At 65.3% G+C, this 45,984-nt stretch carries 50 protein-coding genes and 1 pseudogene (1 of these 51 only partly in view); 21 read left to right on the top strand and 30 right to left on the bottom strand.

All coding sequences use genetic code 11. The features are described 5' to 3' along the window. Nucleotides 1-68: 68 nt before the first annotated feature. The 3 genes from AC1Q5P_RS07365 to AC1Q5P_RS07355 all read right to left on the bottom strand — a co-directional run bounded on the left by AC1Q5P_RS07365 (nucleotide 69) and on the right by AC1Q5P_RS07355 (nucleotide 1,042). Entirely contained in the window at nucleotides 69-200 is a 132-nt protein-coding gene (locus tag AC1Q5P_RS07365; protein WP_492518591.1) for a twin-arginine translocation signal domain-containing protein, read from the bottom strand. 186 nt (nucleotides 201-386) lie between these two features. Then, nucleotides 387-734, bottom strand: a complete 348-nt coding sequence (locus AC1Q5P_RS07360; protein WP_492518587.1) for an arsenate reductase — start codon at nucleotides 732-734, stop codon at nucleotides 387-389. Then, the gene (locus tag AC1Q5P_RS07355; protein ID WP_492518586.1) at nucleotides 731-1,042 is read right to left on the bottom strand and encodes an antibiotic biosynthesis monooxygenase family protein; all 312 of its coding nucleotides are present in this window, start codon (nucleotides 1,040-1,042) and stop codon (nucleotides 731-733) included. The genes AC1Q5P_RS07360 and AC1Q5P_RS07355 overlap by 4 nt, the downstream gene beginning before the upstream one ends. Nucleotides 1,043-1,117: 75 nt before the next feature. On the opposite strand from AC1Q5P_RS07355, the gene aroC reads away from it, so the two are divergent. Together aroC and AC1Q5P_RS07345 are read left to right on the top strand one after the other, a co-directional pair. Beyond that, nucleotides 1,118-2,200 (top strand): chorismate synthase, encoded by a 1,083-nt coding sequence (gene aroC / locus AC1Q5P_RS07350; protein WP_492518585.1) that lies wholly within the window; start codon nucleotides 1,118-1,120, stop codon nucleotides 2,198-2,200. A gap of 90 nt (nucleotides 2,201-2,290) precedes the next feature. Beyond that, nucleotides 2,291-3,610, top strand: coding sequence for a dicarboxylate/amino acid:cation symporter (locus AC1Q5P_RS07345; protein ID WP_492518584.1), 1,320 nt, complete (start codon nucleotides 2,291-2,293; stop codon nucleotides 3,608-3,610). Nucleotides 3,611-3,613: 3 nt separating this feature from the next. Here the strand turns inward: AC1Q5P_RS07345 and AC1Q5P_RS07340 are convergent, their stop codons facing one another. From AC1Q5P_RS07340 to dapB, 3 genes are read right to left on the bottom strand one after another with little or no spacing between them, the layout of a single operon-like run. After that, nucleotides 3,614-4,018 carry a hypothetical protein gene (locus AC1Q5P_RS07340; protein WP_062346710.1) on the bottom strand — a complete coding sequence of 135 codons (405 nt, stop codon included), beginning with the start codon at nucleotides 4,016-4,018 and terminating at the stop codon, nucleotides 3,614-3,616. After that, nucleotides 4,015-4,725, bottom strand: coding sequence for an endonuclease III (nth, locus tag AC1Q5P_RS07335; protein WP_492518583.1), 711 nt, complete (start codon nucleotides 4,723-4,725; stop codon nucleotides 4,015-4,017). Before nth ends, AC1Q5P_RS07340 begins: the two co-directional genes overlap by 4 nt. A gap of 1 nt (nucleotide 4,726) precedes the next feature. After that, a complete protein-coding gene (dapB, locus tag AC1Q5P_RS07330; protein WP_039333406.1) occupies nucleotides 4,727-5,455 on the bottom strand; it encodes a 4-hydroxy-tetrahydrodipicolinate reductase in 729 nt (242 codons plus the stop codon). Between the two features lie 35 nt (nucleotides 5,456-5,490). Between dapB and AC1Q5P_RS07325 the strand changes: the two genes are divergently transcribed. Next, complete coding sequence (locus AC1Q5P_RS07325; protein ID WP_492518582.1) at nucleotides 5,491-6,204, top strand: NAD-dependent deacylase; 714 nt, start codon at nucleotides 5,491-5,493, stop codon at nucleotides 6,202-6,204. Nucleotides 6,205-6,274: 70 nt separating this feature from the next. Next, a complete protein-coding gene (locus AC1Q5P_RS07320; protein WP_492518581.1) occupies nucleotides 6,275-6,682 on the top strand; it encodes an acyl-CoA thioesterase in 408 nt (135 codons plus the stop codon). A 161-nt stretch (nucleotides 6,683-6,843) separates the two neighbouring features. On the opposite strand, the gene AC1Q5P_RS07315 is transcribed toward AC1Q5P_RS07320, so the two are convergent. Further along, on the bottom strand, nucleotides 6,844-7,023 hold the full coding sequence (locus AC1Q5P_RS07315; protein ID WP_039333409.1) for a hypothetical protein: 180 nt from the start codon (nucleotides 7,021-7,023) through the stop codon (nucleotides 6,844-6,846). A gap of 3 nt (nucleotides 7,024-7,026) precedes the next feature. Then, complete coding sequence (ubiG, locus tag AC1Q5P_RS07310; protein WP_062346718.1) at nucleotides 7,027-7,779, bottom strand: bifunctional 2-polyprenyl-6-hydroxyphenol methylase/3-demethylubiquinol 3-O-methyltransferase UbiG; 753 nt, start codon at nucleotides 7,777-7,779, stop codon at nucleotides 7,027-7,029. An 84-nt stretch (nucleotides 7,780-7,863) separates the two neighbouring features. On the opposite strand from ubiG, the gene AC1Q5P_RS07305 reads away from it, so the two are divergent. After that, nucleotides 7,864-9,120: an aspartate kinase gene (locus AC1Q5P_RS07305; protein WP_039333413.1), complete on the top strand. Its 1,257-nt coding sequence runs from the start codon at nucleotides 7,864-7,866 to the stop codon at nucleotides 9,118-9,120. A 12-nt stretch (nucleotides 9,121-9,132) separates the two neighbouring features. Here AC1Q5P_RS07305 and AC1Q5P_RS07300 read toward each other — a convergent pair whose 3' ends face one another. Both AC1Q5P_RS07300 and AC1Q5P_RS07295 read right to left on the bottom strand, forming a co-directional pair. Beyond that, nucleotides 9,133-10,725, bottom strand: coding sequence for a hypothetical protein (locus tag AC1Q5P_RS07300; protein ID WP_492518580.1), 1,593 nt, complete (start codon nucleotides 10,723-10,725; stop codon nucleotides 9,133-9,135). Nucleotides 10,726-10,801: 76 nt separating this feature from the next. Beyond that, nucleotides 10,802-11,476 carry a pentapeptide repeat-containing protein gene (locus AC1Q5P_RS07295; RefSeq protein ID WP_492518579.1) on the bottom strand — a complete coding sequence of 225 codons (675 nt, stop codon included), beginning with the start codon at nucleotides 11,474-11,476 and terminating at the stop codon, nucleotides 10,802-10,804. A gap of 305 nt (nucleotides 11,477-11,781) precedes the next feature. Here AC1Q5P_RS07295 and AC1Q5P_RS07290 point away from each other — a divergent pair, with 305 nt between their 5' ends. Next, nucleotides 11,782-12,792 carry an NAD(P)H-dependent flavin oxidoreductase gene (locus AC1Q5P_RS07290; RefSeq protein WP_492518578.1) on the top strand — a complete coding sequence of 337 codons (1,011 nt, stop codon included), beginning with the start codon at nucleotides 11,782-11,784 and terminating at the stop codon, nucleotides 12,790-12,792. 4 nt (nucleotides 12,793-12,796) lie between these two features. Continuing rightward, nucleotides 12,797-14,032, top strand: a complete 1,236-nt coding sequence (locus tag AC1Q5P_RS07285) for an MFS transporter (RefSeq protein ID WP_492518577.1) — start codon at nucleotides 12,797-12,799, stop codon at nucleotides 14,030-14,032. Between the two features lie 97 nt (nucleotides 14,033-14,129). On the opposite strand, the gene AC1Q5P_RS07280 is transcribed toward AC1Q5P_RS07285, so the two are convergent. Then, entirely contained in the window at nucleotides 14,130-14,765 is a 636-nt protein-coding gene (locus tag AC1Q5P_RS07280; RefSeq protein WP_039333422.1) for an HNH endonuclease, read from the bottom strand. A gap of 240 nt (nucleotides 14,766-15,005) precedes the next feature. On the opposite strand from AC1Q5P_RS07280, the gene gyrB reads away from it, so the two are divergent. Next, complete coding sequence (gyrB, locus tag AC1Q5P_RS07275) at nucleotides 15,006-17,510, top strand: DNA topoisomerase (ATP-hydrolyzing) subunit B (RefSeq protein WP_039333424.1); 2,505 nt, start codon at nucleotides 15,006-15,008, stop codon at nucleotides 17,508-17,510. A 44-nt stretch (nucleotides 17,511-17,554) separates the two neighbouring features. Next, nucleotides 17,555-17,764, top strand: a complete 210-nt coding sequence (locus AC1Q5P_RS07270; protein WP_052242259.1) for a hypothetical protein — start codon at nucleotides 17,555-17,557, stop codon at nucleotides 17,762-17,764. 102 nt (nucleotides 17,765-17,866) lie between these two features. On the opposite strand, the gene AC1Q5P_RS07265 is transcribed toward AC1Q5P_RS07270, so the two are convergent. From AC1Q5P_RS07265 to AC1Q5P_RS07255, 3 genes are read right to left on the bottom strand one after another with little or no spacing between them, the layout of a single operon-like run. Continuing rightward, nucleotides 17,867-20,281: a ligase-associated DNA damage response DEXH box helicase gene (locus AC1Q5P_RS07265; RefSeq protein WP_492518576.1), complete on the bottom strand. Its 2,415-nt coding sequence runs from the start codon at nucleotides 20,279-20,281 to the stop codon at nucleotides 17,867-17,869. A 22-nt stretch (nucleotides 20,282-20,303) separates the two neighbouring features. Beyond that, nucleotides 20,304-22,076: a hypothetical protein gene (locus tag AC1Q5P_RS07260; protein ID WP_492518575.1), complete on the bottom strand. Its 1,773-nt coding sequence runs from the start codon at nucleotides 22,074-22,076 to the stop codon at nucleotides 20,304-20,306. Nucleotides 22,077-22,086: 10 nt separating this feature from the next. Beyond that, the gene (locus AC1Q5P_RS07255) at nucleotides 22,087-23,805 is read right to left on the bottom strand and encodes an Hsp70 family protein (protein WP_062347031.1); all 1,719 of its coding nucleotides are present in this window, start codon (nucleotides 23,803-23,805) and stop codon (nucleotides 22,087-22,089) included. Nucleotides 23,806-23,982: 177 nt separating this feature from the next. Between AC1Q5P_RS07255 and AC1Q5P_RS07250 the strand changes: the two genes are divergently transcribed. Beyond that, complete coding sequence (locus tag AC1Q5P_RS07250) at nucleotides 23,983-24,876, top strand: BON domain-containing protein (protein ID WP_492518574.1); 894 nt, start codon at nucleotides 23,983-23,985, stop codon at nucleotides 24,874-24,876. Here the strand turns inward: AC1Q5P_RS07250 and pgmG are convergent. Genes pgmG through AC1Q5P_RS07235 form a run of 3 tightly spaced genes read right to left on the bottom strand, consistent with a single transcriptional unit; the run spans nucleotide 24,860 to nucleotide 27,414 of the window. Beyond that, nucleotides 24,860-26,269, bottom strand: coding sequence for a phosphoglucomutase/phosphomannomutase PgmG (pgmG, locus tag AC1Q5P_RS07245; protein WP_492518573.1), 1,410 nt, complete (start codon nucleotides 26,267-26,269; stop codon nucleotides 24,860-24,862). The two genes, AC1Q5P_RS07250 and pgmG, sit on opposite strands and share 17 nt — an antisense overlap. 24 nt (nucleotides 26,270-26,293) lie before the next feature. Continuing rightward, nucleotides 26,294-26,584 carry a J domain-containing protein gene (locus AC1Q5P_RS07240; RefSeq protein ID WP_082013323.1) on the bottom strand — a complete coding sequence of 97 codons (291 nt, stop codon included), beginning with the start codon at nucleotides 26,582-26,584 and terminating at the stop codon, nucleotides 26,294-26,296. Then, on the bottom strand, nucleotides 26,584-27,414 hold the full coding sequence (locus AC1Q5P_RS07235; RefSeq protein ID WP_039333436.1) for a division plane positioning ATPase MipZ: 831 nt from the start codon (nucleotides 27,412-27,414) through the stop codon (nucleotides 26,584-26,586). The genes AC1Q5P_RS07240 and AC1Q5P_RS07235 overlap by 1 nt, the downstream gene beginning before the upstream one ends. Before the next feature lie 99 nt (nucleotides 27,415-27,513). Here AC1Q5P_RS07235 and panC point away from each other — a divergent pair, with 99 nt between their 5' ends. Together panC and AC1Q5P_RS07225 are read left to right on the top strand one after the other, a co-directional pair. Continuing rightward, a complete protein-coding gene (panC, locus tag AC1Q5P_RS07230; protein ID WP_427463532.1) occupies nucleotides 27,514-28,374 on the top strand; it encodes a pantoate--beta-alanine ligase in 861 nt (286 codons plus the stop codon). 8 nt (nucleotides 28,375-28,382) lie between these two features. Then, the gene (locus tag AC1Q5P_RS07225) at nucleotides 28,383-28,724 is read left to right on the top strand and encodes a DUF2322 family protein (RefSeq protein ID WP_492518572.1); all 342 of its coding nucleotides are present in this window, start codon (nucleotides 28,383-28,385) and stop codon (nucleotides 28,722-28,724) included. 6 nt (nucleotides 28,725-28,730) lie between these two features. Here AC1Q5P_RS07225 and AC1Q5P_RS07220 read toward each other — a convergent pair whose 3' ends face one another. From AC1Q5P_RS07220 to AC1Q5P_RS07205, 4 genes and pseudogenes are all read right to left on the bottom strand, one after another. Beyond that, nucleotides 28,731-29,288 carry a methyl-accepting chemotaxis protein gene (locus AC1Q5P_RS07220; RefSeq protein ID WP_492518590.1) on the bottom strand — a complete coding sequence of 186 codons (558 nt, stop codon included), beginning with the start codon at nucleotides 29,286-29,288 and terminating at the stop codon, nucleotides 28,731-28,733. Between the two features lie 231 nt (nucleotides 29,289-29,519). Then, nucleotides 29,520-30,379, bottom strand: a pseudogene (locus AC1Q5P_RS07215) (metallophosphoesterase family protein). Between the two features lie 34 nt (nucleotides 30,380-30,413). Beyond that, nucleotides 30,414-31,286: a diacylglycerol kinase family protein gene (locus AC1Q5P_RS07210; RefSeq protein ID WP_492518571.1), complete on the bottom strand. Its 873-nt coding sequence runs from the start codon at nucleotides 31,284-31,286 to the stop codon at nucleotides 30,414-30,416. 25 nt (nucleotides 31,287-31,311) lie between these two features. Continuing rightward, a complete protein-coding gene (locus tag AC1Q5P_RS07205) occupies nucleotides 31,312-31,578 on the bottom strand; it encodes a hypothetical protein (protein WP_492518570.1) in 267 nt (88 codons plus the stop codon). Nucleotides 31,579-31,828: 250 nt separating this feature from the next. Between AC1Q5P_RS07205 and AC1Q5P_RS07200 the strand changes: the two genes are divergently transcribed. Next, a complete protein-coding gene (locus AC1Q5P_RS07200) occupies nucleotides 31,829-32,155 on the top strand; it encodes a UrcA family protein (protein ID WP_052242216.1) in 327 nt (108 codons plus the stop codon). Between the two features lie 128 nt (nucleotides 32,156-32,283). Here the strand turns inward: AC1Q5P_RS07200 and AC1Q5P_RS07195 are convergent, their stop codons facing one another. After that, a complete protein-coding gene (locus tag AC1Q5P_RS07195; protein ID WP_197423797.1) occupies nucleotides 32,284-32,778 on the bottom strand; it encodes a winged helix-turn-helix transcriptional regulator in 495 nt (164 codons plus the stop codon). A gap of 153 nt (nucleotides 32,779-32,931) precedes the next feature. On the opposite strand from AC1Q5P_RS07195, the gene AC1Q5P_RS07190 reads away from it, so the two are divergent. The 5 genes from AC1Q5P_RS07190 (at nucleotide 32,932) to AC1Q5P_RS07170 (ending at nucleotide 37,216) form a co-directional block, all read left to right on the top strand. Continuing rightward, on the top strand, nucleotides 32,932-33,291 hold the full coding sequence (locus AC1Q5P_RS07190; protein WP_492518569.1) for a CC_3452 family protein: 360 nt from the start codon (nucleotides 32,932-32,934) through the stop codon (nucleotides 33,289-33,291). A gap of 205 nt (nucleotides 33,292-33,496) precedes the next feature. Beyond that, the gene (locus tag AC1Q5P_RS07185; protein ID WP_492518568.1) at nucleotides 33,497-34,135 is read left to right on the top strand and encodes a hypothetical protein; all 639 of its coding nucleotides are present in this window, start codon (nucleotides 33,497-33,499) and stop codon (nucleotides 34,133-34,135) included. 47 nt (nucleotides 34,136-34,182) lie between these two features. Continuing rightward, the gene (gene msrB, locus AC1Q5P_RS07180; RefSeq protein ID WP_039333442.1) at nucleotides 34,183-34,581 is read left to right on the top strand and encodes a peptide-methionine (R)-S-oxide reductase MsrB; all 399 of its coding nucleotides are present in this window, start codon (nucleotides 34,183-34,185) and stop codon (nucleotides 34,579-34,581) included. Between the two features lie 156 nt (nucleotides 34,582-34,737). Continuing rightward, nucleotides 34,738-36,870 (top strand): transglycosylase domain-containing protein, encoded by a 2,133-nt coding sequence (locus AC1Q5P_RS07175; protein ID WP_492518567.1) that lies wholly within the window; start codon nucleotides 34,738-34,740, stop codon nucleotides 36,868-36,870. Nucleotides 36,871-36,973: 103 nt separating this feature from the next. Beyond that, nucleotides 36,974-37,216, top strand: coding sequence for a hypothetical protein (locus tag AC1Q5P_RS07170; protein WP_039333446.1), 243 nt, complete (start codon nucleotides 36,974-36,976; stop codon nucleotides 37,214-37,216). 65 nt (nucleotides 37,217-37,281) lie between these two features. Here AC1Q5P_RS07170 and AC1Q5P_RS07165 read toward each other — a convergent pair whose 3' ends face one another. The 5 genes from AC1Q5P_RS07165 to AC1Q5P_RS07145 are packed head-to-tail and all read right to left on the bottom strand — an operon-like array spanning nucleotide 37,282 to nucleotide 40,362. Beyond that, nucleotides 37,282-37,482, bottom strand: coding sequence for a DUF1737 domain-containing protein (locus tag AC1Q5P_RS07165; protein WP_039333448.1), 201 nt, complete (start codon nucleotides 37,480-37,482; stop codon nucleotides 37,282-37,284). Next, nucleotides 37,482-37,967, bottom strand: a complete 486-nt coding sequence (locus tag AC1Q5P_RS07160) for a GNAT family N-acetyltransferase (RefSeq protein WP_492518566.1) — start codon at nucleotides 37,965-37,967, stop codon at nucleotides 37,482-37,484. The genes AC1Q5P_RS07165 and AC1Q5P_RS07160 overlap by 1 nt, the downstream gene beginning before the upstream one ends. Further along, nucleotides 37,964-39,265 carry an ATP-dependent protease ATPase subunit HslU gene (gene hslU, locus AC1Q5P_RS07155; RefSeq protein ID WP_039333451.1) on the bottom strand — a complete coding sequence of 434 codons (1,302 nt, stop codon included), beginning with the start codon at nucleotides 39,263-39,265 and terminating at the stop codon, nucleotides 37,964-37,966. Before hslU ends, AC1Q5P_RS07160 begins: the two co-directional genes overlap by 4 nt. Next, entirely contained in the window at nucleotides 39,265-39,822 is a 558-nt protein-coding gene (gene hslV, locus AC1Q5P_RS07150; RefSeq protein ID WP_039333452.1) for an ATP-dependent protease subunit HslV, read from the bottom strand. The genes hslU and hslV overlap by 1 nt, the downstream gene beginning before the upstream one ends. A 45-nt stretch (nucleotides 39,823-39,867) precedes the next feature. Next, the gene (locus AC1Q5P_RS07145; RefSeq protein ID WP_193827316.1) at nucleotides 39,868-40,362 is read right to left on the bottom strand and encodes an outer membrane protein assembly factor BamE; all 495 of its coding nucleotides are present in this window, start codon (nucleotides 40,360-40,362) and stop codon (nucleotides 39,868-39,870) included. A 190-nt stretch (nucleotides 40,363-40,552) separates the two neighbouring features. Here AC1Q5P_RS07145 and AC1Q5P_RS07140 point away from each other — a divergent pair, with 190 nt between their 5' ends. Genes AC1Q5P_RS07140 through AC1Q5P_RS07130 form a run of 3 tightly spaced genes read left to right on the top strand, consistent with a single transcriptional unit; the run spans nucleotide 40,553 to nucleotide 43,033 of the window. Beyond that, complete coding sequence (locus tag AC1Q5P_RS07140) at nucleotides 40,553-41,071, top strand: ubiquinol-cytochrome C chaperone family protein (protein WP_039333455.1); 519 nt, start codon at nucleotides 40,553-40,555, stop codon at nucleotides 41,069-41,071. Continuing rightward, a complete protein-coding gene (locus AC1Q5P_RS07135; protein WP_369821046.1) occupies nucleotides 41,068-41,583 on the top strand; it encodes a YceD family protein in 516 nt (171 codons plus the stop codon). The genes AC1Q5P_RS07140 and AC1Q5P_RS07135 overlap by 4 nt, the downstream gene beginning before the upstream one ends. A 4-nt stretch (nucleotides 41,584-41,587) precedes the next feature. Continuing rightward, entirely contained in the window at nucleotides 41,588-43,033 is a 1,446-nt protein-coding gene (locus AC1Q5P_RS07130; RefSeq protein WP_492518565.1) for an MATE family efflux transporter, read from the top strand. A gap of 21 nt (nucleotides 43,034-43,054) precedes the next feature. On the opposite strand, the gene AC1Q5P_RS07125 is transcribed toward AC1Q5P_RS07130, so the two are convergent. The 3 genes from AC1Q5P_RS07125 to AC1Q5P_RS07115 form a co-directional block, all read right to left on the bottom strand. Continuing rightward, nucleotides 43,055-44,737 (bottom strand): ATP-binding protein, encoded by a 1,683-nt coding sequence (locus AC1Q5P_RS07125; RefSeq protein WP_492518564.1) that lies wholly within the window; start codon nucleotides 44,735-44,737, stop codon nucleotides 43,055-43,057. 133 nt (nucleotides 44,738-44,870) lie between these two features. Next, a complete protein-coding gene (locus tag AC1Q5P_RS07120) occupies nucleotides 44,871-45,620 on the bottom strand; it encodes a TIGR02186 family protein (protein WP_193828467.1) in 750 nt (249 codons plus the stop codon). A gap of 14 nt (nucleotides 45,621-45,634) precedes the next feature. Next, on the bottom strand, nucleotides 45,635-45,984 hold the 3' end of the coding sequence (locus AC1Q5P_RS07115) for a sulfite exporter TauE/SafE family protein (RefSeq protein WP_039333460.1). Its footprint extends 565 nt past the window's final position; the window shows 350 of its 915 coding nt (coding positions 566-915); its start codon lies off the right edge, out of view; it ends in the stop codon at nucleotides 45,635-45,637.

The raw sequence follows: 45,984 nt of genomic DNA, 5'->3' as shown, positions 1-45,984 counted from the left end.
GCTATCAGCCCTGGGTTGTCCTGTCTGTCCTTGGATAACGGCAGGGATTGCCCGGTGGGTCTTGGGCTTTACGCCCCTCGTTGAACCCGCAGCGCACCTGCCGCACCGATCGCGCCGGATGCCTTCAGGATGTGTCGGCGTCCGAAGGGAGAGGAGCGGGTTGGCCTTGTGCCCTCTCCTGACCTGTGGGCGGGGCATATAACCTATATGGTTCGTTTTGTCAAGTTATCTTTGCACCACCCTCAGTCGTCATCCCGGGCTTGACCCGGGATCCCGCTCCCTTGCTCCGCGGGCGCGCAGAAGAAAAGCGGGGCCCCGGGTCAAGCCCGGGGCGACGGTTGCGACTGGAAACTGCCGGGTGGACTGGCGCGATCAGGGACACGAAATCAGGCCAGGGCGTTCGCCCACTCCGCCTCCTTGAAACCGACCAGCAAGCCGCCTGGATGCTCGACGATTGGGCGCTTGATGACCGAGGTGTTTTCGGCGAGCACGGCGGGGGCGTCGTCTCCGGCAAGGGTGGCTTTCTGGGCGTCGTCGAGCTTGCGGAATGTCGTGCCGGCCTTGTTCACCACCTTGTCGAGTCCGGCGGCGGAGATCCATTGGGCGATCCGGGCGGGGTCGGCACCCTGCTTCTTGTAGTCATAGAAGGTGTAGGCGATGCCCTGCTTGTCGAGCCAGACCCGCGCCTTCTTGACCGTGTCGCAGTTGGGGATGCCGTAGACGGTGATGCTCATGAGTCCTGCCTGTTGAAGCGGTGCACGCGCGTTGGCGTGCCCGCGAAAAGGGTATAGCTCTCGTAGTATTCGGTGCGGCCCCTTGCCTGCATTTCGGCGTGATGGGCAACGCGGCGCCATGCCAGTGCCGATGCCTCATCCTCCCATTCAGACAGGGCAATGACCTCGCCGTCGTCGGCAGTATAGCTCTTGAAGGCGAGGTAACCGGGTTGCTGCACGGCGAGCTCTTCCATCGCCTGGGCATCGGCAGAGTAGGCGGCGGCATCGATATCGGCGCGCTTGCGGTTGCGGAAGACGACGAGGAACATGGGGCAAGCGATAGCGCGATGGCCCGCGCGCCGAAAGGTGGACTTTTCCGCGCATCTGCGACAAAGCGCCATCCCATGAGCCTGAACAGCTTCGGTCACCTCTTCCGTTTCACCACCTGGGGCGAAAGCCACGGGCCCGCGATTGGCGCGGTGGTCGACGGCTGCCCTCCCGGCCTTGCCATCAGCGAGGCGCAGATCCAGCCGTTCCTCGACGCGCGCCGCCCCGGCCAGTCGCGCTTTACCACGCAGCGGCAGGAGCCGGACCAGGTGCGCATCCTCTCGGGCGTGTTCGAGGGCCCAGATGGTGTCAGACGCACGACGGGAACGCCGATCAGCCTGATGATCGAGAACGTGGACCAGCGTTCGAAGGACTATGGCGACGTGGCCAAGGCCTATCGCCCCGGTCATGCCGACTATGCCTATGATGCCAAGTACGGTTTCCGCGACTATCGCGGCGGCGGGCGCTCGTCGGCGCGCGAGACGGCTTCGCGCGTGGCCGCTGGCGCCGTGGCGCGTCTGGTCATCCCCGAAGTCCAGATCCTTGCCTGGGTGAGCGAAATCGGTGGCGACCGCATCGACATGGATCACTTCGATGCCGACGAGATCGGCCGCAACCCTTTCTTCTGCCCGGATTCGTGGGCGGCGGCGCGCTGGGAAAAGCTGGTCGACGAGGCGCGCAAATCGGGCTCGTCGCTGGGTGCGGTGGTGGAATGCGTGGCGACGGGGGTTCCGGCCGGCTGGGGCGCACCGCTCTATGCCAAGCTCGATGCCGAACTCGCCCACGCGATGATGGGCATCAATGCGGTCAAGGGCGTGGAGATCGGCGACGGCTTCGCGGCGGCGCGCAATACCGGCGAAGGCAACGCCGATCCGATGCGGCCGGGTTCCGGGGCGCCTGAATTCCTGGCGAACCACGCGGGCGGCATTGCCGGCGGCATTTCGACCGGGCAGCCGGTGACGGTGCGCGTGGCGTTCAAGCCGACGTCCTCAATCCTCACGCCGATGCCGACGATCACGCGAGAGGGTGAGGCGACCGAGCTGTTCACCAAGGGCCGCCATGACCCATGCGTGGGCATTCGCGGGGTTCCGGTGGTAGAGGCGATGATGGCGCTGGTGCTGGCGGACCAGAAGCTGCTGCACCGGGGGCAAGTCGGCTAAAAGCGGCTGCTGTTAAAAGATCGGCGGCGGTTGAGCCGCTGGTGAAAGGTCGTTAGTCTCCTCTGCAACAAAATTGCGGGAGCACGTTTCTTGGCCAAGCGCCTTACCCTCTACATCGTGATCGGCATGGTGCTCGGCATCCTCGTCGGTTACGTGCTCAACATCAGCTATCCCAAGGGCGACGAAACGCTGGCGCAGATCGCCGATACACTGAAGCTGCTGCCTGACATCTTCCTGCACCTGATCAAGATGATCATCGCGCCCCTGATTCTGGCGACGCTGGTGACGGGCATCGCCGGGATGGGCGACAGCGCGGCGCTGGGCCGGATCGGCGGGCGGGCGCTGGCATGGTTCATCACCGCCAGCCTGATCTCGATCGGTCTCGGCCTCTTGCTGGTGAACCTTTTCAAGCCAGGGGTGGGGCTGGAATTCACGGCCGCCGGGCCAGTGGGCGATCTGGCGACGGCGGACTTCACCTTGCGCCACTTCGTGCTCGAGATTTTCCCGACCAGTGCCCTCGACGCGATGGCCAAGAACAACGTGCTGCAGATCCTCGTGTTCTCGCTGTTCGCGGGCGTGGCGCTGTCGGCCATCGGCGAGACCGGGGCGCCGATCGTGCGCGGCTGCGAGGCGCTGGCGCATCTCATGCTGCAGATCACCGACTATGTCATGCGCATGGCGCCGCTTGCCGTGTTCGGGGCGCTGGCTTCGGTGATCGCGACCAAGGGGCTCGGCATCGTCGTGACCTATGGCGTGTTCGTCTCGGAGTTCTACTTCGGGCTGCTGCTGCTGTGGATCATCCTGCTGACGCTGGGCGGGATCTTCCTCAAGGGCCGCATCTTCCTTCTGGCGCGTTACATTCGAGAGCCGCTGCTGCTGGCGTTTTCGACCGCGAGTTCCGAATCCGCGCTGCCCAAGCTGTTCGAACAACTCGACCGCTTCGGCGTGCCGCGCCGCATTTCAGGGTTCGTGCTGCCGCTGGGCTACAGCTTCAACCTCGACGGTTCGATGATGTACACCAGCTTTGCGACGATGTTCATCGCGCAGGCCTATGGCATCGAGCTTTCCATCGGGCAGCAGATCGCCATGCTGCTGACGCTGATGGTGACCTCGAAGGGCATTGCCGGGGTGCCGCGCGCAAGCCTCGTGGTGATTGCCGCCACGCTGACGCAATTCGGGCTGCCGCTCGAGGGCATCGCCCTGCTGCTCGGCGTCGATACCTTCCTGGACATGGGGCGCACCGCCACCAACGTCGTCGGCAATGCAGTGGCGACCTCGGTCATCACCAAGTGGGAAGGCATGTTGCAGCCCCCGCTGGACCCCGATGCCGAGCCACCGCACGCACCTGCCCATACCGTGGCCGATGGTCGGGCAGGGCTTAACCTCGACCCGGTCAACTACGAGAAGTAGGCCCTATTTCTCCAGTTCGACCGGAGTGAATTCGCCCAGGCCGCAGGCGCCCCGGTTGATCGGGCCGGGGCCGCCGTTGTTCACCAGCACCGTGATGATGTCGACATTGCAGAGCTGGGTGAGCGAGGTCGAGTACGAGAAAGCGCGCTCGAACCCGAGGCTGAAGCAGCGGTTGGGCAGGGTGTTGCGATACCACTGGCCGCCGCTGGTGCGGAAGTCGATGGTCCAGTCATCGCGGACCTGGCTTTCGCGGATGGTCTGGAGAGGCAGGCAATTGACCGGCTTGCCGACGACCTTTGCCTTGGGAATGTCGCTACGGTGGCCGTCATTGCCCTGTTTTGCATCGGCAGTGCAGCCGGCCACGGCCAGTGCCACCCCTGCGATCAGAAATGGAGTCACGCGCTTCATGCCTTGCTCTCCTTCCTTGCCTTCTGGCCTGCGGGAGCCTTTGCCTTCCTGGCCTGGGCGGGCTTGGCTCCTTTCTCCAGAACCTTGCCCTTGAAGCTGCAAAGATCAACCAGCCCGCAGTGCCAGCATTCGGGCGTCCGCGCCTTGCACACATAGCGTCCGTGCAGGATCAGCCAGTGGTGCGCGCCGACGCGAAACGGCTGGGGAACCTTCTTCTCCAGCCCCTTCTCAACGGCGAGTGGCGTCTTTCCCTTCGCAAAGCCGGTGCGATTGCCGACACGGAAGATATGCGTATCGACCGCAAAGGTTTCCGCACCGAACGCGCAGTTCATCACGACGTTGGCGGTCTTGCGGCCAACGCCGGGGAGCAGCGTGAGGAGATCGCGGTCTGCCGGAACCTCGCCGCCGTGTTCGCGCACAAGGATTTCGGCCATGGCCATGACGTTCTTCGCCTTGGAATTGAACAGGCCGATGGTCTTGATGTGCTGCTTCAGGCCCTCCTCGCCAAGGTCGAGCATGTCCTGCGGCGTCTTGACGATGGCGAACAGCTTGCGCGTCGCCTTGTTCACGCCGACGTCGGTCGCCTGTGCCGAGAGCGTGACGGCCACCAGCAACTGGTAGACGTTGCCGTATTCCAGCTCTGTCTCGGGCGAGGGGTTGGCCTCGGCGAGGCGGCGGAAAAATTCGAAGATGTCCGCCGACTTCATTTTAGAGCCCGAGCACTTCCGGCATGGTGTAGCGGCCCGGTGCCTTGCCGATGATCCACTCCGCCGCGCGGATCGCGCCCTTGGCGAAGATGCCGCGATTCTCGGCAAGGTGGGAGAAGGTCAGGCGTTCGTTATCGGCAAGGAAGTGGACCGAGTGGTCGCCTGCGACAGAGCCGCCGCGCAAGGCGGCAAAGCCGATCGTGCCGGCCTTGCGCGCGCCGGTGATGCCATCGCGGCCACGCACGGCTTCATCGGCCAGATGCACGCCGCGCCCCTTGGCTGCCGCTTCGCCGAGCAGCAGCGCGGTGCCCGAGGGCGCGTCGACCTTCATGCGGTGGTGGGTCTCGACGATCTCGATGTCCCAGTCCTCGCCGAGGCGGGAGGCAGCTTCGCGCACCAGGTGGCTGAGCAAGGTCACGCCCAGCGAGGTGTTCCCGGTCTGCAGCACGGGGATGCTTACCGCTGCCGAATCGATCAGCCAGTGGTGGCGCTCCTCGAGCCCGGTGGTGCCGATGACGATGGGCACGCCGGTGTGGATCGCGGCATCGAGATTGAATTCCAATGCGCCCGGTGCGGAGAAATCGACCAGCACGTCACTGGACTGGGCGAGGGCGAGCGGGTCGCCGCCCTTGTCTATCCCGCCGGCAAATTCGTGCCCGGCTGCTGCAACTGCTGCCTGCAGCGCATTGCCCATTCGTCCAGCGCTGCCGATGATTCCGATTCTGGTCATTGCCTATCCTTCACGTCGCGTGCTTCATGGTCGTGATGAGCACCCCACGCAATATCGTCATTCTTACCGGAGCCGGAATTTCTGCAGAGTCCGGTATCGATACCTTTCGCGGAGGCGGGGGGTTATGGGAGCAGCACCGGGTCGAGGACGTGGCGACGCCCGAGGCCTTCGCGCGTAACCCGAACCTGGTGCTGCGGTTCTATGACATGCGGCGCGAGGCGATCCAGACCAAGGAGCCCAACGCCGCCCATTACGCGCTGGCCCGGCTCGACCGGGAATGGGCGAAGCGGGCGGGTGGCGAAGTGCTGATCGTCACGCAGAACGTCGACGATCTGCACGAGCGGGGCGGTGCGCTGAACGTGCTGCACATGCATGGCGAGCACCTCAAGGCGTGGTGCACCTCTTGCGACCGGCGGCACCGCTGGACCGGGCCGCTGCTCCATCGGCCAGAGTGCCCGACTTGCGGCATGCAGGCGCTGCGTCCGGACGTGGTGTGGTTCGGGGAAGTGCCTTACCGGATGGACGAGATCTATCGGGCGGTTTCGGAAGCGGATCTGTTCGTATCGATCGGCACGTCTGGTGCAGTCTATCCGGCGGCGGGGCTGGTCCGCACCGCGCGGGACCTTGGCGTGCAGACGCTGGAGCTCAATCTCGAGCGTAGTCAGGGGTCGGCGTGGTTCCACGAAACCCGTCTTGGCGCCGCTACGGAGATCGTCCCGGCATGGGTTGAGGAACTTCTCTCAAGTTAAAGTGTTGCTGCAGCGAAAAGGGTGATCTCGCGCCTGTCAAAGTGCCGCGAATCATGTTACCTACATCAGTGTGAGCAACGTGATCCCCCATCTCGTCCCAATCGCCGTAAAGCCCGATGACATCGACTTCATGGGCCACGTCAACAACGCCTCATACCTCACGTGGGTGCAGGATGCGGTGATCGACCACTGGCATGCGCTGGCCCCGGCCGAGGCGGTCGCCGCGCACCTGTGGGTCGCGCTGAAGCACGAGATCACCTACCGCCGCCCGACCTTCCTCAATGACCCCGTGATTGCCCACGTGATCCTCGAGAAAGTGCAGGGTGCACGCGCGTTCTACGAAACGATCATCAAGCGCGGCGAGGAAGTGCTGGCCGAAGTGAAATCAAGCTGGTGCTGCCTCGATGCCGAGACGCTCCGCCCGGCCCGGCTGGCGCGCGAACTGGTCGAGAAGTTCCTGCCTTCTGCGGCGGAGTGAACCTCGTAGCGCCTTCGTGCCAAGCCAGTGTCCTTCGACAAGCTCAGGACGAGCGGATTTTTTAGCAAATTCATCACCGCCGCTCATGCTGAGCCTGTCGAAGCATCGTGCGCCAGGCAGCCTTCGACAAGCTCCGGATGAGCGGGGGCAGGGCAGAGGCCTCAGCGCAGCTTGGCGATGGAAAGGCCGTCGTTCTTGGCCCGCTGCTTGACCGATTCCTCGCTGCGGGTGAGGGCCTTGGCGATGGCCTTGAGGGCCATGCCTTTCTTGGCGAGCGTGTGCAGCTTGCTGATTTCGTCGGCGGTCCAGGCCTGCTTGTGGCGTTCGAAGCGTTCGGCCATGGCTCAATCCTTCCGGGTCACGGTGGCGATGTAGTTGAGCGCGAGGTCGTCGGACAGGTGCAGGCCCTTCGACACGCTCCATGCGATGCCCATGGGATTGCCCATCTTGAGGCCCGCGTCCTCGAGCAGGTCGTGCAGTTCGACCGGCGTGATGAAATCGTCCCAGTGGTGCGTGCCCCGGGGCACCATGCCGATGGCCTCTGCGCCTTCGACCAGCAGCAGGCGCGAGCGCGTGGTGCGGTTGGGGGTGGAGAGGATCATCAGCCCGCCGGGGGCGAGCGCAGCCTCCAGTGCAGCAATGAAGGCGGCCTTGTCGGCCACGTGTTCGATCACTTCCATCGAGGTGACGAGGTCGTAGCCTGCAAGGCCGAGCTGGCCGACATCGCCGCAGCGGTAGTCGATGCCGAGCCCTGAACCTTCGGCATGGAGCCGGGCGGCGGCGATGTTCTCTTCGGCTGCGTCCACCCCGGTCACTTCCGCGCCGAGCCGGGCCAGCGGTTCGCACAGCAGGCCGGCGCCGCAACCGACGTCGAGCGCCCTTTTGGCAGCCAGTGGCCTTGCTACGCGCGAATCGTTGCCGAAATGCGCGTCGATGGCGTCGCGAATGAAGGAGAGGCGCACCGGGTTGAGCTTATGCAGCATGGCCGAGGAGCCCTTGGGGTTCCACCAGTCCGCCGCCAGCTTGCCGAAGTGGGCGGCTTCAGATTCTCTGATGGTCGCTGGGCGAATGGTATTCGCAGAGGTTGCATTGCTCATAAGCCGTCCCTAAAGCGCCCGCGCTGCAAGGTCCACCGACCTTGCGGGCAAGATTCTTACGCGCAAGACTTCAGGAGCAAGCCCTTGGCCCGCATCGTGATGAAATTCGGCGGCACGTCGATGGCCGGAACCGAGCGCATCCGCCGCGTGGCGCGCATCGTGCAGCGCCAGCAGGCCGCGGGGCACGAGGTTGCGGTGGTCGTCTCGGCCATGGCGGGAGAAACCGACCGCCTCGTCAACTTCTGCCGCGAGGCAAACCCGCTTTACGATCCGGCCGAATACGACGTGGTCGTGGCCAGCGGCGAGCAGGTGACGTCTGGCCTTCTGGCGATGCACCTGCAGGCGCTGGGCTGCAAGGCGCGTTCATGGCTCGGCTGGCAGTTGCCGATCCATACCGACGATGCCCATTCCAAGGCGCGCATCGAAGGCATCGATTCGGAAGCGGTGCTGGCCTCGATGGCCTCGGGCGAGATTGCCGTGATCCCCGGCTTCCAGGGCGTGTCTGACAAGGGCCGCGTGACCACGCTGGGCCGTGGCGGTTCGGATACTTCTGCGGTGGCCGTGGCGGCGGCGGTCAAGGCCGATCGCTGCGACATCTACACCGACGTCGACGGGGTCTATACCACCGACCCGCGCATCGTCGCCAAGGCGCGCAAGCTGAAGAACGTCACTTACGAGGAAATGCTCGAACTGGCCTCGGTCGGCTCGAAGGTGCTGCAGACCCGTTCGGTCAGCCTTGCCATGAAGGAAGGCGTGCGCGTGCAGGTGCTGTCCTCGTTCATCGATGACGATGCGCCCGCTGCCGATACGATTCCGGGAACGATGATTGTCTCTGACGAAGAGCTTGAAGGATTGGATATGGAACGCCAGCTGATCACCGGCATCGCTGCCGACAAGAACGAAGCCAAGATCACCCTGACGCGCATTTCCGACCGTCCGGGCGCGGTTGCCGCGATCTTCGGCCCGCTGGCCGCCGCCAACATCAACGTCGACATGATCATCCAGAACATCGCCAAGGACAAGGGCGAGACCGACGTGACCTTCACGGTCCCGCTGGCTGACCTCGCCCGTGCCCAGGCGCTGCTGGAAGAGCGCAAGGACACGATCGGCTATTACCGCATGCTGGCCAATAGCAAGGTCGCCAAGATCAGCGTCGTCGGTGTCGGCATGCGCAGCCACGCAGGCGTTGCCGCAACGATGTTCCGCGCGCTGGCCGATCGTGGCATCAACATCCAGGCGATCACCACCAGCGAGATCAAGGTCTCGGTGCTGATCGACGAGGACGAGACCGAACTCGCCGTGCGCGTGCTGCACACCGCCTACGAGATGGACGGCGAATAATCCTTCTGCCCCTTAGGGGGACGACAGCGAGAAGACCGCGAGCTGGCGCACGATCCGGCCCGGTCTTCCTCCGCCATGGTGGGGAAACCAGCGCACTGTCAGGCGGCTGGGGTCGCCCCCGTTCGCGCTGATTGCCACGCGCATGGTCTTTTCGATGGCCTCGGGCCGGTAGCTGCGGATATCGGCGACCACGGCAAGGACGGGGCAAGGATCGGTCCCGGCGATCCGGGCAGCGAGCAGATCACGCGGCGCCCATGCGTGCACGTAGGCTCCGTGCATGATGACGAAGGGGCGGTAATCGTGCCAGGTTGCGCGCTCATAGTAGCCGAACCGGTCCTGCATATGCTGGCGCAGGCCGATTTCCTTGGCAGGCGAGAAGTCCGGGACTTCCTCGACGTTGCGCAAGACGGGCACGACTGCGTTCCTGCAGGCAGAAAAGCTGGCGAGATGGCGGGCGAGGGACCGGAAATCCTGCTTTGACGGCAAGGGTGTGGGGCGTTGCCAGGTTGCCAGCTCGAGCGCGGTGACAAGGAGCGCGGCGAGGCCGGCGATCGTTGTCAGCGTTGGCCATCTGCGCAAAAGGCAGTCCAGCAGGCCGATCAGCCCGCACCAGCCGAGAACCAGCCCCACCTGAGGACCGCGATAATTCATGCTGGGCACCACGAGAGTGACAATCAGCCCGGCCAGCGTAACGATGACCGGGCCGCAGAGCAGGGCGAGGTCGTGCAGCAGCGGCGCCTTTTCCTGGCGCGGCGTCTTGCGCTTGCCGATCAGGACAATCGCGCCGCCAAGCAGGCACGCCGCGGCCAGAGCAAGCATGGCCGGGGTTCCGCCCGTGCGTAGGCCGTTTTGCACGCTGGCGGCCAGGAACCTCACGCTCGGCGCGAAGATCTTGGCCGAGACGCCGAAGTCGTGGAATAGGAGGATCTGGGCGGCATAGGCCATCCCCGCCAGCGCCGTCCCGGCCAGGCCGGCGAGCGCGAGCCGCCACGCCTCCGGACGCGCCAGCACCAGCGCCACGCACATCCAGCACGATGCGTAGAGCGCGAAGAGGTGGGTCGCGCTGGCAAGCGTTGCCGCAGCGACGAACATGCCACCCCAGACACTTGCCGGACCTGCAGCCGAAGTTGCCGCAGCCACGCGCGACGATGCCAGCGCAGCAACGGCGAGCACGAAGCTTACCATCGCATAGGATCGGACCTCCGCGGCGTGTTCACCCCAGAAGGGCGAAGATGCCACCAGGGCGGCAACCAACAGGCGAGGGAGCAGCCTTGTGCCGGGCCGGGGCAAGACCAGCACGGCGGCGATCAAGCCGAGCGAGAATGCCACCGACAGGAGCCGCGCAGACGGCTCGTCAAAGCCCGCCATGCGGACCCACCCCCACAGCAGGGAGTAGAAGGTCGGCGGGTGCGTGTCCTGCACCGCGCGCGCGAGCATGGCCGTAAACGTCGGCTGCTCTGCCAGACGCATCGAGAAGATTTCGTCCTGCCAGAAGCTGCTGACGGAAAGGCCCGCGAAAAGGCGCCAGATTGCCCACAGGACAAGGCCGCCTGCCATGACGGCAGCGATCCTGCCCGCTGCAAACCTTCCGAAAGCCTGACGCATTTCCCGTTTCCCCACTCGGCCCGGAGACGCTGTCGCCTGGCTCTCGACTGGCAGCCAGGCGCCCGGCAGGCAACAGTTACCTGATCAGCAGGCCCCAGCCTGACAGCAGTTGTTCGGCCTGCTCGCGCGAAATCACGGCACCACGGAAGACCCGGGCGTCTTCGAGTTGCAGCCCGCCGAGGTCCGCGCCGCGAAGGTCTGCGCCGGCAAACTGCGCGCCATCGAGATTGGCTTCGCGCAAGCTGCACCCTTCAAGCACGGCGCCGCGGAAGTCGCACTTGGCAAGGTCCGCCTGCGCCATGTCGAGCCGCACCAGCTTCTCCTTGCGGAACGAGAGGCCGGGCAGGCGCGCGCCAACCAGCAGCACTTCCTCGAAGGTGAAGCCCATGCCCTTGGCCATGTGCAGGTCCGCGCCGGTCATGCGCGTGGAGACGACCTTGGCCGAGCCGATGTTGGCGCGGCGCAGCGATGCGTTGTTGAGATCGCAGCCTCGGATCTGCGCTTCTTCAAGATACGCGCCGGTCAGGTTGGCAAACGGTGCCTTGGTCGACCGCCAGACCGTGCGGGCGAGCCTTGCGCCGGAAAGATCGGCGTGGCGCATCGAGCAGCGTTCGAACGTCCAGCCCGAGAGGTCGAGCTTGGAAAGGTCCGCCTCGTCGAGGTCGCAGGATTCGAGGTGTTGCGGGGCCTTGCCGGCAAGCGCAGCGATGTCGGCACGAACAAGCGTCTGGCCCGAGAGGATTTCCGTCATGCCTCGCGCTTAGGCGAAATCTGCGGCCAGGCAAAATGAAACCCCGCCCTCCGGCCCGATCCGGAGCCAAAGGGCGGGGTGCGACCCGGGCCAGTCTAGGAGATTGAGACGACCGGCTCTCGGGGCTCGGTGGGTGAGGGGGAACCCACTTGATGCAAGCCTTCTACCGGACATGGCATGATCGGTAAAACAGGTTAACTTGCGCAGAGTTATCGCTTCTGGCGATGATGCGGCCAAGTCCGGCCTTGTTGCCGCCCCAAACCCGCCCTAAAGCGCGCCGGACTTTCGGACGGGATTCTCGAAGCATGCCTGCAACACCCAAGACATCAGCCCTCATGCGCCGCGGCGCCGAGTTCCTCGGCACGGAGCACGCCATCCTGTGCGGGGCGATGAGCTGGGTGTCGGAGCGCAACCTTGTTTCGGCAATCAGCAACGCCGGGGGCTTCGGCGTGATTGCCTGCGGGGCGATGACGCCCGAACTCCTCGATACCGAAATTGCCGCAACCAGGGCGCTGACGGACAAGCCCTTCGGCGTGAACCTGATCACGATGCACCCGGCGCTGTTCGACCTGATCGCGGTCTGTGCGAAGCACAAGGTCGGCCATGTCGTGCTGGCAGGCGGCATTCCGCCCAAGGGCAGCGTCGAGGCGATCAAGGCCTTTGGCGCCAAGGTCATCGTCTTTGCGCCGACGCTGGCGCTGGCGAAGAAGCTGCTGCGTTCCGGTGCGGACGCGCTGGTGATCGAAGGTTCGGAAGCGGGCGGCCATATCGGGCCGGTCTCGACCTCGGTGCTTGCGCAGGAATTCCTGCCCGCATTGGCTGAAGACCACGTGGTGTTCGTGGCAGGGGGCATCGGGCGGGGGGAGATGATCGCCAGCTATCTCGAGATGGGTGCTGCGGGCGTGCAGCTTGGCACCCGCTTTGCCTGCGCCACGGAATCGATTGCGCATCCGGCGTTCAAGGCGGCGTTCTTCCGCGGCAATGCCCGCGATGCGGTGGCTTCGGTGCAGGTCGATCCGCGCCTGCCGGTGATTCCGGTCCGTGCGCTCAAGAACAAGGGCACCGAGGAGTTCACCGCAAAGCAGGTGGAAGTGGCCAAGCTGCTCGACGAGGGCAAGCTCGACATGGCCGCCGCCCAGCTCGAGATCGAGCACTTCTGGGCAGGCGCGTTGCGCCGTGCGGTGATCGACGGCGATGTCGAGCGCGGCTCGGTCATGGCTGGCCAGTCGGTCGGCATGGTGACGAAGGAAGAGCCGGTGGCCGAGATCATCGCCCAGCTCATGGCCGAAAGCGAGGAAGCGCTCTCGCGGCGCTGATCGCATGGCGGCTGGGGCAGCATCAGGGCATCGCGCCTCTTTCGGCGTCGTCTTTGCGATTGTCCTGATCGACATGCTCGGCTTTGGCGTGGTGACGCCGGTGCTGCCGGGCCTGATCATGGACCTGACGCATGTCGATATCGGCACGGCGGCAGGTTACGCCGGCTGGCTGGGGGCGGGCTATGCGGCGATGCAGTTCGTGTTCGCGCCGGTGCTGGGCAATCTCTCCGACCGCTATGGCCGCCGCCCGATCCTGCTCGCGGCGGTGCTCATGCTCGGGCTGGATTACCTGCTGCAGGCGATGGCGCCCAATTTCGGGTGGCTGATTGCCGGGCGGCTGATTGCGGGCGTCACGGGCGCCAGTTTCTCCCCGGCCTATGCCTATATTGCCGACGTTACCCCACCCGAAAAGCGCGCGGCGAACTTCGGGCTGATGGGGCTCGCGTTCGGCATCGGCTTCGTCGTCGGCCCGGCGATGGGCGGGTTGCTCGGGTCGATCGACCCGCGCCTGCCGTTCTACACCGCCGCCGGGCTGGCGCTGGCCAATGCCGTGTTCGGGTTCTTCTTCCTCAAGGAATCGCTGGCCCCTGAAAACCGCCGCCCGTTCGACTGGCGGCAGGCAAACGCCATGGCCTCGCTGAGCGCGCTGAAGGGGCAGAGCCCGACAGTGCTGTGGTTCGTGGCGGCGCTCGGCATGTGGCAACTGGCGCATATCGTCTACCCGGCGGCGTGGTCCTACTTCGCGATTGCCGCCTATGGCTTCAGCGTGGGCCAGGTCGGCGTGGCGCTGGCGCTGGTGGGGTTCAGCAGCGCGCTGGTGCAGGGGGTGGGCCTGCGCCTGTTCCTGCCGGTGCTGGGTGAGAAACGCGCGGTTGTGCTTGGTGTGGCAGGCCTGTGCGTTTCGGCGGTGCTTTACACTTTGGCGCAGGAGCCTTGGCAGGTCTACGTGGCGATTGGAGTGGGCGCCTTGCAGGGCTTCGTGCAGTCACCGATCTCGGCGTTCAACAGCCGCGCGGTCGATGCGCGCAGCCAGGGCGAGTTGCAGGGCGCGGTGCAGTCGATCGGATCGATCGCAGCGATCATCGGACCGCCGATGTACACGCAGACGCTGGAGAAGTTCAGCGGCCCCGATGCGATCTACCACTTGCCCGGCATGCCGATCCTGCTGGCGGCGGCGATCTCTCTGATCACGCTGGCGCTGTTCCTGAAGGGGGCCGCCCTGCTGGAGCGGCGGGCTTAGTTCCAGCGTCCTTCGGCAGGCTCAGGACGAGCGGGGATCTCCATAAAACCCGCTCATGCTGAGCTTGTCGAAGCATCTGCGCGCATCGGCTACCGCCTCAGCTTTCCAGTTCGACGTCCCAGTAGAGCCAGTCGCGCCAGGTTTCGTGCAGGTAATTGGGCGGGAAGGCGCGGCCGCGCTCCTGCAGTTGCCACGTCGTCGGCCGGATCGCGCGGTTCATAAGCCGCATGTGCGCCTGTTCTGGGGTGCGTCCGCCCTTCCTAAGATTGCAGGGTGAGCAGGCGGCTGCCACGTTCTCCCACGAGGTGCGCCCGCCGAGGCGACGCGGCACGATATGGTCGAAGGTCAGCAGGTCGGGGCTGCCGCAATACTGGCACTGGAAGCGGTCGCGCAGGAACAGGTTGAAGCGGGTGAAGGCGGGATACTCGCTCGGCCGCACGTATTGCCGCAGCGCGATGACCGAGGGCAGCCTCATGCCGAAGCTGGCGCTGTGGACCTCGCGGTCGTACGTCTCGATAATGTCGACGCGTTCGAGGAACACCGCCTTGATCGCGGTCTGCCACGGCCACAGGCTCAAGGGGTAATAGCTCAGCGGGGTGTAATCGGCATTGAGGACCAGCGCGGGGCAGTTCGCCAGATGCCGGTCATTGTGCAGAACATCGTTGAAGGCGGTGCTGTCACCGCTGTTGGGCCTGGCCGAAGCCGCCCGATCGATCAGCGCCTTATGGAGCACGTCCCGACTTCTTCCCTGCACACAGAGGCGGGAGCGCCTCCGCAGGGGCAGTCATGGCTTTGCCTGGTGACCGCAGTGTTACACATGCGCTCATGGAACACGCCTGCGAGTCTGGCGTCAAGGGGCTGATTGGGTGCATTTCCACAGCCTGCCTTCGCCGCGCGCCGATCGGGGCTTTCCCTTGTGTAAAACAGGCCGGATTCGCTTGGGTTTTTGCCCTTTCGTGCCTATGTGCAGACTATGTCGAGCACCAACGAAAACACACCCAACACCAACGCCTATGGCGCCGATTCCATCAAGGTCCTGAAAGGCCTCGATGCGGTGCGCAAACGCCCCGGCATGTACATCGGCGATACCGACGATGGTTCGGGCCTGCACCACATGGTTTTCGAGGTTTCCGACAACGCGATCGACGAGGCTTTGGCCGGTCACTGCGATCTGGTGCTGATCGAATTGAACCCCGATGGCTCGGTCTCGGTGGAAGACAACGGGCGCGGCATCCCGACCGACATTCACGCCGAAGAGGGCGTCTCTGCGGCCGAGGTCATCATGACCCAGCTCCACGCGGGCGGCAAGTTCGAGAATACCTCGGACGACAACGCCTACAAGGTTTCGGGCGGCCTCCATGGCGTCGGCGTGTCGGTGGTCAATGCGCTGTCGGAATGGCTGGAGCTGACGATCTGGCGTGACGGCAAGGAGCACTGGATGAAGTTCGCGCACGGCGATGCTGTTGCGCCGCTGGAAGTGCGCGGGCCGGCGCCGGAAGGCAAGAAGGGCACGCGCGTGACCTTCCAGGCGAGCCACGAGACGTTCAAGAACGTGCTTGAGTTCGATTTCGACAAGCTCGAACACCGCTACCGTGAGCTCGCCTTCCTCAATTCGGGCGTGCGCATCATGCTGCGCGACAAGCGGCACGAGGAAGTGAAGGAGCACGATCTCTATTACGAAGGCGGCATCGCGGCCTTCGTGAAGTATCTCGACCGCAACAAGCAGCCCCTGATGCCCGAGCCTGTGGCGATCTCCGCCAACCGCGATGGCATCGGCATCGACGTCGCGCTCGAATGGAACGACAGCTACTACGAAAACGTTCTGTGCTTTACCAACAACATCCCGCAGCGCGATGGCGGCACGCACCTGGCGGCGTTCCGCGCGGCGCTGACCCGCACGCTGAACGGCTATGCCGAGCGGTCGGGCCTGCTCAAGAAGGAGAAGGTCAGCCTTACCGGCGACGACATGCGCGAAGGCCTCACCGCCATCGTCTCGGTCAAGCTGCCCGATCCGAAGTTCTCCTCGCAGACCAAGGACAAGCTGGTTTCGTCGGAAGTGCGTCAGCCACTCGAAAGCCTGATGGCCGACAAGATGGTCGAATGGCTGGAGGAAAATCCCGGCCACGCCAAGGCCATCGTGCAGAAGGTGATCGACGCCGCCGCCGCACGCGAAGCGGCCAAGCGCGCCCGTGAGTTGACCCGACGCAAGGGCGCGATGGACATCGCCTCGCTGCCGGGCAAGTTGGCGGACTGCCAGGAGCGCGATCCGGCCAAGTGCGAACTGTTCCTGGTCGAGGGTGACTCGGCAGGTGGTTCGGCCAAGCAGGGGCGCGATCGCAAGACGCAGGCGATTCTGCCCTTGAAGGGCAAGATCCTCAACGTGGAGCGAGCCCGCTTCGATCGCATCATCGGCTCGAAGGAAGTCGGCACGCTGATCCAGGCGATGGGCACCGGCCTGCGCGATGAATTCAACATCGACAAGCTGCGCTATCACAAGATCGTGATCATGACCGACGCCGACGTCGACGGCGCGCATATCCGCACGCTGCTGCTGACGTTCTTCCATCGCCAGATGCCCGAGATCATCAAGGCCGGGCACCTCTTCATCGCCCAGCCGCCGCTCTACAAGGTCGCCAAGGGCCGCAGCGAGGTTTACCTCAAGGACAACGCTGCGATGGACCGCTATCTGGTCGAGGCGGGGCTTTCGGGCCGTATTCTTGAAACCGCCGGTGGTGCGCGCAGCGGCCCCGATCTCGAGGCGCTGGTCGACCATGCCCTGCGCATGCGCAACCTGATGGGCTTCGTGCCGCGCCGCTACAATCCCTCGATCATCGAGGCGCTGGCGCTTTCGGGCGCGCTCGAGCCGGAGATGGGCGCCGAGCAGCGCGATGCCGCTCTGGCTAAGGCGGCAGACTGGCTCAACCGCGGCGATACCGAAGCGCGCTGGAGCGTCGTGGTATCGGAAGAGGGTGGTTATCACGTGCAGCGCCTGTGGCGCGGGGTGACCGATCATCACATGATCGAAGCGGGCTTTCTCGTCAGCGCCGAGGCGCGCAAGCTGGCCAAGCTCGCCGCCGAGAACGCCGAGGTCTATGCCGGGATGGCCCGTCTGGTGCGCGCGACGGCTGCCGAGGCAGAGCCTGCGCCGGTCCTGGCCGAAGGGGATGATGAAGCACCCGCTGCGCCGGCAGCCAAGGTCAAGGATGCAATCACGCGGCCTTCCGAACTGCTCGATGCAGTCTTTGCCGGTGGCCGCAAGGGTCTGTCGATCCAGCGCTACAAGGGCCTTGGCGAGATGAACGCCGAGCAGCTCTGGGAAACCACGCTCGATCCAGACAACCGCTCGCTGTTGCAGGTCAAGGTCGAGGACGCCGACGTGACCGACGAGATCTTCACCCGTCTGATGGGCGACGTGGTGGAGCCGCGCCGCGACTTCATCCAGGAAAACGCGCTCAACGTGGCGAATCTGGACGTTTGATCGTGGCCTTCACCGACGAAATCCCGTGGGACCAGCCCGCCACGATGATCGACCTTGAGGGCCGCGCCCCGATCATCGGCACGATCCGTGACTGTGCGCTGCACTACGGACTCTACAAGCCCCACGCGCGTGACAATGCCCGCGTGCTGCTGACCAAGCCGATCCACCGCGAGGGCCGGGCGACGCGGACGTGGCTGCTCGATCCTTCGGAAATTGCCGAGCTGGCCGACCGGCTGGCGCGCGAGACGAATTGACGAAGAAGCGGGACCCCGGGTCAAGCCCGGGGTGACGAAGGAAATGATGCGCTGAAACAACCGCCACCCCGGACTTGATCCGGGGTCCCGCTTTTTTACGCCTCAATCAGCCCGCATCGCCGCAGCGGCAAGGCTCTCCGCCTCGACCAGAAGCTCATCATCCGCAGCGCCCGCTGGCGTGGTCTCGCGGCCGATCATCACCAGCACCGGCACGGCGAGCGGGCTGACGCGGTCCAGCTCGACGTGGACCAGTTGGCCAGCCGCGCGATCGAGCAGGTCGCCCAGCCGGCCGACGTCGGTCATCCGCGCGCGGGCATCGGCCCATGCGGCCTGGATCAGCAGGTGGTCAGGCTCGTACTTGCGCAGCACGTCGTAGATCAGGTCGGTCGAGAAGGTGACCTGCTTGCCCGACTTGCGCTTGCCCGGATGCTGCCGTTCGACCAGTCCCGAGATCACCGCCACCTCGCGGAAGGCGCGGCGCAGCAGGTGCGATTCCTGCACCCACTCCACGAACTCGTGCGCGAGGATGTCGGATGAGAGCAGCGGCGCGGGATCAAGGACCGGCCTCGCACCCCAAACGGCCAGCGAATAATCATTGGCCACAAAGCCCAGCGGGGCGAGGCCCAGCTCGTTCATCCGGCGCGTGATCAGCATGCCGAGCGACTGGTTCGCGTTCCAGCCCTCGAACGTGTAGTAGACGGTGTAGTGCTTGTTCTGGTGGGGGAAGCTTTCGGCCAGCAGCATGCCCGGCCCCGGCAGCCGGCTGCGCCAGTCCTGCATTTCCAGCCATTCGCGCACGTCATCAGGGAAGCGCGACCAGCCTGCACGATCGACCATCAGCCCCCGCACGCGATCGGACAGGTGCGTGGTCAGCGGCAGGCGCGCGCCCATGTAGCTGGGGATCTGACCCGGCTTCTTTGCCGCCCGCACGATCAGTTCAAGATCACGCACGCCTTCGACCTCAAGGTCCATCCCGGCAAAGCGGATCGTATCGCCGGGGGAAAGCGTCGCGCCGAAGCTCTCTTCGACCTTGCCGAGCGAACGGCCGTTGCGAAAGCGCACGTCGAGCATTTCGGAATCGACGATGATTCCGGCATTGAGGCGATGGCGCGCGGCATGTTCGGGGTGGGTCAGTCGCCAGGTACCATGCTTGTCGCGCACGATGCGCTTGAAGCGGTCATAAGCGCGCAAGGCATAGCCGCCGGTTGCCACGAATTCGAGCACGCGCTGCCACTGCGCTTCATCGACCCAGCGGTAGGGATGGGCGGAGCGGACCTCGGCATGGAGCGCCTTCTCGTCAAACGGTCCGGCGCAGGCGCAGGCCATGACGTGCTGCGCCAGCACGTCGAGCCCGCCGGGGCGGAAGTCCTCGCCATCGCGCCGCCCCTCGTGGACCGCTTCCTGCGCCGCGAATGCTTCGAGAAATTCGAAGCGGTTGCCGGGCGCAAGCAGTGCCCGGCTGGGGCAATCGAGGCGGTGGTTGGCGCGGCCGATGCGCTGCAGCAGGCGCGACGAGCCCTTGGGTGCGCCCATCTGCACGACCAGGTCGACATCGCCCCAGTCCACGCCAAGGTCGAGGCTGGCGGTGCAGACCAGCGCGCGCAACTCGCCGCGGGCCATCGCCCCTTCGACCTTGCGTCGTGCTTCCTTCGACAAGGAGCCGTGGTGGATGCCGATCGGCAGCTTGTCGTCGTTGATGTCCCACAGCAGTTGGAAGATGTATTCGGCGAGGAATCGCGTGTTGGTGAAGATCAGGGTGGTCTGGTTGCGCTTTATCTCGTCATAGAGCTGCGGCACGGCCCACGCAGCGGCATGGCCACCCCAGGGCACCCGCTCGTCCTCGGGGTTCATGATCGAAAGTTCGGGCCTTGCGCCCGCTTCGCCCTCCACCAGCCGCACCGAAGCAGCATTGCCATCGGGCGCGAGCCACGCGCAGAAGTCCTGCGGATCGGCCAAGGTTGCGGAAAGCGCGGCGCGCCGCATGTCGGGGGCAATTGCCTGCAGCCGCGCCAGCGAGAGCGCGAGAAGATCGCCGCGCTTGCCGGTGGCAAAGGCGTGGACCTCGTCGATTATCACCCGCTTCAGACCCGCGAAGATCGTTGCCGCTTCCGGATAGCTCAGCAGCAAGGACAGCGATTCAGGCGTCGTCAGCAGCACATGCGGCGGCTTGGCGCGCTGGCGGGCCTTGCGGTCCGAAGGCGTATCGCCGCTGCGCGTCTCCACCCGGATCGGCAGGCCGATTTCATCGATGGGCGTGAGAAGGTTGCGCTGCACGTCATGCGCCAGCGCCTTCAGCGGCGAGACGTAGAGCGTGTGCAGTCCGTCGCCCGGCAGATCATCGCCTGCGAAATCCTGCAGCGTCGGCAGGAACCCCGCAAGCGTCTTGCCCGCGCCGGTATCGGCCACCAGCAGGGCATGATCGCCCGCACGGGCTGCTTCCAGCATCTCGCTCTGGTGACGCCGCACGCGCCAGCTGCGGCTTTCGAACCAGTCAGTGATCGAGGGAGCGAGCGTCATCGCCCCCAAGATAGGCACCGCCTTACAGAACCGAAAGGATCGCCTCTCGTTCTGTCGCCACCTTCCAGCCGAGCGCGGCGTCGATCAGGCCGATGGTCACCGCGCACTGGTCGGCGTCCGAACCCTTGCCACCCATCGCCTGCCGCACGCGCTTGTCGGGTATGCCGGTTTCGGTGATGACCTTGCCGATCAGTTCACCCGGCACGCTTGCCGTCCCCGGCTTGATCCGCTGCGGCGGGCCGAGTTGGCGGGCGTCGAGCATCTTCACCGCAAGGGTGCGTTCGCGTTCCAGCACGGCAGGAGGCACCTTGACCCCGGATGCCATGCGGCGCGTGCGGAGGAAAGCCATGCAGGCATCAGGCCCGGTCTTTCGCGCGGCGCGCAGCAGGTCGGCACGAATGCGCTGCACATCGGCCAGCAGACCCCCTTTTTCGACAAGCGCAGTCGCATACATGCGTTCGCGCACCAGATCCTGCACTTTCGCGGTGTAGGCCTCATCACTGCTGCCATCCGTGCGCGCGATGGTGCGGTTGGCGCTGAACAGTGCGGCGAGATCGGGCTGGAGCGACTGCAGGCCATCGAAGGTGATCTCCGGCCCGAACACGGCGGTAACCGCGCGGCCGACGATTTCCTTCTCTTGCGCACTCTGGCTGATCGAAATCTCCGGCACCGGCGGGGGTTCGGTCGAGCTGTCGTTGCTGCTGAACACGACCCGCAGGATCTGTACGCCGAAGATGACCGCCAACAGGATCAGTCGACCGCTGCTGAACCAGCCCTGCCCGACGTTTGCGCTGGTGTTCTTCTCCCACAGCGCCACGCGCCACGGATCGAAGTAGTGCTCCACTTCCGGAAAGTTCTTGCGCACGCCTTCGAGCAGTTGCTCCACGTCGGCGCGCTTGACGAACCAGCCCTTGCGGCTGCCCTGTTGCGCGGGCGTGGTCAGTTCGTTCCACGCCTTGTGCAGCGGGTGCTTCGGGTCCTGCACCTTTTCGCGGAAGCGCAGGCCGCGCAGGCGGGCGTTGAGGAAGGCTATGGCCGGCCTTTCCGAAACTTGCCCGCGCTCGCTTTCCCAGCCGAAGACCTTGGCGGCAGGCTCCAGCAGCGGGGCCGAGCGTGGCCAGCTGCGGGCAAGGATACCGGCCAGCCAGTTGTCGATCTCGTCAAAGGCGGTGACGCTGACGGTTTCGGCATTGCGCAGCACGGCCTTGAGGTGGCCGAGCGCCATGGCCTCCTCCCAGCCTTCGAGCGGCGGCAGGGTCTCCTCGTCGTCCACCATGTCTGGCAGAAGCAGCCGATAGAGCGCCTGCTCGTGCGCCCATGCCGGCATGACCGCGTCCGAGGTCGGCTCCAGACCCAGCAGGACGGGGCGTTCGAACGGATCGCGCTTGACCGCGATGGCCTGCTCAGCCGGGGCCTGCGCGGCGACGAAGCCTGGCGTCACGTCAAGCTTCGGAACCGCCTCGCCGAGCTTGCGCGTCAGGCTGGGATCAACCTCGCCCTTCACTGCAGGGGCGGCATAGAGCCAGCTTGATTGTTCGGCCTCGGGAGCGGCCTCTCCGGCATCCCCGAGCGGCGTCACGCCCGCGAAAGGATCGAACTCCTCATCGGCAGGCGGTGCTGCCTGCATCTTCGCCCAGCGCAGGGCGCTGTCACGCGCCTCGCGCAGCCGGGCATAGCCATCGACGTCCTTGTCGACGTCCATGGCTTTCAGGCGCTCGGCATAGGCGCGCCGGATCGCCGCCACGTCCGGCGTCTTCGCGATCCCGAGGACGTTCCAGGCTTGAGTGGGTGTCATCCCTCTGGCGTCACAGCGGCGGGTTGGCTTCGAGCATGTCGAGAAGCTCTGTCAGCATCGCCGAGGCATCGGCAATGCGCCGCGGTTCCTGGCTGTCGAGCGCGGCCACGAACATGCGGGTGCGATCACCGATGACGGCGCGGACATCGCCCAGGAATTCCTCGTAGCACCGCTCGGCGCGGGCCAGCAGCGCCTGGTTGCCCGCCTCCTCGCGCGGGTGGTGCTTCAGCGCGGCCAGCGCCTGGCGCCGGGCATCGAGATCCTTCGCGGCCTTGCGGTCTTCCTCGTCGATGATGAGGAGGTTGTGCCTGGCGCCGGTCAGCGGCACTTCCACGTCCACCTCGAGCAGGCCCGAACTGTCGTAGGAGAAGCGCACATCGATCGAGACTTCGCCCGCAGGCTTCGCCGGGACCGGCACCTTGATCTGCCCGAGGTGGACGTTGCCCGAGACCTCGCGCGCCTCGCCCTGGTAGATCTTCACCTCGATCTGCTTCTGGTTGTCGCCCATCGTGCTGTAGATGCCAGAACGGCTGACCGGGACCGGGGTGTTGCGTTCGATGATCGGCGAGAACAGGCCCTGCTGGATCGTGCCGCGTGCCGAATGCTCAGCTGTCTCGATGCCCAGCGTAAACGGGCAGACGTCGGTGATGCGGATTTCCTCGAGCCCGCCGTCGCGCGCGATCAGCCCGCCCTGGATGGCCGCGCCGAGCGCCACCGCATGGTCGGGATGGACCGAGGAATTTGGGAAGCGTCCGAACAGGCGCGTGATCGCCTTGCGCACCACCGGCATGCGCGTGGCCCCGCCGACAAGCACGACTTCGCTCAAGGACGCGGCGTCGATCTGGCTGTCGCGCAGGGCGCGCACCACCGGATCGCGCAACCGGCGGATCAGCCCTTCGGCCTGGGCCTCGAATTCGCTCGTGGTGATCGTGGTGGAAAGCCGCTGGTCCTCGACCGTCACTGCAAATTCGGCTTCCTGCCCCTCGCTCAGCGCGCGCTTGGCACGTTCGGCGGCCTGCAGCAGCAGGGCCTGTGCGCGCGGTTCTTCCAGCTTGGCGAGCAGGCCGTCGGGATCGAGCCGCCCACGCACGGCCATCGCCAGAGCGGCATTGAAATCATCACCGCCCAGCCGGTTGTCCCCTGCCGAGGCGCGGACCTCGACGATGCCCTCGAACATCTCGACGATCGAGACGTCGAAAGTGCCTCCGCCCAGGTCGAACACCAGAAACGGCTCGCGCTCGGCCTTGTCCTGCAGGCCGAAGGCGAGCGCGGCGGCGGTTGGTTCGTTGATCAGGCGGCGTACGGTTAGGCCCGCCAGTTCACCGGCGCGGCGGGTCGCCTTGCGCTGGCGGTCGTTGAAATAGGCGGGCACGGTGATGACGGCTTCGGTGGGGCGGGTGCCGGTGCAGGCGGCCACATCGTCGCGCAGGGCCATGAGCACGAGCGCGGACAGGTCCTCGGCAGAGAACTCCTTCTTGCCCAGCTTCACCTTGCGGTCGGTGCCCATGAATCGCTTGAAACTGGTTGCGGTGGCCCCATCCTTGAGGCCCATCCTCTCCAGCGCGGCGGCTCCGACCAGCGTCGTGCCATCGGGCAGGACCGAAACGGCAGAAGGGGTGAGCAGCGCCCCGAGGGCATTCGGCACGAGCTTTGCCTCTCCGCCGTTCTCGTTTGCCTGCCACATGGCCACCGCACTGTTGGTGGTCCCCAGATCGATCCCGATGAGCATTCGTCTTCCTGCAGATATCAACCGGCGTGATGCGACAGGGCCCGCGCGGTTGGCAAGCGCAAAGCGCGCCGGGCAGCAGGCACGACGGGATGGACCGTGGATGCGCCGGGGCGAGGGGGCAGGGCGCGCCCCTGTCCGTTTTCTTTCCATGACAACGCCTTGAAAGGAGAAAAAGCCATGGGCCAACGCATGGATTGGAACTCGCGCGACCGCTGGCAGGACGAAGAGCGACGCCAGAGCCGCGATTATTCCGGCGAGTTCGCCCCGGAATTCAAACGGGATCGGTATGACCGCAGCGACCGCGACCGTGACCAGTGGGGTCGCTCCGGCTCGACCGGGGCTTCAACGCCGCTGGGCGATCCGCCAACCGGATGGATGGACCAGGACATGCGCGGCGATCGGCGTACCCACGATTGGGAAGTGGGCGACCGGCACTACACGGGGCAGGCCCGCGCCCCGCAGGGCCGCTCGCGCTGGCGCGATACGGCCAGCGGCAACGCCGCAAACACCGCCGATTATTTCACGGCAGAAGACTATGGCGAAGGCCGTCGTGCTTGGGGCGGGCCAGCCGGATACGGCGCCTATGGCACCGGCTCGGCCGGAGGTTACCCGTCATCCTACGGCTACAGCGGTCGCGGCGGTTACGGCGACCATGATCCCCGCGGCTTTTTCGACCGTGCCGTCGACGAGGTGCGCGGCTGGTTCGGCGCTGATGACGACCGGGACAATAGCCGACGAGGGGGCCAGCGCGAGAGCCATCGCGGAAAGGGCCCGGGCGACTACACGCGCTCGGACGAACGCATCCGCGAGGACGCCAACGATCGCCTGACCGACGACCATCACATTGATGCGCGCCAGATCACGGTGATGGTCACCGAAGGTGAAGTGACGCTGGCCGGCACGGTTGGCAGCCGCGCCGAAAAGCGCCGCGCGGAAGACGTCGTCGAGGACATCGGCGGGGTGAAGCACGTGCAAAACAACCTGCGCGTGAAGGCCGGCAGTGGTCTCGAAGGCCAGGGCGGCACGCTGGGCTGGGGCAACGGCGACCGTTCGGTCACGCCGGACGCCTGATCCCCACGGCAGCAAGGCGGGTGTCGACTTCGGCCATGAGCCGGTCGAGCCCGCCTTGGTCGGCGGACTCCGCGCGAACCACCAGCACATCCTCGGTGTTGGACGATCGCAGCAACCACCAGCCGTCGGCCGTGTCGACGCGTACGCCGTCGGTGTCGTTCACCTCGGCGCCATCCGTGCGGAGATTCTGCAATACCTCGGCCACCGCTGTGGCCTTCCGTTCGCGGGGTACGGCGAAGCGCAACTCGGGCGTCGTGACCATTTCGGGCATGGCATCGCGCATCTGCGTGACCGACTTGCCCAGCCTGACGGTTGCCGCGATCAGCCTGACGGCGGCATAGAGCGCATCGTCATATCCGAAGTAACGGTCGGCAAAGAACATGTGGCCGCTCATTTCCCCGGCCAGCGGGGCAAGTGTCTCCTTCATTTTGGACTTGATCGGCGAATGCCCGGTTTTCCACATCAGGGGCGTTCCGCCCAGCTCTGCAATGCGTGCAAACAGCGTTGAGCTGGCTTTCACATCGGCGATAATCGTGGATTTCGGGCGCTCGCGCAGGACTTCCTCGGCGTAGATCGCCAGGAGCTGGTCGGCCCAGAGCACGCGGCCCCGGCCGTCGACAGCCCCGATCCTGTCTCCATCCCCGTCGAATGCCAGTCCGAAGTCGAGGCTTCCCGCCGCGACAGCGCGGCGAAGATCGGTGAGATTGGCTTCCACAGTCGGATCAGGATGATGGTTGGGAAAATGGCCGTCCACGCTCGTGTGAAGAAGGACATGCCGACCGGGCAGCCGGGCGGTCAACGCCTCGATCAGGGGGCCGGCAGCGCCGTTGCCCGCGTCCCAGCCGATGGCGAGTCCTTGCAGCACATCCAGGCCGATGCCATCCAGCGCGCCGATCAGGCAATCGACGTAGGCGGCGGAAACGTCGGCGTCCTCGATGCGCCCGTTGCCGGAAGTCCACGCGCCTTCCTCGGCGATCCGCCCGAGATCGACTATGTCGCTCCCGAAGAACGCCGCACCTTCAAGTACCATCTTGAAGCCATTGTGATTGGCGGGATTGTGGCTGCCGGTTACCTGAACGCCGCCCTGCACCTCTGGGGCTAATCCGCCCGAACCCGGTGTTGCCGCGAAGTAGAGCATCGGGCTCGGCCCCAGTCCGATCCGAACAACGTCAACCCCGCTGGCGGTCAGTCCTTCGACCAGCGCATGTTCCAGCACCGGCGTGCTGATGCGCCCGTCGCAGCCGACCGCTACGCGGGCGCCGCCACGTGATCGTACCACCGAGCCAAAACTGCGCCCCACCGCGCGGGCATCGTCCGCACTCAGCGTTTCGCCGAAGACGCCGCGAATATCGTATTCGCGCAGGATCGAAGGGTGGAAGCGGTGCGCAGTCATCCAGTTGCTGCCTCGGCGACCCGATCAGGCCTCGCGCCGGTCGGCCAGCCGCGCCAGCAGCAGGTCGCGCGCGGCATTGGCCTCATGCACGGCTTCGTTGCTGCCGCCGCGATCGGGATGGACCTTCTGGAGCAGGCGGCGATGCGCCTCGATCACTTCGTCATATCCCGCCTGCGGCCCGATGCCGAGGAGGTTGCGCGCCCGCGCCTCGTTGGCGGCGCGTGGGTCTCCTTGCAAAAGCTCCCACGGCCAGCGCCCTGCCAGCAGCTTGCACGCAAGGCTGGCCAGGATCGCAAGCGTGAGCAGCTTGATCATCAGGCGGCGCTTTCCAGCTTCGGTTCGGGTGCGGTCTTGCCCGGCATCGGCAGGTTGAGGCCCGAGACCAGCGTGCGCAATTCCTGCCGTGCGACGAGGTGGCTCGTGCCCAGTTCGCCCAGGTGTCCCTTGTCGAGCAGGGTCAGCCCGCTCGGGAACAGTTCGCGATAGATCACGCGCTCCGAAAGGCCGCTCGCCACGCGGAAGCCGACGCGCTTGGACAGTTCGGTCAGCGCCTGGTCGATACGGCGCTGGTTGCGCGCTTCTGTATAGCCGGTGCGGTTGCGCACCACGACCCAGTCCATCTCGCGGCGCGCGTCCTTGATCGTTGCCATCGCCCGCTTCTTGCGCGCTTCCCAGATCAGCTCGGCATAGAACGACAGGCGGCGCACCTTGAAGGTTTCGGCATCGACCTGGCCGATCAGGTCGAAGTCGACGAAGCTGTCGTTGAGCGGGGTGACCAGCGAATCCGCCCGCGTCGCAACGTGGCGGGCCAGCACGTCGTCACGTCCGGGCGTGTCGAAGATGATGAAGTCGTGGTTTTGCGAAAGCCGCTCGGTCAGCGCGTCGAGCTCCTCGATGCTGTCCCCGCCATAGACCTCGAACGTCGCGGTCGGCAGCGTGATCTCGCGCCGGCGCATCGTCTCGGCACGGTTCTCGAAGTAGCGGTGCATCGTGCGCTGGCGGGCATCGAGGTCGATCGTCGCCACGCGAGCGCCCTGGTAGGCGAGGGCAACAGCGACGTGGACCGCCGTCGTCGACTTGCCGGTACCGCCCTTTTCATTGGCGAAGACGATGCGATGCGGGCCAAGGGACGAGGCGCTGGACAAGGCTGGTAACTCACGTGGTTGATACGCTGCACGGGCTTGCGAGAGGCGTCCGCCGCCCGTATCGCCCGTGGCATCTGACTTAGTGGAGTGGCTGCCAAGGTGCAAACGATCAACCGGCTGGAAGACCTGCGCAATGCGGTCGACGCGCTCAAAATCGGGGGAAAAACCGTGGCCTTCGTCCCCACCATGGGCGCGCTGCACGAAGGTCACCTGACGCTTGTGCGCGAAGCGCGCGCACGGGCCAGCCACGTGGTCGCCTCGATATTCGTCAATCCGCGCCAGTTCGGCCCGAACGAGGACCTCGATGCCTACCCGCGCCGGCTCGCCGCCGATGCCGCGCTGCTCGAAGCCGAAGGCGTCGCCGTGCTGTGGGCGCCCACGGTCGATCAGATGTATCCGCATGGCTATGCCACCAACATCTCGGTCTCGGGCGTCAGCGAGGTCGCCTGCGGCGCCGCACGCCCCGGCCATTTCGATGGTGTCGCCACAGTGGTGTGCAAGCTGTTCAACCAGGTTCGCCCGGACTTTGCCCTGTTCGGGGAGAAGGACTGGCAGCAACTGGCGATCATCCGCCGCATGGCGCGTGACCTTGATCTCACCCAGCCGCACGTTTCGAACATCATCGGGGTCGAGACCGTGCGCGAGGCAAGCGGCCTCGCCCTCAGCAGCCGCAACCAGTACCTGACGGAGCGGGAGCGCGAACAGGCGGCCGGCCTCTCGGCGGCGATGCGCCGCGCGATTTCGGCAATCGAGAGCGGCGCGTCGGTGCCGCAGGCGCTTGGCTCGCTCAACGCCGACATCATCGCCGCCGGATTCGCTTCGGTCGACTATGCCGACTTGCGCGATGCCGCCACGCTTGAGGCTATCGAAACCTTCACCGGGCAAAGCGCCCGCCTTCTTGTCGCCGCCCGCATCGGCGCGGCGCGTCTGATCGACAACATGGGAGTGGGCCCTAAATGAGTATCGCAATGACGCCGGTTGCACCGACCGCATCGTTCAAGGACAACCTCGCCCTGCTGCCCTCCATCGACGGCATTGCGCGTATCGATCTGCTCGACGCTTCGGGCACGGTCGTGGCGACGATCCCGAATGAAGCAGGCAAGCAAGGCTCGCTCAAGGTCTACAACTATCTTCAGCTCTGCTTCGGCAGGCTCGATGCCGCGGCTGCCGAGCACGGCCTTGCGATCTTCGCCGAGCACACGCCCGATGCACGGGCGCGTCCGGGCGCTCACCCCAATATCGACCGCCTGATCGACGTGATCGTAAAGGGAACTTCACTGACGATCAGGGCTGTCCCCCGAACTGCCTGAACGTCGTCAGAACTCCGACCAGTCGGTCTCCGGCTCCAGTTTCAAAGCCGCATTGCCGGTGCTTCGGTAAGGTGATGCGGCAACGGGGGCGGCGGGCGAGGGGGGCGCCGCCGCAGGGCGGATCGCGGCGACCTTATTCTGCCCTCCGGCGAACCGCTGCACCACGTCTGTCAGGTCGCTCGCCTCACGCGAAAGCGAGCGTGCCGCTGCCGTCGATTCTTCGACCATCGCCGCATTCTGCTGCGTCACGCGGTCAACGTCGGCGACAGTCCGGTTCACCGTGTCGAGGCTGTTCGCCTGTTCGCGGGCCGTGGCCGCGATCTGCGAGACAAGGTCGCTGATCTCGCTCACGCGATTGACGATGGCAACCAGAACCGATCCCGTCTGGCTGACGAGGCTGACGCCCGACGTCACCTGTTCGCCCGATTTCGAGATCAACGTGCGGATGTCGTGGGCCGCATCGGCTGACCGCTGTGCCAATCCGCGAACTTCGGTGGCGACGACGGCAAAGCCCTTGCCGGCATCGCCTGCGCGCGCTGCTTCGACACCGGCGTTAAGCGCCAGCAGGTTGGTCTGGAAGGCGATGCCCTCGATCAGGCCGACGATCGGCGCCTTCGTTCAAACCAGTCCAGCATTGCGACGCCTTTCCCTCCTGCGGGGATCAGCAGCGTGGCAAGTGTTGACGCGATAAACCCTGACGTGACCGCATCTAGCGGCCAACAGCGAAACAATGCTCGAAAGTGCATACGAGCGCTTACTGAGGGCAATGCCGATAAGGGTCCTCTCGCAGTGCGTTCAATGCACCGGCGGATCGACCGCGGGCACGGCCGCCACCGGCGCCACCGGTTCGCCACCGGTTCGCCCTCGGTCCGGGGCGGCAGCGCGTTCTCCGGCACGTCGTCGATCAGCATGTCTCGCGTCGGCACGTGTTCGAGGTTGCGGACGCGGACGGTGATCATGTCGCCATCGAGCGTCAGTTCGTTGAAGCTGGGCGGAGTGGAGCGGACGCGCTGGCTGAGCGTGCCCGCACCGATCATGCGCACCGGCCCGTTGGGTGTGGGGTGGATCAGGTCGAACGCATCGTGGACGTGGCCTGACAGCACGGCGAGGACATTGCGCCTCGCCAGCTCGGCCAGCGCATGGTTGCCGCCGCGAGTCAGCGCCTTGCCGCGGGTGCCGGCTTCGACCAGGGGGTGATGGCAGGCAACGATGGCGCGGGTGCCGGGCGGGAGCGCGTCGATCGCCGCCAACGTCTGCGCCAGCGCCGCCTTGCCCACAGTGCCTTTCGACCAGTTCAGGCGGAACTGCGCGCGCGCGGTTGTCTTGAGGGGCACGATCTTCGCGCCGGGAATCGGCAGTTCCCGCTCCAGCACGCCTTCGATCGAACGGAATCGGCGGTAGGGATCGATAAAGCGTTCGATCAGGTTGAAATAGGGCAGGTCGTGGTTGCCCACCTCGACCGTCACCGGCACGTCCAGCGCCTGGATCCAGTGGCAGGCGGCGGTGAATTCGCGGTGCCGTGCGCGCATCGTCAGATCGCCGGTGATGGCGACGGCATCGGGCTTTTCGCGCGCGATGCATTGCGCGACCCAATCGAGGGCGCGCCGGTCTTCAAGGCCGAAATGGATATCGCTGATGTGGAAGAGGCGGGTCATCGGGCAGGCTTGATCGTCGCTGGGCCCGCTGCGGTCAAGCACCGGGTGCGATAGTGCAAAGGAAGTCGAGCGCGAATTCCTCGCAGGTGACTTCCTCGCGCATGCCGCCTTCGCGCCGCTCGCCGTCGATCATCATGGCGATCGGGCCGTCGCTTTCGAGTGTTGCCGACGAACACTGGCCTAGTTCGTCGTGGGGGCCCTGCCGGAAATCGCGCTTCACCAGCATGGCAAAGCCTTGCGCGGCAAACTCGCCCCAGTCGGAAAAGTCGTATCCGTCCACTTCCATGCTGTCACCGTCCAGCGGTGCCATGCGCACGGCGCGATATCCTTCGGGCTGCGCTCCTGTCACGGGTGCGGATAGGCGGACGCCCGGCCCTTCGCGGGTTTCGCGCAGGGCCGTGGTGAAAGTCTCGGCGATGGTGGGCAGATCAAGATCGCGCACGCTTTCGCGCACGTCGGCCCACATCGCGCCGGGGCCGGCCAGCAGTTCGATGAGGGCGACGCCTTGGGAGGTGCGCAGCGCCTGCCGCCGCACGCGTCGCGCCGAGCCGAGCTTGCCGGTCACTTCCTCTGCCGGAACGTCGCCATGGAGAGACTTCGACAGGAGGTTCTGCGTGCCGCCGGGAAGGACGAGCAGCGCACCGCCCCAGCCTTCGAGTGCTGAGGCCGCGGTATTGATCGTGCCGTCGCCGGTGAAGACGGCAAGCGTCGCGATCCCCTCTGCTTCAAGATGCGCGCGCGTGGGCAGCTCCTCATCGGGAAAGCGGATGACCCGCGCCGGCGCGCACCCGGCGGCCGAGAGCGAGGCGACGAGATCATCGACCGCCGCGTCGCTGTTGCTGCCGCTTGCGGCGTTCGTCACGAGCCAGAGAGGAGAGAGCGTCATCACCGACAGAACCGGCAGCACGCGCGGCGGTTCCGCAGCGGCTGCTCTAAACGCGATCTGTCAGGATCAGCCAGGCCGAGAAGCTGTTGAGCATCGAATAGATGACGTAGGCGATCGGTCCGCTGACCACGCCTTCCGAGGCAAACAGCAGCGCGCCGAGCAACAGCAGGAACTCCAGCAGCAGGGTGAAGCGCCCGCCAGAGGCGTGGACCATCCACGGCAGGCGGGCAACCAGCGGGTGCCCGCTGTCCATCACGGCGCGGTGCAGCGCGAAGTTGCCGATGCCCAGAAGGAAGGTGATCAGAATCGCCATGGACTGGATGCGACCTTTAGGGAATCGCGCAGGGATTGTCACACCTGCAGTTCGTGGAGTGGACATTGCGTTTCGTCGGACGGGCTAAACACTTGTCGTTCGTAACGGAAAGCTGGTCGAGACGCGCAAGATTTCATCGACCACCGGGCGTAGCGAGAATGCATGCGGTGCACCCGATCAACAGGATCAGCCGCTGAAACGCCCCCCAAGGCCGGTCCCCCCGCCGGCTCCCGTGTCGAAGGAAGTTGCCATGTTTGCCAAGACCCTGTTCTCCGCCGGCCTCCTCGGCCTCGCTCTTGCCGCCAGCCAGCCTGCCTCTGCCGGCACGCGCTCGGTCGTCTATTCCGATCTCGATCTCACCACCAAGCAGGGCGAGGCCCAGCTCAACGCCCGCCTTCGCCAGGCCGCCAAGGACATCTGTGGCCTGAACAAGGCGGACCTGCCGACCAGCGAATGGGAATCGGCGCGCGATTGTTTTGCCCGCTCGATGGCCGATGCCCGCCGCGCCAAGGCCGAAGTGAAGGCGACCGCGCTGGCCGCTGCTCAGAAATCCAAGACTGATCTTGCTGTCCGCTGATCCCGGCAGCTTGCAAACCCGGCGGATCCAGTCCCCCACCGGGTCAAACTCAAGGGACCGTCGCTAGTCCGGCGGTCCCTTTTTCCTGATGGCCCGTCAGTTTGATGGCCGGTCGGCCCAAAGGTCAGTCAGCCAATTTCGCGAAGCGCGGCAGGCTTTGGTTCAGCTTCGATCTCGCCCCGATCACGCCAGGTCAGGTCATTCGGCGTCAGTTCGCGGCCATCGTGCGAAAGAATGCCGATCGGAGCGATCGGCCGTCCGTCGCGGCAATCGCAAAGCACTGGATTGGCGGGCGTGCCCAATTCCCACTTCTCGCCCCACTGGCGCAGCGCCAGCATGGCGGGTAGCAGGTCGAGACCCTTCGGCGTCAGGCGATATTCGATGCGGCGCCGGTCATCGGCGCAGTGCTCGCGCTTGAGAATGCCGGCCTCGACCAATCTTGACAGCCGGTTGGAAAGGATGTTGCGGGCGATGCCCAGCGCTTCGAGGAAATCCTCGAAATGGCGCACGCCGTTGAAAGCGGCGCGAAGGATCATGAAGGACCATCGCTCGCCCATGGCTTCGAGCGCAAGGGGCAGGCCGCATTGGGCGATTTCGCCAAGAGGTTCGCGAAGCTTTTCCATGTCGTCCTCTGCATAGCCCATGATCGTCGCCTATTTAAGTTTCTAGTTGCAACCTGAAACCTATCCTGATAGGTAGCGATTCGCAACGGAAATAGCATCCTCTCCAGAACCCTGCAATTTCCGTGGCCCTAACAAGGTTGTTTCAGGGGAAGAATGATGATCTCAGCAAATTCCAGCAGCGCTCTGCGCCAGCTCCTTCCGGCCGTCCTCGCGCTGGTCGGCACCACGCTCAGCTTCGCGGTAACCGCCAACACAGCCCGCGCCAACACCGGCGGCTCGTTCTATTCGGCCACGCTGACCCGTCCGATGGACGGTGCGCAGAAGGTCATTCAGAAGGGTGTCCTGTGGAAGTGCGAAGGCGCCGAATGCTCGGCCCCGCGCGATACATCTCGCCCGGTCATCGTCTGCGCCCGCCTTGCCCAGAAGGTCGGCCCCGTCGCGCGCTTCGCCACCCCGCAGGGCGATCTCGCCGCTGAGGACCTCGCCCGCTGCAACGAGGCAGCGGCCGGATAAGTCCAGCACCAGTCTCCAGCGCGCACTCCCTCTCGTTACCCTGCCGAGTGCGCAATCCCTGACCGTGAAGGTCACATGGGCCGTGAACAGCAAGTCTGTTCGCGGCCCCTTTTTTCGCTATGCTCGTGCCATGCGAATGCCTTCGAGAGTTAGCGCTCTGCTCGCCAGAGTTGCCCTTCTGCCCCTGACAGTTGGATTTGTGCCGGTGCAGGCCCAAGCCCAAGCCCAGGCCCAGGCAGCGCCGCAACTCACAGCTCAAAGCCGCGAGGATCTGCGCTGTTCGGCGGCCTTTGCCATTGTCGCGCTTGAACAATCGGGGGGCGATGCGCTGGAAGGCTGGCCGCCGCTGGCGGTGCGCGGCAAGACCTTCTTTGCCGATTCGGGCGAGCGCGCGATGAAGGAGGGTGCGCTGACCCGCGAGCAGGTGCGCGACCTGATCGCCGAGCAGGTTCAGGCGCTCCAGACCGCGCCCGATCCCGACAAGGCTCTGGCGGCGCTTGCCGAGCCTTGCCTCGCAAGGCTTGACGCCACCGTCCCGCCGCTGATCGCGCCGACCCTCAAGCAATGCGCCGCGATCCTCGGGCTTGCATACAACGAGGTCCATGCCCGCGAAGGGATGAGCACTTCGGCGCAGGATCTCAAGACACTGGAATCGGTGCTTTCATCGCGCGAACGCGAGGCGATCATCGCTGCCGGTGGCAGCGGCGACAACGCTGACCGCACGCTGGCGCAGGCGCGCGAGGCGATGGCGGCTGAGGCGGCGGACGGCAAGGGCGGGGTCGACAAGTACGACATCGCGCGCTGCTACGAGTTCGCCAAACCGCAGGAAAAATCGCACTATTGAGCGGGCGGGGCGGGCTTCCCATATTGGCGGCAAAGGAGATCTCCGCAATGTCCGACAAGATGAACCTGACCGACGCCGAGTGGCGCGAGCGTCTTTCGCCCGAGCAGTACCAGATCCTGCGTCAGGGGGGCACCGAGCGTGCGTTCACCGGGGCTTACGAGAAGAACAAGGCACCCGGCGAGTACCACTGCGCCGGTTGCGGAGCGCCGCTGTTCACTTCTGACACCAAGTACGACAGTGGTTCCGGCTGGCCGAGCTTCTACGCCCCGGTCGAGGCCGAGGCGGTCGAGGAAATCGTCGATCGCTCGCACGGGATGGTCCGCACCGAAGTGCGCTGCGCGCGCTGCGACGGGCACCTTGGCCATGTCTTCCCCGATGGCCCGAATCCCACCGGCCTGCGCTATTGCATGAACAGCGCTTCGCTGGATTTCACGCCGAAAGACTGAGTCGGAAAGCGCTCTGAACCGGCAGCATTGGCCGTTCGCCGATTTTGCGGTTAACCCTGCGTTACAACTGCCCTATGCAAAGGGCCGCAGATTTGCGTGGACGGCCTGCGCCGATGCCGGAACGAGGCCGAGAATGAGGGAAGCGGTACAAGACTGATGGCCAGACGGGACATTTCCCGCCGCCCCGAGGGCGGCAGGTCGGAGCCGCAACCCAAGAGCAGATCGATGCTGGGCCGATGGGTTCGGCGGTTGCTTGCCTGGGGTGCCGGCTTTGCGCTGCTGGGCACGATCGGGCTGGTGGTGGCCGTTGCCGTCACGGTGCGCTCGCTGCCCGGCTATGGCGAACTGAAATCGAGCCAGACCGGCCAGATGATCGTGGTGCGTGCCGCCGACGGCTCCGAGATCGTGACCCTGGGGCCAAGCTACGGCAAGTGGATCCCTTACGAGCGCATCCCGCAGGACATGAAGGATGCGATGATCTCGGTCGAGGACCGGCGTTATCGCAGCCACTGGGGCGTGGACCCCATCGGCATCGTCCGTTCGCTGATGGTGCGCGTGGAAAGCGGCACATGGAAGCAGGGCGGCTCGACGATCACGCAGCAGCTTGCCCGCAACATCTTCCTCAACAACACCAAGACCTTCGGCCGCAAGGCGCGCGAATGGGTGCTGGCGCTGGCGCTCGAACAGAAGTTCTCGAAAGACCAGATCCTCGAGCTGTACCTCAACAAGGTCTACTTCGGCGGCGGTGCCTATGGCATCGACAGCGCCGCACGCAAGTTCTTCGGCCATTCGGGCGAGGAAATCACGCTGCCGGAGGCGGCGATCATCGCCGGGTTGGTCAAGGCGCCGTCACGATATTCGCCAACGGCCGATGCCGAGGCCGCCGTGGGCCGCGCTGGCGTGGTTCTGCAGACGATGCAGAGCGCGGGCGTGCTGACCGCGCAGGAAGCGCAGAGCGTGGACCTGAAGGCCGTCAAGATGGTCTCGGACAGCGCAGGCCAGAACTCTGCACGCTATTTCACCGACTGGGCGCTGCCGCAGCTCGACCTGATCCTGCCGGAGAACGACAAGCCGATCGAAGTGTGGACCACGCTCGATCCGATCGCGCAGAAGGCCGCGACCAGCGCAGTGGCCGGATTTGCGCCGAAGGGCGCGCAGGGCGCACTTGTTTCCCTTGATCGCGACGGTGCGGTTCTCGCCATGGTCGGCGGCACGGACTATGTAACCTCGAATTACAACCGCGCAGTCAACGCCGTCCGCCAGCCCGGTTCGGCGTGGAAGCTGTTTGTCTATCTCTCGGCGCTCGAGGCGGGATACACGCCGGATGACCGCGTGGTCGACGAGCCGGTGACGATCGATGGCTGGACCCCGCGCAACGACGGCAATCGCTATGCGGGCGAGATCGACCTGCGCACAGCCTTTGCCTATTCCAAGAACACCGTGGCGGCACAGCTGGGCAATGAAGTGGGCTTCGGCACGGTTGCCAACATGGCGCGCCGCTTTGGCATCACCACGCCGATCAACACGCTGCCTTCGATGGTCCTGGGTTCGTCCGAGGCGCGCGTGATCGACATGGTGCGCGCTTTCGCCTCGGTGCAGGCAAAGGGCATGTCGATCACGCCATACGGCATCCGCAAGGTGACGACGACCGACGGCGAAGTGCTCTACACGCACCGCACGGAGACCGCCCAGCAGCTCGTCCCGCCCTATGTCGCTGCCGCGATGACCGACCTGATGCAGACCGCGGTCAATATCGGCACAGGCCGCGCTGCGCAGATCGGCAGGCCGGTTGCCGGCAAGACCGGCACGACATCGTCGAACAAGGACGGCTGGTTCCTGGGCTTTTCGAGCGGTATCACCACCGGCGTGTGGATGGGGCGCGACGATGCCAAGGCCGTGCCCGGCCTGCAGGGCGGCGCCGCACCGGCGCGCGCCTTCGCGGCCTACATGAAGGTCGCCACGCGCAAGCGCCCGGTCGAACAGTTCGACACTGAACTCAAGCTGCCGGAATGGCAGCTCGAACCCGATGATGAGGCGATGCAGGGCAACCCTGACGACTACTTCTATGTCGACGAGCAGGGCAACCTGGTCGATCCGTCGCGCCGGCGTGGTGATGACGGTGCAATTGATCCCAATGCACCACCCGAGGGCATACCGCCGGAGGTTCCGCAGGCCGCGAACGACGATTTCCTCAACCGCGCCACTGGTCGGCGCGACGGCAACGACCCTGCAGCGGCAGGCGCGAGGCCCCGTCCGACCAATACTCCGCGCCCTGTTCCTCAGCCATGAGCATGCCCAGCAGGAATTCTCGAGCCTGAACCTTTCTGCGGTTCGGGCGTTTGCCTGATCGAGAGGGAAGGCTGCGGGCCTTCCGCCAATCAGGAGACGTGTAATGAGCCTGCTGCAATGGGCCGTCGCAGGAGCGGCGGGATATGCTATCTGGCGCGTGGCGCAGAAGAATCGCGAGGAACAGGCACCGGCCGCTTTCGCGCAAGGCGAGGAGTCGGGCGGCAACTTTGCCAAGGTGCGCAGTGCCGGCACCGAGGGCATGCGATCGGACCCCAAGCGCTGGGACAAGGTCGACCAGGCCTCGGACGAGAGCTTTCCGGCGAGCGATCCGCCGGCAACCTATTGATCGGCGTGCCCAAGCGCTTTGGTGACGGCCGGAGGGTACTCCGGCCGTTGCTGTATGGGGGACGGTTATTTGACGACGTCTGCCTCGTGCCACACGACCGCCTGTGCCACCTTGATGCAATCCATCCCGCCGTCATAGGTCATCGCGGGTGAGCCATAGAGCCGCCAGCCTTGCGCCAGCGCCTCGGATACCCGCTCGCAGAAGGCGCGGTCGTCCTTGCCGGTCAGCAGGCGGTAGACAGGGCGGTCATCGGGGGTCTGGTACATCATGTTCCTCGGCAGTCGATATGCCAGCAGAACAGCGCGCCGTCCTCCGCGTCAAGCCGTTCGGCCATCTGAACGAAGCCGTTGCGCTCAAGCACCCGCTGCGAGGCGATATTGTCGGTGCGCGTTTCGGCATAAAGCGCATCAACGCGCGGGTCCGATCTGGCCCAGTCGACCAGCGCCTTCAGCGCTGCCGATGCGTGACCCCGCCCCTGCGATCCTGGTGCCACGCCATAACCGATCTGCAGCCGGCGCTCCTCGAGCACCGACGTGACCGACATCAGGCCAACGAGTTCGTCATCTGACACGACAAGCCACGCCGGGGGCGAGAAAATCTCGCCAACAGCCTCGGCCAACCCTGCCAGCATTGCCAGTACTTCGGGTTCCGCCACCGGCGTATGCGGCAGGACTATCGCCTGCTCTGGCGGCTGCCCCTCAAGCAGACGCGCGAAGTGCGTCGGCGTTGCCGGGACGAGCCGGACGGTCACAGAATGTACTTCGACAGGTCTGCATTGCCGGCAAGGTTCGCCAGCTTCTCGGCGACATAGGCCTCGTCCACCGTCACCGTCTCGCCGGTGCGGTCCTCGGCATCGAAGCTCACTTCCTCGAGCAGCTTTTCCATCACCGTCTGCAGGCGGCGGGCGCCGATGTTCTCGACGCTTTCGTTCACCTGTGCCGCCGTGCGGGCAATGGCGCGGATGGATTCCGGCGTGAAGTCGAGCGTGACGTTTTCGGTTGCGATCAGCGCACGGTACTGTTCGACGAGGTTTGCGCGCGTTTCCGAAAGAATGCGCACGAAGTCGTCTTCGCTGAGCGCCTTGAGTTCGACGCGGATCGGCAAGCGGCCCTGAAGTTCCGGCAACATGTCGGAGGGCTTGGCCACGTGGAACGCGCCCGAGGCGATGAACAGGACGTGGTCCGTCTTCATCGGGCCGTACTTGGTGGCAACCGTCGTGCCCTCGATCAGCGGCAGCAGATCGCGCTGCACGCCTTCGCGGCTGACCGATCCGCCACGCACATCGGACACGGCAATCTTGTCGATTTCGTCAAGGAAGACGATGCCGTTGGTCTCGGCATTGCGGATCGCCTCGCGCGCCACGTCGTCCTGGTCCATGCGCTTTTCAGCCTCTTCGTCGACCAGCTTGTCCCAGGCGTCGGCGACGCGCATCTTGCGGCGCTTGAGCGCCTGCTTGCCGAACGCCTTGCCCATCATGTCCGACAGGTTGATCATGCCGATGCCGCCGGGCATGCCGGGAATCTCCATGGGAGCGGACGGTGTATCCTCGACCTCGATCTCGACCTCGACGTCGTTCATCGAGCCATCGGCCAGCCTTGCCTTGAAGCTTTCGCGCGTTGCTTCGCTGGCACCATCGCCGACCAGCGCCTTGAGCAGGCGGTCCATCGCGGCCTTGCTGGCAGCGTCTCGCACCGCATCGCGGCGGCGCTCCTTCTCGAGGCGGATCGCCTCTTCCACGAGATCGCGGGCAATCTGTTCAACGTCGCGGCCGACATAGCCGACCTCGGTGAACTTGGTGGCTTCCACCTTCACGAACGGCGCATCGGCAAGCTTGGCCAGCCGGCGGCTGATCTCGGTCTTGCCGCAGCCCGTGGGCCCGATCATCAGGATGTTCTTCGGGCTGACTTCGTCGCGCAGGTCGGCGGACAGGCGCTGGCGACGCCAGCGGTTGCGCAGCGCGACTGCAACGGCCTTCTTGGCATCGGTCTGGCCGACGATGTGTTCGTCCAGCGCGCGGACAATGGCCTTGGGGGTAAGGGAGTCGTTCATCAGATTTCCTCGACCGTCACGCGGTCGTTGGTGAAGACGCAGACTTCGGCGGCGACCTGCATGGCGCGGCGCGCGATCTTTTCGGCGTCGTCTTCGTAGTCGGTCAGGGCGCGGGCAGCGGCGAGCGCATAGTTGCCGCCCGAACCGATTGCGGCGATTCCGCCTTCCGGTTCAAGCACATCGCCATTCCCGGTAAGGATCAGCATCGTCTCGGCATCGGCCACGATCATCAGTGCTTCGAGATTGCGCAGGTACTTGTCGGTGCGCCAGTCCTTGGCGAGTTCGACCGCGGCGCGCATCAGCTGGCCGCGATGCTGTTCGAGCTTGCGCTCCAGCCGTTCGAACAGGGTGAAGGCATCGGCCGTCGCGCCTGCAAATCCGGCAATCACCTTGCCATCTCCGATGCGGCGCACCTTGCGGGCATTCGGCTTCATCACCGTGTTGCCCATGGAAACCTGGCCGTCCCCTGCGATGACGGTGCGGCCGTTCTTCTTCACCCCGATGATGGTGGTGCCGTGCCACTGGATAAGGCCGTGGCTCGCCCTGCTGTCGTCCATCGCCGCGATATGAGGAGCGCGGCGGCGAATTCAAGCGCCCGAGCCTCAGCTGCCGTTGGGACCGGTGCCGGTCGGTGCGCCACCACCGGCGCCGCCCGGAATCGCGCCGACCGCGCCGATGTTGCCGAACAGATCCTGGAAGAAGCTGCGGTCGCGCCCGAGGGTCGGCGTCTTGTCGCTTTCGGGCGAAAGGCGGACGACCTTCTCCATCCCCTGCCGGCCCATCGAGCTGACATTGCCGCGGGCGTCGAAATCGACGACGATGACGCTCTGGTCCGACGTCTGCGGACGGGTGAACGGGCGCTGCCTGGTGTTCTGCGCAACGTAATACCACGTCTGCCGACCGAACTGGCTGGTGAAGGTCGGGCGGCCCAGTGTGCGTTCGACCGAGAGCTTGTTGTCGACGCCAGGCTGGACCGAGGCGACCAGTGCCTCGTCGATGATGTAGCCGCGATGGTCCTTGATGCTGGCACAGCCGGACGCGGCCACGCCGAGGGCGAGCACCGCCGCACCCTGCACCATCAGCCGCATGTTCCGCATTCGCAAACTCCGCTCTTCACTTATCGCCGTCATGCCCGTTTGCATCGGGAATGCACAGCCTATATCGCCGAGATCAATTGGGCGACCCTTAGGGTCCAATCTGGATTACCGCAATGCCGCCCGCAAGCAGCCTGCTGGACGGCCGAGATTTAATCGCCCCTGAACGGGCGGAATGCCAAGGAATGCCGTGATGTCGCTTCTTACCAAGCTGTTCGGACGCAAGCAGGATGATCGCGCGGTCGCGCGGCCCTTGTGGCACCGCACTGTCGAGATCGCGCGCGAGAAGGAATGGTACCGCGATTGTGGCGTCGCCGACACGGTGGGCGGGCGATTCGACATGATCACGCTGATCCTGTCGGTCGTGTTGATCCGCATGGAGCGTGACGCGGAACTCGTCGAGCCTTCGGTGCGGCTTACCGAACTGTTCGTCGAGGACATGGACGGACAGCTGCGCGAGAGCGGCGTGGGCGACGTGATCGTGGGCAAGCGCGTAGGCCAGCTGATGAGCGTGCTGGGCGGGCGCCTTGGTGCCTATCGCGAGGCGCTGGCGGCGCGGGACGAGGCGCTGATGGCCGAAGCGATCAGCCGCAACGTGACCTTGCACGATGGCACCGATCCGCTGCTGCTGACGCGGCGCGTGCGCGCTTTCGCCGCCGGGCTGGACCTCGTCCCCGCATTCCGCGTTCTCGATGCGGAGATCGGAAAATGACCATGAATTCAGAGTTCTCGCGCATCGTCGATCTGCGTCAGATTGGCGACGAGCCGGTGGTGCTGGAGCCGACCGAGGCGGAGCGCAAGCGTCTGGCGGCGCGTTTCCAACTCTCCGAGGTGAAAGCCATGCAGGCGACCATCTCTCTGAGGCAGGAGGGGGACTCCGTGGAGGCAAGAGGCCATCTCGCCGCCTCCATCGTGCAGGCCTGCGCGATCTCGGGCGAGGACTTCCCGGTGACGATCAGCGAACCCATCTCGCTGCGCTTCGTCCCACCCGGCGCGGCCCATGATCCCGACGAGGAGATCGAGATTACCGCCGACGATTGCGACGAGATCGAATACGAAGGCACCAGCTTCGATCTGGGCGAGGCCGTGGCGCAGAGCCTGGCATTGGCGATCGATCCCTTTGCCGAAGGACCCGATGCCGACAAGGCGCGCGCCGAGCACAATCTCGGCGGCGACGTTGCCACCGGCCCCTTCGCCGCGCTGGCCGCACTGAAGAAGGACTGAGCGTTTGGCTGGACCTCCGGGGCGCGGTCGGGACCTGACGAGCGGGCCGATCCTCAAGACGCTGGTGCTGTTCTCGGCGCCGACGCTGGCATCCAACATCCTGCAATCGCTCAACGGCTCGATCAATTCGATCTGGGTGGGGCGGATGCTGGGCGAGGGTGCGCTGGCGGCGACTGCCAATGCCAACGTGGTGATGTTCCTCGTCTTTGCCGCAGCGTTCGGCTTCGGCATGGCGGCCACCGTCAAGATCGGGCAGGCCTTCGGCGCGCGCGACGTGCTGGCGGCGCGGCGGACGTTCGGCTCGGCGGTGGGCTTTTGCGTGCTGCTGTCGCTGGTTGTCGGCACGCTGGGCTGGCTCTTTGCGCCCGAACTGCTGACGGCGATGGCCGCGCCGGGCGAGACCTATTCCTATGCGCTGACCTACCTGCGGGTGATCTTCATCGCCATGCCAGCCTCGATGATCACGGTCATGCTGGGCATGGGCCTGCGAGGCGGGGGCGATGCGGCGACGCCGTTGAAGTTCATGGTCCTGTCTTCGGTGCTCGACGTCGCGCTCAATCCTTTGCTGATCGGCGGTTTCGGGCCGATCCCGGCCATGGGCATCGCCGGAGCGGCTCTGGCGACGGCGATTGCCTCGTTCGTGTCGATGGCGGGCATCGTCGCCTATGTCTACGTCAAGGACCTGCCGTTGCGGCTGCGGGGGCCGGAGCTCAAATGGCTGTGGCCGCGCCGGGACGAACTCGGCTACATCCTGACCAAGGGCCTGCCGATGGGCGCGCAGATGCTGGTTATCTCGGCGGCGGGCATCATCGTGATCGGTCTGGTCAATCGCGAGGGCCTGCTGGTCAGCGCCGCCTATGGCGCGGCGCTGCAGTTGTGGACCTATCTTCAGATGCCGGCGATGGCGATTTCCGCTGCGGTCAGCGCCATGGCCGCGCAGGCGATCGGCGCGGGCCTGGACGAGCGGCTCCACCGCATCTCGCGTGCGGGGGTCATGCTGAACCTTACGGTGACCGGAGCACTATGTGCATTGATCCTGCTGTTCGACCGGCCGGCGCTGGAGCTGTTCCTGGGCGCGGCAAGCCCTGCGGTGGATGAGGCGCGTCATATCCAGTTCCTGGCCAGCTGGAGCTATGTCCTGTTCGGAATCACGATGGTGCTGTTTGGCACGATGCGCGCAGGCGGGGTGGTCTGGACGCCGCTGATCATCCTGTCGATCGCCATGTATCCCGTGCGCCTGGGCTTCTATTACGCCTTCTACCCGAGCCTTGGCGCGGATGCCCTGTGGCTGGCATTCCCGGTCAGTTCCGCAGTTGCCGTGGCGCTCTCGGTCCATGCCTATCGCCAGCCACAATGGCGGGATCGCGCACGCGCTGTGCCGGACGAGGAGTGCGAGGAGGAAACCCATGCCGACGCGGACCCCGCCGGACGCATGGCGCCGAGTCTTTAGGGTCCTGACCTTTGGGGCCCGTCAGCGGCTCTGGGCGCGCCAGCGCTGGACCGTGCGTTCGACCGCGCGGTCTTCGCCGCCGCTCTTGCTCCACAGCTCGTAGAACGAGGGGTCATTCGAGGCGGGGCGCTTGATCGCCTCGAGCTCGTCGAACGAGACGCGCATCGGGATCGAGACGCCTTCGCCTGAAATGATGCATTCGCGGTTGCGCAGCGCAGGAATCGTATCGACGAAGCCGCGCGCGCCTTCGGGCATGGCCGCCTTGACGAAGGCCTGGTCGCGCTCGTTGTTGAGGCGCATGGCGATGATCGTGCCGCACTGCGAAAGCACGCCTTCGGCAAGGTCTGACGGACGCTGGGTAATCAAGCCCAGCGAGACGCCGTACTTGCGGCCTTCCTTGGCAATGCGCGAGAGGATGCGGCCGACCGAAGAGCCGTCCGAGTTCTTCTCGCTCGGCACGTAGCGGTGGGCTTCTTCGCAGACCAGCAGAACGGGCCGCGTCTCTTCGTCGCGTGCCCAGATGGCATAGTCGAACACGAGGCGGCTGAGCACGGCGACGACGGTGGAAGTGATTTCCGATGGAACGCCCGAAACATCGATGATCGAGATCGGCTTGCCGTTGGCCGGCATGCGGAAGATCTTCGAGATGAACTCGGCCATCGTGTCGCCCACCAGCATGCCGGAGAACATGAACTGGTAGCGCGGGTCGCTGCGGATTTCCTCGATCTTGGTCTTGAGACGCATGTAGGGGATCGAGTTGGTGCCCTTGTCGAGGCGGCCCATCTCGTTCTGCAGGATGATCATCAGGTCCGACAGCAGATAGGGGATCGGCGAATCGACCGTGATCTTGCCGATCTGTTCGGCAAGGCGGTTCTTCATGCGCGCCGCCAGCAGGCACTTGGCCAGGATGTCCTCGTCAATCTGGCGATCCGTGCCCGACGAGGTGATGAGGATTTCGCAGTGTTCCTCGAAGTTCATCAGCCAGTAGGGCATCTGCAGGTTCGACACGTCGAGCAGTTGCCCGGTGACGCGAAACGCGCTGGAATATTCTCCGTGCGGATCGATCATCACGATGTGGCCCGAAGGCGCCATCTCGCAGATGCGGTGGAGGATCAGCGCGGCAGCGGTCGACTTGCCGGTGCCGGTCGAACCGAGCAGCGCGAAGTGCTTGCCAAGCAGGGCATCGACATAGAGCCCGGCGCGGATATCGCGCGTAGGGAAGACGGTGCCGATCGAGATGTTGGTCCGGCCATCGCTGGCATAGATCTGGCGCAGGTCGTTGCTGGTGGCAGGATAGACCAGTGCGCCGGGGACAGGATAACGGGTAACGCCGCGGCGGAAGCCGTAGATCTTGCCGGTCAGGCGCTCTTCCTCGCCCTCGCCAAGGAAATCGATCTGGGCGACCACGCCGCCATCGACGGTGGTATCCTGCCGCTGCGTGCGCACGCTGGCGAGGAGCCAGGAATTGCCGACGCGAATCTTGATCTGGCTGCCGACCTTGCCCGACATCGACACCGAGGGATCGAGGTCTGCCGAGCACTGCTCGAGGCGGGCGAGATCAAGCGCGATGGCCGAGCTTGAGCCGGCAACATCGCGCACGAAGCCGATAGGGTGGCGCGCGTTCTCCGACCCAAGGGCATTCTGGGGTGCCGCCAGAATGGCCGATGCCGATCCGGCCTCTTCCAGGTTGGCGGCAGGCGCCATGAATCCCTGCATCCCCATTTCGGACATTGCGCAAAACCCTTTGGCCATTGTCGGCTGTGGGTCTGGGACTATCCGTTTCGGGTTAAGATCGGCTAAACCAACGAAAGGCAGTTGCGGCCTTAGGGTCAGGACCCTAACTTCGGGCAAAGAGCCGGCCTGCGATCCAGCCCATGGCGACCGAGACAATGACCGCAAACAGGCCGTAGAGCCATCCATTGCGATCGGCGGCGACAGCGACGAAGCGCTCGAACCCTTCCTTCTTCACCTCGATCCGGGTGATCGCCGAAGCCACGACCTTGCCCCCGCGGATGGCGAAGGTTTCGGCGGTGTAAGTGCCGGTCTGCACGCTGGATGGCAGACTGATCCGGGCCTGATAGAGCACCTGACCGCTGATCTTCACGCTGCCCTGATCCTCGCGGTAGAGGCCCTGCCGACGCATCAGATCGACCAGCCCCTCGGAAAAGCGCTGCTGTTCACGCGGTTCGATAACGCCAATCGGCGAAAGCTGGAGCCACTTGAGGCCGAGTTCGTAGATCGCCGCTGTCTTGTCATCCACGATCTTCGCGATCGGGCGGGAGGAGGCGATGGCGAAGTAGCTGGGCGCCGAGCGGAATTCGAGCGAATCGGCATTGATCCACATGCCCGCGATCTTCTGCTTTTCGCGCAGGACGATCGACTGGACCGGGCCTTCGAGGACGACGACGATATCGTAATCCTGCGCGGCGCGGCTGCCTTCGGGGCTGAGAATCGCGCCGAACAGGAGCAGGTCGGCCCCGGTAAAGCCCTGGCGGACCTGGATTTCGTGCTGCGAGATTTCGGGCACGAGAATCGGATCGCGCGCACCCAGGAGGAGCAGGCAGGCGGCAAGAGCGGCGCGGCGCATCTGCACGCGGCCTCTCACAGCGGAACCACCGTGTAGATCTCGTCCGGGCGATAGCCGAGCCCGAGCGCCATGCGCAGTGCTACCGCAAGGACGATCACCGCAAGGATCAGGCGGAGCTGTTCGGGCTTCACCTTCTGGGCAAAGTGGGTGCCGATCTGCGCGCCGGTGACCGAACCGACCAGCAGCAGCCCGGCCAGCACGATGTCGACCGCACGCGTGGTGAGCGCATGCATCATCGTGGTGACCATGGTGACGAACAGGATCTGGAACAGCGACGTTCCGACCACTACGTTCACGCCCATGCCGAGGATGTAAAGCATCGCCGGCACGAGGATGAAGCCGCCGCCAATGCCCATGAGCATGG

This window comes from Novosphingobium sp. GW835-FHT14H07 (assembly GCF_058793515.1).
Note: the sequence above shows the minus strand (reverse complement) of the source record. Positions and strands in the feature narration are given on the sequence as shown.

Coding starts and splice junctions, on each gene's coding strand:
- AC1Q5P_RS07360 (WP_492518587.1), bottom strand. CDS start 734: ATGAGCATCACCGTCTACGGCATCCCCAACTGCGACACGGTCAAGAAG.
- AC1Q5P_RS07355 (WP_492518586.1), bottom strand. CDS start 1,042: ATGTTCCTCGTCGTCTTCCGCAACCGCAAGCGCGCCGATATCGATGCC.
- aroC (WP_492518585.1), top strand. CDS start 1,118: ATGAGCCTGAACAGCTTCGGTCACCTCTTCCGTTTCACCACCTGGGGC.
- AC1Q5P_RS07340 (WP_062346710.1), bottom strand. CDS start 4,018: ATGAAGCGCGTGACTCCATTTCTGATCGCAGGGGTGGCACTGGCCGTG.
- nth (WP_492518583.1), bottom strand. CDS start 4,725: ATGAAGTCGGCGGACATCTTCGAATTTTTCCGCCGCCTCGCCGAGGCC.
- dapB (WP_039333406.1), bottom strand. CDS start 5,455: ATGACCAGAATCGGAATCATCGGCAGCGCTGGACGAATGGGCAATGCG.
- AC1Q5P_RS07325 (WP_492518582.1), top strand. CDS start 5,491: ATGAGCACCCCACGCAATATCGTCATTCTTACCGGAGCCGGAATTTCT.
- AC1Q5P_RS07315 (WP_039333409.1), bottom strand. CDS start 7,023: ATGGCCGAACGCTTCGAACGCCACAAGCAGGCCTGGACCGCCGACGAA.
- ubiG (WP_062346718.1), bottom strand. CDS start 7,779: ATGAGCAATGCAACCTCTGCGAATACCATTCGCCCAGCGACCATCAGA.
- AC1Q5P_RS07300 (WP_492518580.1), bottom strand. CDS start 10,725: ATGCGTCAGGCTTTCGGAAGGTTTGCAGCGGGCAGGATCGCTGCCGTC.
- AC1Q5P_RS07295 (WP_492518579.1), bottom strand. CDS start 11,476: ATGACGGAAATCCTCTCGGGCCAGACGCTTGTTCGTGCCGACATCGCT.
- AC1Q5P_RS07290 (WP_492518578.1), top strand. CDS start 11,782: ATGCCTGCAACACCCAAGACATCAGCCCTCATGCGCCGCGGCGCCGAG.
- AC1Q5P_RS07285 (WP_492518577.1), top strand. CDS start 12,797: ATGGCGGCTGGGGCAGCATCAGGGCATCGCGCCTCTTTCGGCGTCGTC.
- gyrB (WP_039333424.1), top strand. CDS start 15,006: ATGTCGAGCACCAACGAAAACACACCCAACACCAACGCCTATGGCGCC.
- AC1Q5P_RS07270 (WP_052242259.1), top strand. CDS start 17,555: ATGATCGACCTTGAGGGCCGCGCCCCGATCATCGGCACGATCCGTGAC.
- AC1Q5P_RS07265 (WP_492518576.1), bottom strand. CDS start 20,281: ATGACGCTCGCTCCCTCGATCACTGACTGGTTCGAAAGCCGCAGCTGG.
- AC1Q5P_RS07260 (WP_492518575.1), bottom strand. CDS start 22,076: ATGACACCCACTCAAGCCTGGAACGTCCTCGGGATCGCGAAGACGCCG.
- AC1Q5P_RS07255 (WP_062347031.1), bottom strand. CDS start 23,805: ATGCTCATCGGGATCGATCTGGGGACCACCAACAGTGCGGTGGCCATG.
- AC1Q5P_RS07250 (WP_492518574.1), top strand. CDS start 23,983: ATGGGCCAACGCATGGATTGGAACTCGCGCGACCGCTGGCAGGACGAA.
- pgmG (WP_492518573.1), bottom strand. CDS start 26,269: ATGACTGCGCACCGCTTCCACCCTTCGATCCTGCGCGAATACGATATT.
- AC1Q5P_RS07240 (WP_082013323.1), bottom strand. CDS start 26,584: ATGATCAAGCTGCTCACGCTTGCGATCCTGGCCAGCCTTGCGTGCAAG.
- AC1Q5P_RS07225 (WP_492518572.1), top strand. CDS start 28,383: ATGACGCCGGTTGCACCGACCGCATCGTTCAAGGACAACCTCGCCCTG.
- AC1Q5P_RS07205 (WP_492518570.1), bottom strand. CDS start 31,578: ATGGCGATTCTGATCACCTTCCTTCTGGGCATCGGCAACTTCGCGCTG.
- AC1Q5P_RS07200 (WP_052242216.1), top strand. CDS start 31,829: ATGTTTGCCAAGACCCTGTTCTCCGCCGGCCTCCTCGGCCTCGCTCTT.
- AC1Q5P_RS07195 (WP_197423797.1), bottom strand. CDS start 32,778: ATGGAAAAGCTTCGCGAACCTCTTGGCGAAATCGCCCAATGCGGCCTG.
- AC1Q5P_RS07190 (WP_492518569.1), top strand. CDS start 32,932: ATGATGATCTCAGCAAATTCCAGCAGCGCTCTGCGCCAGCTCCTTCCG.
- msrB (WP_039333442.1), top strand. CDS start 34,183: ATGTCCGACAAGATGAACCTGACCGACGCCGAGTGGCGCGAGCGTCTT.
- AC1Q5P_RS07175 (WP_492518567.1), top strand. CDS start 34,738: ATGGCCAGACGGGACATTTCCCGCCGCCCCGAGGGCGGCAGGTCGGAG.
- AC1Q5P_RS07170 (WP_039333446.1), top strand. CDS start 36,974: ATGAGCCTGCTGCAATGGGCCGTCGCAGGAGCGGCGGGATATGCTATC.
- AC1Q5P_RS07165 (WP_039333448.1), bottom strand. CDS start 37,482: ATGTACCAGACCCCCGATGACCGCCCTGTCTACCGCCTGCTGACCGGC.
- hslU (WP_039333451.1), bottom strand. CDS start 39,265: ATGAACGACTCCCTTACCCCCAAGGCCATTGTCCGCGCGCTGGACGAA.
- hslV (WP_039333452.1), bottom strand. CDS start 39,822: ATGGACGACAGCAGGGCGAGCCACGGCCTTATCCAGTGGCACGGCACC.
- AC1Q5P_RS07145 (WP_193827316.1), bottom strand. CDS start 40,362: ATGCGGAACATGCGGCTGATGGTGCAGGGTGCGGCGGTGCTCGCCCTC.
- AC1Q5P_RS07140 (WP_039333455.1), top strand. CDS start 40,553: ATGTCGCTTCTTACCAAGCTGTTCGGACGCAAGCAGGATGATCGCGCG.
- AC1Q5P_RS07135 (WP_369821046.1), top strand. CDS start 41,068: ATGACCATGAATTCAGAGTTCTCGCGCATCGTCGATCTGCGTCAGATT.
- AC1Q5P_RS07125 (WP_492518564.1), bottom strand. CDS start 44,737: ATGGCGCCTGCCGCCAACCTGGAAGAGGCCGGATCGGCATCGGCCATT.
- AC1Q5P_RS07120 (WP_193828467.1), bottom strand. CDS start 45,620: ATGCGCCGCGCCGCTCTTGCCGCCTGCCTGCTCCTCCTGGGTGCGCGC.